General features: G+C 34.9%; 43 protein-coding genes. 9 read left to right on the forward strand and 34 right to left on the reverse strand.

Going from position 1 to position 57,671, the window contains the following annotated elements; translation table 11 throughout:
• Nucleotides 1-419: 419 nt before the first annotated feature.
• The 5 genes from BMX09_RS03465 to coaA form a co-directional block, all read right to left on the reverse strand.
• The gene (locus tag BMX09_RS03465) at nt 420-1,136 is read right to left on the reverse strand and encodes a hypothetical protein (RefSeq protein ID WP_089746316.1); all 717 of its coding nucleotides are present in this window, start codon (nt 1,134-1,136) and stop codon (nt 420-422) included.
• Nucleotides 1,137-1,148: 12 nt separating this feature from the next.
• Nucleotides 1,149-1,889 carry an ABC-2 family transporter permease gene (locus tag BMX09_RS03470; protein WP_089746317.1) on the reverse strand — a complete coding sequence of 247 codons (741 nt, stop codon included), beginning with the start codon at nt 1,887-1,889 and terminating at the stop codon, nt 1,149-1,151.
• Between the two features lie 3 nt (nt 1,890-1,892).
• Entirely contained in the window at nt 1,893-2,624 is a 732-nt protein-coding gene (locus tag BMX09_RS03475; protein WP_089746318.1) for an ABC transporter ATP-binding protein, read from the reverse strand.
• Between the two features lie 636 nt (nt 2,625-3,260).
• Nucleotides 3,261-4,814 (reverse strand): glutamine-hydrolyzing GMP synthase, encoded by a 1,554-nt coding sequence (guaA, locus tag BMX09_RS03480; RefSeq protein WP_089746319.1) that lies wholly within the window; start codon nt 4,812-4,814, stop codon nt 3,261-3,263.
• Between the two features lie 79 nt (nt 4,815-4,893).
• Nucleotides 4,894-5,817 carry a type I pantothenate kinase gene (gene coaA, locus BMX09_RS03485; protein WP_089746320.1) on the reverse strand — a complete coding sequence of 308 codons (924 nt, stop codon included), beginning with the start codon at nt 5,815-5,817 and terminating at the stop codon, nt 4,894-4,896.
• Nucleotides 5,818-6,000: 183 nt separating this feature from the next.
• Here coaA and mvk point away from each other — a divergent pair, with 183 nt between their 5' ends.
• Genes mvk through BMX09_RS03510 form a run of 5 tightly spaced genes read left to right on the forward strand, consistent with a single transcriptional unit; the run spans nt 6,001 to nt 10,746 of the window.
• Nucleotides 6,001-7,053, forward strand: a complete 1,053-nt coding sequence (gene mvk / locus BMX09_RS03490; protein ID WP_089746321.1) for a mevalonate kinase — start codon at nt 6,001-6,003, stop codon at nt 7,051-7,053.
• A 3-nt stretch (nt 7,054-7,056) separates the two neighbouring features.
• Nucleotides 7,057-8,079: a diphosphomevalonate decarboxylase gene (gene mvaD / locus BMX09_RS03495; protein ID WP_089746322.1), complete on the forward strand. Its 1,023-nt coding sequence runs from the start codon at nt 7,057-7,059 to the stop codon at nt 8,077-8,079.
• Complete coding sequence (locus BMX09_RS03500) at nt 8,060-9,163, forward strand: phosphomevalonate kinase (RefSeq protein ID WP_089746323.1); 1,104 nt, start codon at nt 8,060-8,062, stop codon at nt 9,161-9,163. Before mvaD ends, BMX09_RS03500 begins: the two co-directional genes overlap by 20 nt.
• A 14-nt stretch (nt 9,164-9,177) precedes the next feature.
• Nucleotides 9,178-10,248, forward strand: a complete 1,071-nt coding sequence (gene fni, locus BMX09_RS03505) for a type 2 isopentenyl-diphosphate Delta-isomerase (protein ID WP_281242672.1) — start codon at nt 9,178-9,180, stop codon at nt 10,246-10,248.
• Between the two features lie 18 nt (nt 10,249-10,266).
• A complete protein-coding gene (locus BMX09_RS03510; protein ID WP_089746325.1) occupies nt 10,267-10,746 on the forward strand; it encodes a cupin domain-containing protein in 480 nt (159 codons plus the stop codon).
• A 71-nt stretch (nt 10,747-10,817) separates the two neighbouring features.
• Here BMX09_RS03510 and BMX09_RS03515 read toward each other — a convergent pair whose 3' ends face one another.
• The 24 genes from BMX09_RS03515 to BMX09_RS03630 all read right to left on the reverse strand — a co-directional run bounded on the left by BMX09_RS03515 (nt 10,818) and on the right by BMX09_RS03630 (nt 46,712).
• Nucleotides 10,818-11,342, reverse strand: a complete 525-nt coding sequence (locus BMX09_RS03515) for a putative sulfate exporter family transporter (RefSeq protein ID WP_089746326.1) — start codon at nt 11,340-11,342, stop codon at nt 10,818-10,820.
• Between the two features lie 128 nt (nt 11,343-11,470).
• Complete coding sequence (gene rny, locus BMX09_RS03520; RefSeq protein ID WP_089746327.1) at nt 11,471-13,033, reverse strand: ribonuclease Y; 1,563 nt, start codon at nt 13,031-13,033, stop codon at nt 11,471-11,473.
• A 232-nt stretch (nt 13,034-13,265) separates the two neighbouring features.
• The gene (gene rpoC / locus BMX09_RS03525) at nt 13,266-16,919 is read right to left on the reverse strand and encodes a DNA-directed RNA polymerase subunit beta' (RefSeq protein ID WP_089746328.1); all 3,654 of its coding nucleotides are present in this window, start codon (nt 16,917-16,919) and stop codon (nt 13,266-13,268) included.
• Nucleotides 16,920-16,979: 60 nt separating this feature from the next.
• Nucleotides 16,980-20,633 carry a DNA-directed RNA polymerase subunit beta gene (rpoB, locus tag BMX09_RS03530; RefSeq protein ID WP_089746329.1) on the reverse strand — a complete coding sequence of 1,218 codons (3,654 nt, stop codon included), beginning with the start codon at nt 20,631-20,633 and terminating at the stop codon, nt 16,980-16,982.
• A gap of 487 nt (nt 20,634-21,120) precedes the next feature.
• Complete coding sequence (locus BMX09_RS03535) at nt 21,121-21,387, reverse strand: type B 50S ribosomal protein L31 (RefSeq protein ID WP_089746330.1); 267 nt, start codon at nt 21,385-21,387, stop codon at nt 21,121-21,123.
• A gap of 133 nt (nt 21,388-21,520) precedes the next feature.
• Nucleotides 21,521-22,780, reverse strand: coding sequence for a transcription termination factor Rho (rho, locus tag BMX09_RS03540; protein WP_089746331.1), 1,260 nt, complete (start codon nt 22,778-22,780; stop codon nt 21,521-21,523).
• Nucleotide 22,781: 1 nt separating this feature from the next.
• Nucleotides 22,782-24,053 (reverse strand): UDP-N-acetylglucosamine 1-carboxyvinyltransferase, encoded by a 1,272-nt coding sequence (locus BMX09_RS03545; RefSeq protein ID WP_089746332.1) that lies wholly within the window; start codon nt 24,051-24,053, stop codon nt 22,782-22,784.
• Nucleotides 24,054-24,285: 232 nt separating this feature from the next.
• On the reverse strand, nt 24,286-25,266 hold the full coding sequence (gene pta, locus BMX09_RS03550; protein WP_089746358.1) for a phosphate acetyltransferase: 981 nt from the start codon (nt 25,264-25,266) through the stop codon (nt 24,286-24,288).
• A 254-nt stretch (nt 25,267-25,520) separates the two neighbouring features.
• Nucleotides 25,521-25,673, reverse strand: a complete 153-nt coding sequence (locus tag BMX09_RS03555; RefSeq protein ID WP_089746333.1) for a YvrJ family protein — start codon at nt 25,671-25,673, stop codon at nt 25,521-25,523.
• A gap of 71 nt (nt 25,674-25,744) precedes the next feature.
• A complete protein-coding gene (locus BMX09_RS03560; protein ID WP_089746334.1) occupies nt 25,745-26,614 on the reverse strand; it encodes a Cof-type HAD-IIB family hydrolase in 870 nt (289 codons plus the stop codon).
• Nucleotides 26,615-26,639: 25 nt separating this feature from the next.
• Nucleotides 26,640-28,184: an ABC-F family ATP-binding cassette domain-containing protein gene (locus tag BMX09_RS03565; RefSeq protein WP_089746335.1), complete on the reverse strand. Its 1,545-nt coding sequence runs from the start codon at nt 28,182-28,184 to the stop codon at nt 26,640-26,642.
• Nucleotides 28,185-28,328: 144 nt separating this feature from the next.
• Nucleotides 28,329-30,065: an ABC transporter ATP-binding protein gene (locus BMX09_RS03570; RefSeq protein WP_089746336.1), complete on the reverse strand. Its 1,737-nt coding sequence runs from the start codon at nt 30,063-30,065 to the stop codon at nt 28,329-28,331.
• 19 nt (nt 30,066-30,084) lie between these two features.
• Nucleotides 30,085-31,794, reverse strand: coding sequence for a serine hydrolase (locus BMX09_RS03575; RefSeq protein ID WP_089746337.1), 1,710 nt, complete (start codon nt 31,792-31,794; stop codon nt 30,085-30,087).
• 249 nt (nt 31,795-32,043) lie between these two features.
• Nucleotides 32,044-32,193 carry a 50S ribosomal protein L33 gene (gene rpmG, locus BMX09_RS03580; protein WP_089746338.1) on the reverse strand — a complete coding sequence of 50 codons (150 nt, stop codon included), beginning with the start codon at nt 32,191-32,193 and terminating at the stop codon, nt 32,044-32,046.
• Between the two features lie 378 nt (nt 32,194-32,571).
• A complete protein-coding gene (locus BMX09_RS03585) occupies nt 32,572-33,663 on the reverse strand; it encodes a hypothetical protein (protein WP_322787579.1) in 1,092 nt (363 codons plus the stop codon).
• Between the two features lie 180 nt (nt 33,664-33,843).
• The gene (locus BMX09_RS03590; protein ID WP_089746340.1) at nt 33,844-34,131 is read right to left on the reverse strand and encodes a hypothetical protein; all 288 of its coding nucleotides are present in this window, start codon (nt 34,129-34,131) and stop codon (nt 33,844-33,846) included.
• Nucleotides 34,132-34,334: 203 nt separating this feature from the next.
• Nucleotides 34,335-36,134 carry an ABC transporter ATP-binding protein gene (locus tag BMX09_RS03595; RefSeq protein ID WP_089746341.1) on the reverse strand — a complete coding sequence of 600 codons (1,800 nt, stop codon included), beginning with the start codon at nt 36,132-36,134 and terminating at the stop codon, nt 34,335-34,337.
• Complete coding sequence (locus BMX09_RS03600) at nt 36,134-37,864, reverse strand: ABC transporter ATP-binding protein (RefSeq protein WP_089746342.1); 1,731 nt, start codon at nt 37,862-37,864, stop codon at nt 36,134-36,136. Before BMX09_RS03600 ends, BMX09_RS03595 begins: the two co-directional genes overlap by 1 nt.
• 114 nt (nt 37,865-37,978) lie before the next feature.
• Nucleotides 37,979-38,977 carry a peptidylprolyl isomerase gene (locus tag BMX09_RS03605; RefSeq protein WP_089746343.1) on the reverse strand — a complete coding sequence of 333 codons (999 nt, stop codon included), beginning with the start codon at nt 38,975-38,977 and terminating at the stop codon, nt 37,979-37,981.
• Nucleotides 38,978-39,128: 151 nt separating this feature from the next.
• Nucleotides 39,129-40,079 carry a 3'-5' exoribonuclease YhaM family protein gene (locus tag BMX09_RS03610; protein ID WP_089746344.1) on the reverse strand — a complete coding sequence of 317 codons (951 nt, stop codon included), beginning with the start codon at nt 40,077-40,079 and terminating at the stop codon, nt 39,129-39,131.
• Nucleotides 40,080-40,094: 15 nt separating this feature from the next.
• Complete coding sequence (locus tag BMX09_RS03615) at nt 40,095-42,875, reverse strand: ATP-binding protein (protein ID WP_089746345.1); 2,781 nt, start codon at nt 42,873-42,875, stop codon at nt 40,095-40,097.
• A gap of 4 nt (nt 42,876-42,879) precedes the next feature.
• A complete protein-coding gene (locus BMX09_RS03620) occupies nt 42,880-44,118 on the reverse strand; it encodes a metallophosphoesterase family protein (RefSeq protein ID WP_089746346.1) in 1,239 nt (412 codons plus the stop codon).
• 77 nt (nt 44,119-44,195) lie between these two features.
• The gene (locus BMX09_RS03625; protein WP_089746347.1) at nt 44,196-44,537 is read right to left on the reverse strand and encodes a YlbF family regulator; all 342 of its coding nucleotides are present in this window, start codon (nt 44,535-44,537) and stop codon (nt 44,196-44,198) included.
• A gap of 69 nt (nt 44,538-44,606) precedes the next feature.
• The gene (locus BMX09_RS03630) at nt 44,607-46,712 is read right to left on the reverse strand and encodes a transglycosylase domain-containing protein (RefSeq protein ID WP_089746348.1); all 2,106 of its coding nucleotides are present in this window, start codon (nt 46,710-46,712) and stop codon (nt 44,607-44,609) included.
• A gap of 819 nt (nt 46,713-47,531) precedes the next feature.
• On the opposite strand from BMX09_RS03630, the gene BMX09_RS03635 reads away from it, so the two are divergent.
• Nucleotides 47,532-48,233: a Crp/Fnr family transcriptional regulator gene (locus BMX09_RS03635; RefSeq protein WP_089746349.1), complete on the forward strand. Its 702-nt coding sequence runs from the start codon at nt 47,532-47,534 to the stop codon at nt 48,231-48,233.
• Nucleotides 48,234-48,400: 167 nt separating this feature from the next.
• Here the strand turns inward: BMX09_RS03635 and ccpA are convergent, their stop codons facing one another.
• Nucleotides 48,401-49,402, reverse strand: a complete 1,002-nt coding sequence (ccpA, locus tag BMX09_RS03640) for a catabolite control protein A (RefSeq protein ID WP_089746350.1) — start codon at nt 49,400-49,402, stop codon at nt 48,401-48,403.
• Nucleotides 49,403-49,599: 197 nt separating this feature from the next.
• On the opposite strand from ccpA, the gene BMX09_RS03645 reads away from it, so the two are divergent.
• A complete protein-coding gene (locus BMX09_RS03645) occupies nt 49,600-50,691 on the forward strand; it encodes an aminopeptidase P family protein (RefSeq protein WP_089746351.1) in 1,092 nt (363 codons plus the stop codon).
• 293 nt (nt 50,692-50,984) lie between these two features.
• On the opposite strand, the gene BMX09_RS03650 is transcribed toward BMX09_RS03645, so the two are convergent.
• The 4 genes from BMX09_RS03650 to trpX form a co-directional block, all read right to left on the reverse strand.
• Nucleotides 50,985-52,229, reverse strand: coding sequence for an aminopeptidase (locus BMX09_RS03650; RefSeq protein WP_089746352.1), 1,245 nt, complete (start codon nt 52,227-52,229; stop codon nt 50,985-50,987).
• 134 nt (nt 52,230-52,363) lie between these two features.
• Complete coding sequence (locus tag BMX09_RS03655) at nt 52,364-53,137, reverse strand: ABC transporter ATP-binding protein (RefSeq protein WP_089746353.1); 774 nt, start codon at nt 53,135-53,137, stop codon at nt 52,364-52,366.
• The gene (locus tag BMX09_RS03660; RefSeq protein ID WP_089746354.1) at nt 53,138-54,028 is read right to left on the reverse strand and encodes an ABC transporter permease; all 891 of its coding nucleotides are present in this window, start codon (nt 54,026-54,028) and stop codon (nt 53,138-53,140) included.
• Nucleotides 54,029-55,078, reverse strand: coding sequence for a tryptophan ABC transporter substrate-binding protein (gene trpX, locus BMX09_RS03665; protein WP_089746355.1), 1,050 nt, complete (start codon nt 55,076-55,078; stop codon nt 54,029-54,031).
• Between the two features lie 403 nt (nt 55,079-55,481).
• Here trpX and BMX09_RS03670 point away from each other — a divergent pair, with 403 nt between their 5' ends.
• Together BMX09_RS03670 and BMX09_RS03675 are read left to right on the forward strand one after the other, a co-directional pair.
• The gene (locus BMX09_RS03670; protein ID WP_089746356.1) at nt 55,482-56,402 is read left to right on the forward strand and encodes a DMT family transporter; all 921 of its coding nucleotides are present in this window, start codon (nt 55,482-55,484) and stop codon (nt 56,400-56,402) included.
• Nucleotides 56,403-56,550: 148 nt separating this feature from the next.
• Entirely contained in the window at nt 56,551-57,528 is a 978-nt protein-coding gene (locus BMX09_RS03675) for a DMT family transporter (RefSeq protein ID WP_089746357.1), read from the forward strand.
• Nucleotides 57,529-57,671 lie beyond the last annotated feature (143 nt).

Genomic DNA, 57,671 nt, shown 5'->3' on the forward strand with positions numbered 1-57,671 from the left:
TAGAAAATATATCGTGTATAATTCCTCGTACTTGTGGGATACTTCTGTCTTTTGCATTATATTCAATTTTATCTATCTCATTTGTTGCGGCTTGTGCTGTTGGTGAACTAATCCCTACTCCTGCTATTAAAAGCATTGTTATAAATATTTTTTTCATAATAACTCCTCCTAATTATATAATTATTATTTTTACTTACAGTATTATACCAAACTTCACTTTTTTAATAATAGTTTTAAATTGTACTTTTTGTTCTTTAACTGTATCTTTTTATAATATATCTACTATTAATCCCCTATTTAAAAGATATTTTAGCGGTAAGCACTTCATGTAATTGAATTATATATATTATACGGAAACTGACTGCTCCCACGGGCAAGACCGTGGGTTTTCGCCGCAAATTTATAACTTAGTATCAAATTTATACATAATGATTTTGAATGTACTTTGTAGTTAGTTTTGTCCCAAAATATAATAAAGTTATTACTAATAAAATACTAATACTCACTTGAACTACTGCATTGCTACTATCTTGTGCTATTGTATAATAAAAATTTGGATAGAAATATGTATTATAATCTGTCTGCGCGATCAAAAAATTCACAATAATTAAAAACATGCCTAAAAATACTTTTTCAATCACATGCGGTAAAATAATACACAATAGTTGGACAACAATCATAATTGGAATAAAGCAAATAAACGAATAAAATAATGGAATTACAACAACTTCAAGTATAATTTTCATACCCCAATCTTGTAATAAATAGCCATTAACAGCTGTAAAACTAATATATGATATGAAGATTATGATTATCTGTGTAATACATTTTGCTATGATTGTTTTTTTACCATCTTTAACTGTTGATAAGACAAGCATCCATCCATTATCATTACTTTCATTTTGAGCAAAGACAATACTCGTTAATAACACAAATATTGGTAATACAAATATCAAAAATGTATTACAAACTAATGCAAAGGTATACGTATCAACTGGAACATCAATATAATTCACTGTTCGATTAACAATTTGTGTTTTTATAAATACCCCTGTAAATACTGGAAGTAAACACGCTAAAATACTATATTGCCATATTTTATTTTTTATCAACTCGCTTTTAATTAATCTAACCATATACTCACTCCTTTATTGTCGAATATCTCTATTTCTTTCTAATATACGTTTTGAAAGCAATAAAAATAATGCGGTTAAAATAGACAATATAGCTATACTAATCAAAAATTCGTTCCCTGTTGCTCTAAAACCATGCGAAATATACGTAAATGGATATTGTAATAAAAATTGTTGATCAGGATAATATAAAGAAGCATTCTGAATCATAACAATAATCCCAATTGGCAGTAAAAACATCACTCTTTTAACCAAACTCACAATTAAAATATATGCAGCAACCATCATACTCGCAGATAACAGTTGAATGATAAATGATTTAATAATCATAACCCACTCAATATTGCCACTAACACCAATTACGTTCCCAATGATTACAAGGCAAGCATAATCCGTTAAAAAGAATACCAACATCGCTAACATCGCAATTAAATACTTTCCATATACGACCTTATTACGATAATTTGAAGTAGACACTAAACTCCAGCCATTATTCTTCAATTCCACAGAAAAAACTTCATAAACAACAGTCGCTATTATCAATTGGCATAATTCTGAAAAATTAAAAACAGTCTGCTCTTTAAAAATTAATTGCCAATTCGATAATCCTAGTCGACTCTGATGCACTAGTAAATATGATTCATATCGATACGTTAAATCAATATACAGTAATATATTAAGTAACAAAGGAAATAATACACATAAAATAAATAAAAACTTTTTCTGTTTCAATAATTCAATTTTAAGTAGCTTCATCTTCTAGCCCTCCACATTCTGCATACAATTCATATACGCTTCTTCTAGAGTAGCACATTGATATTTTTCCAAAAGTTCTTCTGCTGTGCCATTATAGACAATTGATCCTTTATTGATTAAAATAATTTTATCGACAATTTTATCTAATTCACTCAAGATATGACTTGAAATTAAAAAAGTTACATTTCTTGTTTGATGTAGTTTTGTCATTAAATTTCTTATTTCAATAATTCCTGTAGGGTCTAAACCATTAATTGGTTCATCCCAAATTAAAAATTGAGGATCACCAATTAGTGAACATGCTATAGCCAATCTTTGTTTCATCCCCATTGAAAAATGGCTAACTTTCTTATTAGCTATATTATCTAAACCAACTAATTCCAAATAATCCTCAATTTGTTTGTCCGTAAGATCTATATTCTTCATATTGGCAACTATTTTTATGTTTTGATAAGCATTAAGATTCCCATAATAAGCTGGTCCACTTACAATTGTCCCAATCGAACTTAACGAATCCGTTTGATTGGTCTTATTATCATCTATCATAATTTTAATCTCACCATCTGTTTTGGGAATAATACCAAGAAGCAACTTAATTATTGTGGTTTTCCCTGCTCCATTAGGTCCAATAAAGCCACAAATTGCATTTCTTTTTATACAAAAACTTGCATTTTTTATGATTGTAGATTTACCAAATTTTTTATTAACATTTTTGAATTCAACTATATTTCCCATAACTATCCCCTTTCTATGATTTATAGTATTAGTTTAACATACGATTATTTCATATTGTGTTAGTGTACCTGAATTCTTGATTTTTGTACTTGAATTCAGTATACTTCGTCTTTTCCTTTTTAAATCGTAATTGCCTAAAACGTCAAAATTTGTAGTGGTTTGTAAAAAAATACTGCCTAATGCTAAATTTATAAGTCTAAATTTTTGAGATTCAATTATTAAAAGTAGTGATTTTTGACTAAAAGAAATGGTTGAAGTTATATTACCACTAACATACAATATTGTTCTTGGCAAATATAACTCATATAAATCACCTCTTATAATATATTCATCTCCTACAACTATATTATAAAAAGTTTTTTTATTTTCTGAATTAATGTACTATAATTCCTTACTTTTTGTACTCTGGTACAAAAAGTGTACCTGAAATAGAATTATTAATCAGTTTATTGTCCAAGCAGATTTATTAGTGCAATAGAAAAAAGCCTCCATTTAACACGGAGGCTTTTTTCTTATTTAAACCATTTTTATTCCCGAAGTGGCTAACCACTCTAAAAAGTACTTCAAAAGTACTTCAGCTAACCACTTGCACCGTTAGAATATAGCGTCAAATCAACGTTTTTAAACGAAATTCAACTATTCCCATTCGATTGTTGAAGGTGGTTTACTTGTAATATCGTAGACTACGCGGTTAACGTGCCCTACTTCATTTACGATACGTGCACTAATAACTTGTAATACTTCCCAAGGGATACGAGCGAAGTCACTTGTCATGCCATCGATTGATGTTACAGCACGGATTCCGATTGTGTAATCATATGTACGGCCATCTCCCATTACACCAACACTTCTAAAGCCTGGTAATACTGTGAAATATTGCCATACATCACGATCTAAACCGTGGTTGGCGATTTCTTCACGTAAGATTGCATCTGATTCACGTACGATTTCTAATTTTTCTTCAGTAATTTCGCCAATAACACGAATTCCTAATCCTGGTCCAGGGAATGGTTGACGCCATACTAGGCTTTCTGGCATTCCTAAAGCAATTCCTAATGCACGAACTTCATCTTTAAATAATGTGTTTAATGGTTCGATTAATTCAAATTGCATATCCTCTGGTAAGCCACCAACATTATGGTGAGATTTAATTGTTTCAGCTGTTTTAGTTCCTGATTCAATAATATCTGTATAAAGTGTTCCTTGCGCTAAGAAGTCAACACCTTCTAATTTTGATGCTTCATCGTCAAATACATAAACGAATTCATTACCAATGATTTTACGTTTTTGTTCTGGATCGCTAACGCCAGCTAATTTGCTCATGAAACGTTCTTGTGCATTAACACGAATAATATTTAAGCCAAATTTACCTGATAAGCTATCCATTACTTGATCGCCTTCGTTTTTACGTAATAAACCGTGGTCAACGAAGATACATGTTAATTGGTCGCCGATTGCTTTTTGTAATAATACTCCAACTACTGATGAGTCTACCCCACCTGATAAGCCAAGTAATACTTTTTTATCGCCAACTTTTTCGCGGATTTTTGCAATTTCAAGGTCAATGAAGTTGTCCATTGTCCAGTCGCCTTTTGCTTGACAGACATCAAATACGAAATTATGTAACATGTCGTTTCCGTGTACACTATGACGTACTTCTGGGTGGAATTGTAATCCGAATAAGCGACGTTCTTTGTTTTCAAATGCTGCAAATGGTGTGTGGGCGTTTGAAGCTGTTACTTCAAAACCTGCTGGAATTGCAGTAATACGGTCACCATGACTCATCCAAACTTCTTCTTCACTTGATAGGCCTTTGAACATACCTGATGCTGTTTCGTGAACGTCAATCATTGCGCGTCCATATTCACGTGTATCAGCTGGTTCTACTTTACCACCTAACATGTGAGTAATTAATTGCATACCATAACATACTCCTAAAACAGGTACTCCCATTTCAAAAATTGCTGGATCAACAGAGAATGCATCTTCTGCATATACGCTATGTGGTCCTCCTGAGAATACGATCCCAATAACATTCCCTTGTTCTTTGATCTCTTCTGCAGTGACATCATTTGGTAATAATTCACTAAATACACCAAATTCACGAATACGTCTTGTGATTAATTGGTTGTACTGGCTACCAAAGTCTAATACGATGATTTTTTCCATTTGTTTAATCTGATCAGTCATAATTTCCTCCTATTTGTCATTTCTATTTTTAGTATTGTACCAAATTTTCACACAAATTACTTCATTATTACTAAAATTTTTAATATTTTTTCAAAAATACTTTATCTATATAATGATTTTCAGACTTATGAATGATTAAATCTGCTCTTTGACGAGTTGGCAAGATATATTCATGTAAATTTTTTAGATTGATAGTCTTCCATACATTTTTAGCCATTTTGACTGCTTTTTGGCGGTCATCGTTTGCTAATTGATAGTAATAGTTTTCGGGTTGGAACTTTGCTTTGTCTAAAATTAATTCAAAGCGTTCTAAAAACCAGTGCTCAATATTTTCCTCATCTGCATCAACATAAATCGACCAATCAAAGAAATCACTCACATAGATATCCCAGTTTGGTGGTAATTGTAAGACATTGATTCCTTCGACAATTAAGATATCTGGTGAATCGATGGTTTGTGTGATATTAGGCAAAATATCATAAATTTCATGTGAATAAATTGGTGCTGTAGCTGGTTTTGTTTCGGTTTTGACGCTGATTAAGAAGTCAATCAAGCGCTCCATATCATAGCTTTCTGGGAAGCCTTTTTTATCTAAGATGCCTTTTTCTTGTAAGACTTTTGTTGGGTATAAAAAGCCGTCCGTTGTCATGAGGTCAATCTTTTTATCTGGGTATTTTTGTTCTAATAAGGTTTGAACTAAACGTGCAGTAGTGCTTTTTCCGACTGCCACGCTTCCTGAAATCCCTACAATAAATGGAATTGTTCGCTTTTTTTGTTCTAATAGTTCTTGTTTTTTTTGATGTAATTCAATATGTTTTTGATAATATAATTCAAATACCTTTACGATTGGCACATATACTTCTTCTACGTCTATTAAGGATACTCGGTCGTTTAATGCTTTTAACGATTGTAATTCTTGGTTTGTCATACGTAACGAATTATTTAATTGATAAGTCTTCAATGTTTCACGTTCGATTTTATAATACGTTTTTTTATCGTCCAAAATTCTGCCCCCTTAGTCTCTTTTTTTATTGTACCATAAACTTTTTCACCTATCATAGTCTAATATTCTAAACTTTCCTTAAAAATTGTCATCTTGATTTCCCTTTTTAGTAGCTTTTTAGTAAAATAATAATGAATAATTTTACAATTTTATAAATTTGATACTAAAGATAGAGGAATAATTATGAAAAAAATATCAAGGAAACAAGCTAAACGGACTGGTTTTGGTGAAGCAAGTGGTAAAGTCATCTTAATGGGTGAACATTCAGTAGTCTACCAAAAGCCAGCTATTGCGATGCCTTTTTGTGCGGTTAAAGTAACTGCTAAAATTATTGAAAGTAGTGACCCTTTGAATGTGCATTGTGAATTTTATCGTGGGTTATATACGAAGATGCCTGAAGTGTTGGAGAGTTTGAAGCATACCATTTATTATGCTTTAAAAAAGATTAATGATGAAGGAATTTCTGATGAGTTTGAAAAGACTTTCTGGATTAAAGCTTTAAAGAATAATCAATTGGTACAGTCTGAAGTGCCATTTACTCATAGTCCACATTTAACCATTAAGATTGACTCGACTATCCCGGCAGAACGTGGAATGGGGTCAAGTGCAGCGGTTAGCGTGGCGGTTGTACGAGCATTGTTTGATTATTATCAAGTGCCTTTAAGTAAGGAAACTTTATGGGAGATTGTCCAAGCTAGTGAGACGATTGCGCATGGGAATCCGAGTGGTGTAGATACAGCAACAACTAGCGGTACTTGTCCGATTATTTTCAAAAAGTTTCAGCCAATTACGCCTTTTGAGATTAAGATGAAAGCTATTTTAATCGTGGCAGATACTGGGCAGACGGGACATACTTTACAAGCGGTCAATATGGTTAAGGCTTTAGTTACAAGCGATACCCCTGAAGGAAAAGTGGCACTTCAAGCGATTGAGACTTTAGGTGACTTAACAGTTGAAGCTAGAGATGCCCTACAGACACAAGATGCCAGTCGGATGGGTGAATTAATGAATCAAGCTCACAGTAATCTGCAAAAGCTACATATTTCAAATCAAGATTTGGATCGTTTAGTAAAAGCAGCTCAATCATCAGGTGCATTAGGTGCCAAATTAACAGGTGGTGGCCTTGGCGGTTGCATGATTGCCCTAGCACAAGATACTACGAGCGCTCAAAAGATAGCACAAGCATTAAAAAATCAAGGTGCCAGTCACATTTGGCAGCAACAATTAGGAGAATAATAGATGAAATTAATTGGAATAGCACGCGCACATACAAATATTGCGCTGATTAAATATTGGGGTAAACGTAATAAAGAATTATTTTTACCAATGAATAGTAGTTTGTCATTAACATTAGACGCTTTTTATACAGATACGAAAGTGACGTTTGATGATGCTTTAACAGAAGATAGCTTTTTATTAAATGGTGAAGCACAAGCTGTTGAGGAAACAAATAAGATTGCGAAATTTTTAGATTTATTCCGTCAACAAATGCCTGAATACTATTATGCTAAAGTGGAAAGTTTGAATTTTGTACCGACTGCTGCTGGTTTAGCAAGTTCGGCTTCGGCTTTTGCAGCTTTGGCAGGTGCTTGTAATTTGGCGAGTGGCTTGAACTTGCCAATAGATGAATTGTCGACTTACGCGCGTCGTGGTAGCGGTAGTTCTACGCGAAGTTTATTTGGCGGTTTTGTCGAATGGGATATGGGAAGTGATTCTGATGCTAGTTCAAGTAGAGCGCATTTTATTGATGACGCTTCTTGGGATATTGGTATGGTCATTATCGTTGTCAACAATCAAAAGAAAACTGTCTCAAGCCGTCTAGGTATGGAACAAACTGTGGCAACTTCACCCTTCTATCCTGCCTGGGTAGAAACAGCTAAAACAGATTTAGCACAAATGAAACAAGCCATTCAAGCTAAGGATTTTAAAACATTAGGAGAAATTACAGAAACTAATGGAATGAAGATGCATGCGACCATGTTAGGAGCTAATCCACCGATTTGTTATTTTGAACCGGAAAGCATTCTTGCTCAACAACAAGTTCGTCAGTTACGTGAATTAGGTATTCCGGCTTATATGACAATGGATGCTGGGCCAAATGTTAAAGTATTGTGCCGTGCAAGTGATATGCCACGTATTAAAGGTGAATTAAGTAAGGTTTTTGATGAAAGTCGCTTAATCACTTCATTACCTGGCGAAGGTGTCATTAGCCTAAGTGAAGCGGATTGGGAGGCGTCAAAAAATGAGTTTTTCGGTAAGTAAAAAGATTCCCGGTAAATTATTCTTAGCTGGTGAATATGCTGTTGTGGAAGCCGGCCAACCAGCAATTGTAGCAGCAATTGATCACTATTTAACGGTAACGATTGAACAGTCTTCAACAAATGGTGGCACAATTCGTTCTTCATTAGATCCTGATGTAACCATTAATTGGCATAGAACTAATGAAAAAATCATGTTTTCAAAAGAAGCTTATCCACAAATGTTGGCGGCGATGAGGATTACGGAAGAGTTTTTGGCGGAACAAGATTATCCTGTACTCAACTATCATCTAGTAGTGGCAAGTGATTTGGATGATGTTAATTCCAACAAAAAATACGGCCTAGGTTCAAGTGGCGCTGTAACGGTGGCGACGATTCGGAGTTTACTAAGCTTTTATCAGTATCCGGCGACGGCTTTATTAGTCTATAAATTAGCGGTTTTAGCACAATTACGGTTAAATTGTAATGGCTCATTTGGTGATTTAGCAGCCTCAAGCTTTGGCGGATTGCTGCATTACGCTTCAACTGATAAGAAATGGTTAGCACAACAATTACAAAAACTATCAATTCAACAATTAGTAACAAAAGATTGGCCTGGTTTGGTAATTGAACGTTTAGAATTACCTAATCCGTTAAGTTTATTAGTTGGCTGGACCAAATCTCCTGCCTCAACTGATCATTTGGTCAAGTATACCCAACAAGAAAAGTTACACCATAAAGACTATTACAAAAGTTTTTTGAAAAATAGTAAATCAGTTGTGAAAGAATTGGTGCAAGCATCTTACAAACAGGATATTAGACGCCTTACAGAATGTATTTATCGCAACCGAGTATTATTACAAGACTTTGCTAAAACGATGAATTTCACCTTAGAAACGCCTGAGTTAGCGAAGATGTGCGATATCTGCTACAACTATCAAGCAGTCGCTAAGTCTTCAGGTGCTGGTGGCGGTGATTGTGGTATTTGTTTGGTTAGTTCCCAAAAGCAACGCCAAGACATTATTGAACATTGGGCAGCTGAAAATATCGAAGCCCTACCTATTTCCATCGCACCACAATTAGACTATCAAGGAGGAGTTAATAAATGAGTGAATTCCAACAAATGAATCGTAAAGATGAACACCTTTTACATGCCTTAAATCAATATCAATCTGAAAGTCACCCAGATTTTCAAGAGACACGCTTTGTTCATCAATCATTTTCTAGTGTTCCTTTTGAAGAAGTCTCACTAGAAACTAAGCTATTAGATTTAAAACTTAGCTGTCCATTCTTTATTAACGCTATGACTGGTGGTAGTGCAAAAACAAAAGAGGTCAATCAACGTTTAGCCATATTAGCCCACGAAACTGGTCTAGCACTAGCAAGTGGTTCGATGAGTATTGCCACTAAAGATGCTTCTACCATTGATAGCTTTAAAATTTTACGCCAAGAAGCACCCGATAATCTGATATTTGCCAATTTAGGCGCCCACCATACGCTTGAAAATGCTAAAAGAGTCGTTGATATGATTGAAGCTGATGCCTTACAAATCCATATTAATACACCACAAGAATTAATTATGCCTGAAGGAGATCGTGATTTTTCTAATTGGCTACAAAATATCGAACAGATTGTCGCTCATTTAGCAGTCCCAGTAATTGTTAAAGAAGTAGGTTTTGGAATGAGTCGTGAAACTATCCAACAATTACATTCAATCGGTGTTCAAGTCGTTGATGTGGCTGGTAATGGTGGAACTAATTTTGCCACGATTGAAAATGCTCGTCGTACTCGTATCTCTTATCATGAATTAGGCGATTGGGGGCAATCAACTATTGTTTCACTGGTAGAAGCCAATAGTATTCCAAAAGTAAATCGTCCAGAAATTATTGCTTCCGGTGGCGTGAAATCTCCACTTGATATGGTGAAGTGTCTTGCAATGGGCGCTAAAGCAGTTGGTTTGTCAGGAACCATTTTACAATTAGTTCATCAAGAAGACAGCCTGCCAAGCGCTATTCGCATTGTTAAAGAATGGCAAGAGCAATTACAGACTATGATGTGTTTACTAGATTGTCAAAACATTACGGATTTACAGCAGACGGATTTAGTATTATCAGCTAATGTTCAAAATTGGTGTCATGCCCGTCAAATCGATTGGAAGCATTATGCCAATCGTTCAAAAAATAAACTAAAATAATTTAAGGAGTTGGTTTACATGAAAACAGCACAACAATGGATTAACGAATTAGAAATGATCAGCCATGTCGAAGGTGGTTACTTCAAGGAGCAATTAAAATCTGATCAAACAATTCACCACAATGATCACGACCGCGCTCTATATACAAGTATTTTATTCTTATTAGAACACGATAATCCTTCAAACTTCCACCGCTTAACAGCTGACGAAATTTGGTATTATCACGACGGCTCACCATTAACAGTTCATATGATTCACCCAGATGGTACATACGAACAAATCAAACTTGGTAAAGATATCTTAAATGGTGAAGTCTTACAAGCTGTTGTCCCTCGTGGCGTAATCTTTGGTTCTAGCGTTGAAGAAGGCTATGCACTAGTTAGTTGTATGGTTGCACCAGGATTCGAATTTGAAGACTTTACCCTATTCAAACGTCAAGAACTATTAGACCAATATCCTGATCATCAAGAAATTATTGAAAAATTAACACGCGATTAATCTTTAGTAAACAAATAAAGTCATTTGACGCTTACCGAAAATATGGTAAGTATCAAATGACTTTTTTAATCTTATTTTATATCTTCTTTTACCGATAGATTAACACCCATCCCTACAGCTGCAATTGCAAATAACCACTTCGCTAAAACTCTAGCAAAATACATCACTTCTTCTGGAATTAACGCTAAACTATTGATACATAAGCCAATTAAAAATATCCCAATAAACATCACTACATTCTGCTTAACTGCGGGGAATAATTTTAAATCTGTTTGCTTAATTTTTTCAACTTGAATAATCAAGATAGCCATCACCAATGCTAATTCGATTGTTTGTATATTAATCGCCATAATTTGACTAAATTTCAATCCAAATCCAATCACCGCAAAACCATATTTGAATAATGATTTTCCACAAATTTGTAATCCAGGTACCCAAGATTCTTCCACTTTATATATGTTATTTAAGGTGAAACCCAAGATGAAAGCTACCGCCACACTCCATAATATCGGATATTGTTTTTCAATTGAGACACTAACCCCTGCTAAAACAATACTAACAAGAATTCCTGGTCGATACTCATTATATTTTTCCATGCGTATATTCTCCTTAAATTTAATACTCAATAATAGTTCTATTCTATCACATTTTGGCAATCATCAAACAAAAAAATTATAAATTAAAAATCCCCAATAATCAAATGACTATTGGGGTGTAATTTTATTTATTTTGCGTACTCTACAGCACGAGTTTCACGAATAACCGTAACTTTAATGTGTCCCGGATATTGTAGTTCTTCTTCAATTTGTTTACGAATGTCGCGTGCTACAAGAATAGATTGCGAATCGTCAATTTGGTCTGGTTTAACCATTACTCGGATTTCACGACCTGCTTGAATAGCAAAGCTTCGTTCAACGCCTTCATGTTCAGTAGCGATTGTTTCAAGTCTTTCTAATCGTCTAATGTAGTTTTCTAAAGATTCACTTCTTGCTCCTGGTCTTGCTGCTGATAAAGCATCGGCTGCTGCTACTAAAACAGCAATTGTTGATGTTGCTTCGACATCTCCATGGTGGGATGCAATTGCATTAATAACAATACTATTCTCTTTGTATTTTTGAGCAATTTCTGCGCCAATCTCAACGTGAGAGCCTTCGATTTCATGATCAAGTGCTTTACCCATATCGTGAAGTAATCCGGCACGTTTAGCTAGGTTAACATCTTCGCCTAGTTCTCCGGCCATTACTCCTGCAAGTTTAGCTACTTCAATACTGTGGTTCAATACATTTTGACCATAACTTGTTCTGAAATGTAGGCGTCCTAAAATCTTAATTAAATCTGGATGTAATGAGTGAATTCCGACTTCAAATGTTGCTTGTTCCCCGATTTCACGAATACGAGCATCCATTTCTTTACGAGATTTTTCAACCATCTCTTCAATTCGAGCTGGGTGAATACGTCCATCTGAAATTAATTTTTCAAGTGTCATTTTTGCTATTTCGCGTCTAATTGGATCAAATCCACTTAATACGACTGCTTCTGGTGTGTCATCGATAATTAAATCGATTCCTGTTAAGGTTTCAAGAGTACGGATATTACGTCCTTCACGTCCGATAATACGACCTTTCATCTCATCATTAGGTAAGTTTACTACGGTTACTGTATTTTCTGATACTAAATCAGCGGCAGAGCGTTGAATGGCTTGTAAGATAATATCTTTAGCATTACGGTCTGCTTCGTCTTTTGCTTTTTGTTCTGATTCTTTAATCATTACAGCAATTTCATGATCTAACTGATGTTCAGTTTCCTTCATGATGATTTTTTGTGCATCTTCACGTGAAATTGTTGCAATTCGTTCTAATTCTGCTTGTTGTTGTTCAACAAGTTCTTCCGCTTGGCGTTCTTTTACTACTAAGTTCTCCATGCGATTTTGAATTTTCTCTTCTTTTGCTTCAATTGTACGCTCTCTTTTTTCTAATGTTTCATCTTTACGATCTAGCGTTTGTTCACGTTGGATGATACGCTTTTCTTGAGCGATTACTTCATTACGTCTTTCTTTTAACTCACTTTCAACTTCAGTACGATATTTATGGTTTTCATCCCTTGCTTCTAGCAAAACTTCTTTTTTTAATCGTTCTGCGTCTTTTTGTGCATCTTCTAAGATTGCATCGGCAGATTGTCTAGCTGCTGCTAGTTTCTTTTCAGATTGAATTTTGAAACTGAAATATCCAATTACAACACCAATGATTAAGGTTAGAATCGCGAGGATGATAATTAGTCCTGAGTCCATTGAGTCACCTCCGTTTCTATTTAATTATTGTTGAATTGTTATTGTAAATATATTCGGTGTACATTATTGCACATCTTTTATTTTATAGTTCTTCTGTCATTATGTCAACTGACTTAGCCCGATATATTAGATAATATTTTACAAAAATTGGTATTTTTCAAATTAGATGTTCAGATTTTCATCATTTTTACACAAAAAAGACTAGGTATAAACCTAGCCTTTTTGTGTAATTTTATAAAGTTGTTTGATCAACGATTTTTGAAAGAATTTCTTCTGCTTCGTCTTTAACTTCTACAGGAACTTCAATCACTTCTTCAGCACTTGTACTTGTTTCCATATTTCTATAACGTGCCATACCAGTACCGGCAGGAATAATCTTACCGATAATAACATTTTCTTTAAGTCCTAGTAAGTTATCACGTTTACCACGGATAGCAGCATCTGTAAGAACACGAGTAGTTTCTTGGAATGATGCAGCTGATAAGAAGCTGTTAGTTTCTAGTGAGGCTTTAGTAATACCAAGCAATACTGGACGTGCTGTTGCAGGAACATCGCCAGCCATAATTGCTGAGCGGTTGCGATCTGTAAAGTCGCTAATATCCATTAATGTACCTGGTAAGATATCTGTTGAACCTGGATCCATTACACGTACTTTACGTAACATTTGACGTACCATTACTTCGATATGTTTATCGCCGATTTCTACCCCTTGCATACGGTATACTTTTTGTACTTCACGTAATAAGTAGTTTTCAACTGATAATACATCACGAACACGTAATAATTCTTTCGGATCAATTGAACCTTCTGTGAATGGAGATCCACGGTGAATTCTTTGACCTTCTTCAACTTTTAAGCGTGCAGTGAATGGTACAGTATATGTACGAGTATCTGTTATACCTTTGATAGTAATTTCTTTTGTACGGCTTGCTGCATTTTCATCGATAGATACAACTTCACCAGTAACTTCTGAAATTGTCGCAACCCCTTTTGGATTACGTGCTTCAAAGATTTCTTGGATACGTGGTAAACCTTGAGTAATATCGTCTCCGGCAACCCCACCCGTATGGAATGTACGCATTGTTAATTGTGTACCTGGTTCACCGATAGATTGAGCGGCAATTGTACCAACTGCTTCCCCAACTTCTACTTCTGAACCTGTTGCTAAGTTACGTCCATAACAGTGTTTACATACACCGTGACGAGTATCACATGTAAATGCTGAACGGATTGTTACTTCTTCAATGCCTAATTCTGTAATCTTACGAGCAGCATCTTCAGTAATTAATTCATTATGACCTACAAGAACTTCACCTGTTTCAGGATGTTTAATTGAGCGTTGTGCGTAACGACCAATCATACGTTCTTCTAGTGATTCAATAATTTCATTTCCTTCACGAATTGAGCGGATTGTTAATCCACGATCAGAACCACAGTCTGTTTCACGAATGATAACGTCTTGTGCTACGTCTACTAAACGACGAGTTAAGTAACCTGAATCGGCAGTCTTAAGGGCTGTATCGGTCATACCTTTACGAGCACCGTGAGTACTTGAGAACATTTCTAAGACTGTTAATCCTTCACGGAAGTTAGATGTAACTGGTAATTCCATGATTTTACCTGATGGAGATGCCATCAAACCACGCATACCGGCTAATTGTGTAAAGTTGGAAATGTTACCACGGGCTCCAGAGTCACTCATCATGAAGATGTGGTTATTATTATCTAATGATTCCATTAAGGCTTTTTGAATTAAGTCTTTAGCGTTATTCCATGTTTCAATAACACGTTCATATCGTTCATCATCTGTAATTAAACCACGACGGAATAATTTAGAAATATTTTCAACTTGTTTATGAGCACTATCTAAAATGTCATATTTATTCGCTGCAACTGTAATGTCGGCAATACCTACTGTAATACCGGCTTTAGTTGAATATTTGTATCCTAAATCTTTCATACGGTCAAGCATCATTGATGTTTCAGTAATGTGGAATTTTTTGAATACTTCAGCGATAATTTGTCCTAAGTTTTTCTTCTTGAATGGTGCAACAACGTCACGAGCTTGAATTTCTTCTAAGATATTCGCTCCTGGTTCTAAGAAGTATTTATCTGGTGTTTGTACTTCTAAGTTTTCCATTGTTGGTTCATTTAAGTAAGGGAATTCATCAGGCATAATTTCGTTAAATAATAATTTACCAACTGTTGTGATTAACATTCTTTCACGTTGCCATTCAGTAAATGGTTTGTTTGGTAATGATTTAGCGTGAATTGCAATACGTGTATGTAAGTGAACATAACCATTTTGGAATGCAATCATTGCTTCGTTAATATCAGAGAAGATCATACCTTCCCCAACACGACCTGCTTGTTCCATTGTAATGTAGTAGTTACCTAAAACCATATCTTGAGATGGTGTAACAACTGGTTTACCATCTTTAGGGTTAAGGATATTTTGTGCTGCTAACATTAATAGACGAGCTTCAGCTTGTGCTTCTTGTGATAAAGGAACGTGAACGGCCATTTGGTCTCCATCGAAATCGGCATTATACGCTTCACATACTAATGGGTGAAGACGAATTGCGCGACCTTCCACTAATGTCGGTTCAAATGCTTGAATACCTAATCTGTGAAGTGTCGGTGCGCGGTTAAGTAATACTGGGTGTTCACGAATAACGTCTTTTAATACATCCCAGATATCATCGTCTAAACGTTCAATTTTACGTTTAGCTGATTTAATGTTTCCAGCGATTTCACGTTCAACTAATTCTTTCATTACGAATGGTTTGAATAATTCAATTGCCATTTCTTTTGGTAATCCACATTGATACATTTTTAGGTTTGGTCCAACTACGATAACTGAACGTCCAGAGTAGTCAACACGTTTACCAAGTAAGTTTTGACGGAAACGACCTTGTTTACCTTTTAACATATGAGAAAGAGATTTCAATGGACGGTTACCTGGTCCAACTACTGGACGGCCACGACGACCATTATCAATTAAAGCATCGACAGCTTCTTGTAACATACGTTTTTCATTTTGAACAATGATGTTTGGAGCGTGTAATTCTAATAAACGTTTCAGACGGTTATTACGGTTAATTACACGACGGTATAAGTCATTTAAGTCACTTGTTGCAAAACGGCCACCTTCTAATTGTACCATTGGACGAATATCTGGAGGAATAACAGGAATAACATCCATAACCATCCAGCTAGGTTTGTTTCCTGATTCTCTAAATGCATCTAAGATATCTAAACGGCGAATTGCACGAGTTCTTTTTTGACCTTGAGAAGTTTTTAATTCTTCTTTTAAGATTGCAACTTCTTCTTCTAAGTCAACGCGATCTAATAATTCTTTGACTGCTTCTGCACCCATTGCCGCACGGAATTGATTCCCATATTCTCGGCGTTTTTCACGGTATTCTGCTTCACTTAATAATTGTTTTGAAACAAGTTTTGTTTCACCTGGATCAATGACAACATAGCTTGCAAAGTAGATGATTTCCTCTAGAGAACGAGGACTCATGTCTAACACAAGTCCCATTCGGCTAGGGATACCTTTGAAATACCAAACGTGTGATACAGGAGCTGCTAATTCAATATGTCCCATACGTTCACGTCTAACTTTTGAACGTGTGACTTCTACGCCACAACGTTCACAAACTTTACCTTTGTTGTTGATTTTTTTCAATTTACCACATGAACATTCTAAATCTTTTGTTGGTCCGAAAATTCGTTCACAAAATAATCCATCACGCTCAGGTTTTAATGTACGATAGTTGATTGTTTCCGGTTTAGTTACTTCACCATTAGACCAATTGCGGATCTTTTCTGGAGATGCTAAACCAATTTGCATGCTTTCAAAATTATTTACATCTATCAAGGGGCTAACCTCCCTTATTTTTGGAACTGCCCAATATGTTCCTTATTTTATATTAATTGATTATTCTTCTGTTGTTGTTTCTTCTTCGACTACTACTTCAACTTCTTCTACTGATTCTTCAGTCGCTTCTTCTACTGATTCTTCTACTGATTCTTCGACAGTTGTTTCTTCTTTTTTAGCTGGTTGTTTCTTCTCTTCTGGAGTGTAACGTTCAACGTCGCTATAGTTGATACGGTCTTCATCTTCATCCATATCACGTAATTCGATTTCTTCGTCGTTCTTATCTAGAACTTTCATATCTAATCCTAATGCTTGTAATTCTTTAACAAGTACACGGAATGATTCTGGAACACCAGGACGAGAAATTTGTTGGCCTTTAACGATTGCTTCATATGTTTTAACACGTCCTACAACGTCATCTGATTTATATGTTAAGATTTCTTGTAATGTGTATGCTGCACCGTAAGCTTCTAAGGCCCATACTTCCATCTCACCGAATCTTTGTCCACCAAATTGAGCTTTACCTCCAAGTGGTTGTTGAGTTACTAATGAGTATGGTCCAATTGAACGTGCGTGAAGTTTGTCATCAACCATGTGAGCAAGTTTAATCATATACATAACCCCAACTGTTACACGGTTATCAAAGGCTTCACCAGTACGTCCATCATAAAGGATAGTCTTAGCATCTTTAGCCATTCCAGCTTCAGCTACTGTTCCCCATACATCGTCATCTTGCGCTCCATCAAATACTGGTGTTGCAATATAGATGCCTAATGCACGAGCTGCCATTCCTAAGTGAACTTCTAATACTTGTCCAATATTCATACGTGAAGGTACCCCTAATGGGTTTAACATGATATCAACTGGCGTACCATCTGGTAAGAATGGCATATCTTCTTCTGGCATAATGCGAGAAACAACACCCTTGTTACCGTGACGTCCGGCCATTTTATCCCCTTCATTGATTTTACGTTTTTGAGCGATAAATACACGAACTAATTTGTTAACACCTGGTGGTAATTCATCCCCAGCTGAACGTGTAAAGATTTTAACATCTTGAACGATACCGCCACCGCCATGAGGAACACGTAATGATGTATCACGTACTTCACGAGCTTTTTCACCAAAGATTGCGTGTAATAAACGTTCTTCTGGTGATTGTTCTGTTAATCCTTTAGGTGTTACTTTACCTACTAAGATATCTCCATCAACAACTTCAGCACCAATACGGATAACACCGTCTTCGTCTAAGTCTTTTAATGCTTCTTCCCCAACATTAGGGATTTCACGAGTGATTTCTTCAGGTCCTAATTTAGTATCACGAGCTTCTGAATCGTATTCGTCAATATGTAGAGATGTGTATACATCATCTTTAACTAAACGTTCACTCATAATGATCGCATCTTCATAGTTATAACCTTCCCATGTCATAAAGGCAACTACAACGTTTTGTCCTAGAGCCATTTCGCCGTCTTCCATAGATGGTCCATCAGCTAAGATTTCACCTTTATCTACTTTATCGCCTTTAGCGACGATTGGACGTTGATTATAACACATACCTGCATTTGAACCGTGGAATTTCATTAATTCATAGTTATCTAATGTGCCATCAGCTGTACGAACACGAACTGATTTAGCATCAACGAATTCTACAATACCTTCACGGCGACAAATTAAAGCTGTACCTGAGTCATGTGCTGCTACATATTCCATACCAGTACCAATCCAAGGAGCTTTAGGGTTAATCAACGGAACAGCTTGACGCTGCATGTTGGCACCCATTAAGGCACGGTTTGAGTCATCGTTTTCTAAGAAAGGAATACATGCTGTGGCTACCGCAACTACTTGTTTTGGTGATACATCCATGTAATCCACTTGATCAATTGATACTTCTAAGTTTTCTGACACGCGACGAGCCATGACAACATCACTTGCAAAGCTTCCATCTTCATTTAATACAGAGTTTGCTTGGGCAACAGTGAAATTATCTTCTTCATCCGCTGTTAAATAATCAATTTTATCTGTTACTTTATGTGTTTTCCAGTCTACACGACGATATGGAGTTGCAATAAATCCATATTCATTAATTTTCGCATATGTTGATAAACTGTTGATCAGACCGATATTTGGTCCCTCTGGAGTTTCAATCGGACACATACGCCCATAGTGAGAATAGTGAACGTCTCGAACTTCATAACCAGCACGGTCACGAGTTAACCCACCAGGTCCTAAGGCTGATAGACGACGTTTGTGAGTTAATTCCCCTAGTGGGTTAGTTTGGTCCATGAATTGTGATAATTGAGAAGAGCCAAAGAACTCTTTAATTGCCGCAACTACTGGACGAATATTAATTAATTGTTGTGGTGTAACAGTTGATACATCTTGAATTGACATACGTTCACGAACAACACGTTCCATACGTGATAATCCGATACGGAATTGGTTTTGTAATAATTCACCAACTGAACGAATACGACGGTTACCTAAGTGGTCGATATCGTCTGTTGAGCCGATTCCTTCATATAAGTTTAAGAAGTAACTCATAGATGCTAATACATCTGAAGCTGTTACACATTTAATATCATCAGCAATGTTATTGTTACCAATTACATTGACCACACGTTCTGAATCCATTGGTGAAATAACTTTAACGATTTGTACAGTTACAGGTTCTTGGATAACACCTTCAGTTGATGGGTGTAATGTGTATGTGTTGATTCCTTCATCTAATTTAGGTCCAACTGTTTCTTCCATTACTTCACGAGTTAACACTGTTCCTGCTGCTGCAATAATTTCACCTGTTTCTTCATCAACAAGTGGTTCTGCTAATGTTAAGTTTAATAAGCGTTGTTTTAAGTTTAATTTTTTGTTTACTTTGTAACGTCCTACAGGGGCAAAATCATATCTTCTTGGGTCGAAGAAACGAGCTGTCAGTAAATTACGAGAGCTGTCTGCTGTTTTTGGTTCTCCTGGACGTAAACGATCATAAATATCTTTTAATGCTTCTTCAGTACGAGATTCATCCATACGTTTGTGTACATCTTTATCTAATGTTAAACGTAATGTTTCGCTATCACCAAAGATTTCAGTAATAACTTCATCAGATTCAAAACCTAATGCACGTACTAAAACTGTTAAAGGAATTTTACGTGTACGGTCAATACGTACATATGAAACATCTTTTGCATCTGTTTCATATTCTAACCATGCGCCACGGTTAGGGATTAATGTAGAACCATACATTGGTTTTCCGTTTTTGTCTGCTTTATCATGGAAGTAGACACCTGGTGAACGTACTAATTGAGAAACAATAACACGTTCAGCTCCATTAATAACGAATGTTCCCATATCTGTCATTAATGGGAAGTCTCCAAAGAATACCTCTTGATCTTTAACTTCTCCAGTTTCTTTATTAATCAAACGTAATTTTACGTAGATTGGTGCTGAATAGTTTGAATCATGACTTCTTGCTTCTCCGATTGTATATTTTGGTGCATGAAGTTCATAATCTAAAAATTCTAACATTAAGTTTCCAGTATGGTCTTCGATTGGTGAGATATCTTTGAACATTTCGCGGATACCTTGATCTAAGAACCATTTGTATGAGTCTGTTTGAATTTCGATTAAGTTTGGTAATTCTAAAACTTCACTGATTCGTGCATAACTTCTACGCACACGGTGTTTACCGTAATTCACATTATGATGACTAGCCAACTTTTTCCACCCCTATTATTTAATATTTACTGAAACTCTCACAACCAAAGTCATAAGGTTCTGTAACAGCGATTGCCATTAGTATGCCTAATCGCAAATCTTTTATTACAGACTTTATTGGTATTAACAGCTATCACCTCTATCATATACCGATAGGCTCGTTTCAAAACCTTTTTTAATAACACCTTTTCTCTTACGACTTAAGTCACGAATGATTAGGTGCGTTTTATAAATGTTACATTTATATTACAATTATTAAAACTGTATATCAAAATGAATCTTACTTAGTTTTTTGACAAAAAAAAAGCCAAAGTTTTTTAGAAGTTCCATACTTGAAATATGTTCTAATCCCTTTGATTTTGCAGTAAACTCGCTATTGGACAATATTTCAATAGCAAATTAATAACCTAATTGCATTCATTTCATTTTGTAATTATATAACAAAAAAAGGGATATGTCAATAGCGACATTCCCTTTAGCAATCTGCTTATTTTGGTTGTGCGTTTTTGTCTGCAAAACCGTATTTCTTGTTGAAACGATCCACACGACCATCTGCTTGTGTGAATTTTTGACGTCCTGTGTAGAATGGGTGTGAATCTGATGAGATTTCTACACGGATTAATGGGTATTCGTTGCCGTCTTCCCATTCAACAGTTTCACTAGATTGTTTAGTAGAACCTGTTAAGAATTTAAATCCTGTTGTTGTGTCCATGAATACTACTGGACGGTAATTTGGGTGAATTCCTGGTTTCATAATGCTATTCCTCCTGCCCTGAACTATTTGCTAATTCAGAGTTATTTTTATTTTTGCATTTATATAAATGCGACAGTCGTATCATAACATGCAGATAGTTAAAATGCAAACTGTTTTTGTCATTTTTTATACTTTATTTCATTAATTTTATTCTTTTGATGAAGTCTTGATTTGTACGGCTATCTTTTAGTTCTTTCATGAATTGTTCACTAACTTCTAGGCCGTCACCTTTCATAATACGGCGAACTTTCCAGATTGCTTCTAGGGTATCTTTTGGTAATAATAATTCTTCTTTACGAGTACCTGATCGTTTAATATCGATTGCTGGGAAAATTCTTCTTTCGGCCATTTCACGTGATAGATGAATTTCTGCATTACCTGTCCCTTTGAACTCTTCGTAAATCACATCATCCATGCGGCTTCCTGTCTCAACTAAAGCTGTTGCTAAAATGGTTAGACTACCTCCATGTTCGATATTACGTGCTGCCCCAAAGAATTTTTTAGGGCGATACAATGCTGCTGGGTCAATCCCTCCGCTTAATGTACGTCCTGATGGTGGAATCGTTAAGTTATAAGCTCTTGCTAGACGAGTGATACTATCCATTAAGATAATCACATCTCGTCCATCTTCCACTAAACGCATTGCTCGTTCTAAGACTAATTCACTAACACGTACATGACTTTCTGGCTTTTGATCAAATGTTGATGAGATTACTTCAGCGTTAACCGTTCTTTCAATATCCGTTACTTCCTCAGGGCGTTCATCAATTAATAAAATCAATAATTCTGCATCTGGATAATTTTCAGAGATACCATTAGCGATTTCTTTTAATAGGCTGGTCTTTCCGGCTTTTGGCGGTGCAACGATTAAGCCACGTTGACCAAATCCAATCGGCGCAATTAAATCCATTGTACGAGACGCCATACGTCCACGAGTTGTTTCTAATGTGATTTGTGTATCAGGATATAAAGGTGTTAGTCCTGGAAAGTGTTCACGTTCTTTAGCATCTTCTGGGTTTTTACCATTAACTAAACCAACTTGCATTAAGCCATTATAGCGTTCTGATTGTTTTGGTGGTCTAGCTGTTCCTGATACTAAGTCACCATTTCTTAAGTCAAAACGGCGAATTTGCGAATTAGAAATATAGATATCTTCTTGACTTGGGCTATAGTTAATTGGTCTTAAAAATCCATAACCTTCATTATGATTAATATCTAAAACACCTGATACTCGGAAAAATCCAGTTGCTTCTTCTTGCGCTCTAATAACGGCAAGTGATAATTCTTTTTTATTCATTTGACTATAGTAGGGAATTTTATATTCTTTGGCATAGGCATAAATTTCTTTTAAGGTTTTCTTTTCTAAGCTTTCAAGCGTTACTGTCTCAGACATCTTACTCTTCTCCAGGAACTTCAATCATTTGAATATCAGCACCCAATGCTTGAAGTTTTTCAACGATATTTGAGTATCCTCTTAAGATATGTCCTACATTAGAAATTGTTGTTGTGCCTTCTGCCATTAAACCAGCAGCTACTAAACATGCGCCTGCTCGTAAATCACTTGCAGCTACTTCACAGCCTTGTAACTTGCTTGGTCCTTTAATATAAATCACATCATTTTCTACACGTCCTGATGCGCCCATACGATTTAATTCTGGAATGTGGTTAACACGTTTAGGGTAAATTGTATCCATAATACGTGCTTCGCCTTGTGCTTTTACTAATAATGGTGTAATGGTTTGTTGTAAATCAGTTGCAAATCCTGGATATGGTAATGTTTTAATGTTTACTGCTCTTAAATCATCTGATTTCTTCACTAAGATATCTTCTTCGCCAACTTCCATATTTACGCCCATTTCGTTCATCTTAGCTAATAAGCCTTCGATATGTTCACAAATAACATTTTTAACGACAACATTATCACCCATTGCTGCAGCGATTGATAAATAAGTTCCTGCTTCAATACGGTCAGGAATAATTGTGTGGCGACAACCATGTAATTCTTCTACACCAGTAATACGAATTTCATTTGTACCAGCACCTTTAATATTGGCACCCATTTTATTTAATAGGTTAGCAATATCAATGATTTCTGGTTCACGTGCAGCATTTTCAATAATTGTCTTACCTTTTGCACGAACAGATGCTAATAAGACATTGATAGTAGCGCCAACTGATACCACGTCCATATAGATACGTGTGCCTTCCAAACCTTTTTCTTGTGCTTTTAAATAAATTGCGCCATGTTCATTTTTAACACTTGCACCTAATGCTTCAAATCCTTTAATATGTTGGTCAATTGGGCGAGGGCCTAAAAAGCACCCTCCTGGTAAACCAACTACTCCTTCGCCAAACTTAGCAAGTAATACTCCCATAAAGTAATATGAAGCACGCATACTTTGAATCTTTCCTGTTGGCATTGGAATTGAGACCATATTTGTTGGGTCAATGGTCATTACACCATCCTTAAATTCAACTGCTACGTTAAAATCTTTCAAAATAGAAATTAAAGCTTCAACATCTTGAATCTCCGGTACACCTTCTAATATAACGGGTTCATTGGCTAAAATTGCTGCTGGAATTAACGCAACTGTACTATTTTTAGCGCCACTAATTAAGACTTCTCCGCTTAATTTTTTACCGCCATTTATCACTAATTTTTTCATTTATGTATATCCTTTCAACTATGACATTCATCAATTATTTATATATTAAGTACCGTTCTTATATTTCGGTCTAAAGTATCTTCTAACTTATCATACCTTAATATCTTAAAATTGCAATAAGGAAAACTATAATTATTTTTTGAAACAGCATTTTTTGTCATAAATAAGTATTTTTTCCAAACAAAAAAAGGAATAGCTTGATGCTACTCCTCTTATTGATTCTGAACCTGAATTATCCCATTAATGATTGGTTAGCTGTAATGATTGAAATTTTATAAACGTCTTCTTCATTACATCCACGAGATAAATCTGAAATTGGTTTGTTTAATCCTTGTAAGATTGGTCCAATCGCTTCAAATCCACCGAAACGTTGCGCAATCTTGTAGCCAATGTTTCCTGATTGAATTTCTGGGAAGACAAAGACACTTGCTTGTCCAGCTACTGGTGAGTCTGGAGCTTTTTGCTTACCAACTGTTGGTACGAAAGCTGCGTCAAATTGTAATTCGCCATCAATATTATATTGTGGTGCTAATTCTTTAGCGATAGTTGCTGCTTCTCTTACTTTATCAACTTCTGGAGATTTAGCTGATCCTTTTGTTGAGAAACTTAATAAAGCAACATTTGGTTCGATACCAAATAATTCAGCAGTCTTAGCTGATTCTACAGCGATTTCTGCTAATTCTTGTGCATTAGGATTGACATTGATTGCGCAATCACTGAAGATATATTTTTCACGCATATTGCTGTGAATCATGATGAAAGCACCACTTGTACGTGATACTCCTGGTTTTGTTTTAATGATTTGTAGTGCTGGACGTACTGTATCTCCTGTTGAGTGTACGGCACCTGATACTAATCCTGCTGCACGGTCCATATAGACAAGCATTGTGCCAAAATAAGTTACATCACGTAATAATTTTTCGGCATCTGTTCTTGTTGTTTTGCCTTTACGACGTTCAACAAAGCTATCAACCATTTCATCGTAGGCGTAGTAATTGTTTGGATCGATTAATTGGATACCTGTTAAGTTAAAGCCACGTTCTGCTGCGATGCGTTGGATTTCTGAAATATTCCCTAATAAGATTGGTTCACATAAGTTTTCAGCATGCAAACGTACTGCTGCTCCTAAAATACGTGGTTCTGTACCTTCTGGAAAGACAATTTTGATACCTTTGTTGACAATTTTTTCTGATAATTCTTCAAATAATGACACATTATTCACTTTCTTCACTCCGTTTCCTTTTGTTACTATTATGATACAACTTTTATGAATAAAATAACAGTCTATTTATGATATTTTCAACACTTTTCACAATCAGCACATTTTCTGTTACAATACATTTATCGTATGAATATAACAGTTGTTGTTTTTATTTCCTGAAAACAGTGGATTTTTATGTAAAATTTTTATTAAATTTGTATGAACAAAAATAGGCTACTACACATACTTGTAGTAACCTATCTAATTTATTGCTTTATAGTGGTCGTTAATTGTTGCAATAAGCTAATCATAATATCTAGTTTTTTCTCCATACGATTCAATAAGTATACAGAAACTACAATCGGAAAACCTGTATTACCAATTATATCGACCATTTGATTTAGTAAAGTCTCTTCCATTAGAAACACTCCTTTTTGTGGGGCACCATTCTACCTTAATAGCGTTGCGAAAGAGACAGCTGTTCCACTTATTAGTTTTCAGGAAAATATTGATTAATAATTTGTGCTACGCCACCTTCTGTATTAGCTCCAGTGTGGAATGTTGAAATGGCTTTAACATAATCTTCAGCATTGGCCATCACATAACCATAACCAACTTCTTCTAACATAGAGATATCATTACCATTATCGCCAAATGCCAATGTCTTTTCTAAATCATATCCATGGGCTTTGGCATATTTTTTTAAGGCAACACCCTTTTGCGCATCAATATGATTCACTTCAATATTATTATAAAACGATGAAGTAATGGCTAAATCCGTCATTTCTTGTGTAACAAATTCACGAACTGCGGTAAAGGCTGGTTGACCTTCTTTACTAAATGCTGTAATTTTTAGGAATTCTTGACTGCCATCAGTTAAAATTTCTTCGTAGTCTTCAATGGCTTGAATGCGTAGGATTTTTTTGAAATCATCCATGCTTTTGGCTAATTCTTCCTCAGTGATTCCAGGCTCTTGTTCTTGTAACCAATCACTTAACTCTGCCATACGTGTCTCATAATGTGTTGAATAGACGCCACTTGTTGTCATAATTTCAGCGTATAAGCCATTTTCAGCAAATTTTTGTAAAACAATGCGCACTTCCTCAGCAGGTATGCTATTAGTCTCAATTAAGCGGCCGTCACTATCATAGGTTTTAGCGCCATTTAATGCGATCAATGGACAAGTAATTCCAGCTGGTTCTAAACACATCTTAGCTTGTTCAAAGTCGCGCCCCGTACAAACGATGAATGGTACACCTTTCGCTTGAATGCGTTTGACTGCTGTAACATTATCTTCATGAATCGTTGTATGATCTTTTAAAAAAGTTCCATCCATATCCGTTGCAATTAATTCAATCATTCGTTTCCCTCCATAATTGTATTATTTATTGTAAGTCTGAAAAATCCCAAATATCCGTTGCTAAGCCATCATAGAATTCTGGTTCGTGACAAACCATTAAAATGCTACCTTTATATTCTTGTAGGGCACGTTTTAATTCATCTTTAGCATCGATGTCTAAATGGTTAGTTGGTTCATCTAGTACTAATACATTGCTTTCTTCATTCATTAATTTACAAAAACGTACTTTAGCTTGTTCCCCACCACTTAATACTTGTACTTGACTTTCGATATGTTTTGACGTTAATCCACATCTTGCTAAAGCAGCACGAACTTCTGGTTGGGTCATTGATGGGAAAGTATCCCAAATCTCTTCTAAAGCGCTCTTACGATTACCTTTTGGTGATTCTTGTTCAAAGTAACCTAAGTCTAGATAGTCACCACGGAAAGCTTGCCCTTCAAGTGGTTCAATCACACCTAATAAACTTTTTAGTAGAGTTGTTTTACCGATACCATTTGCACCGACAATCGCAATTTTTTGGCCACGTTGCATTTCTAAGTTTAGTGGTTTAGTCAATGGACGATCATAACCGATCACTAAATCTTCTGCTTGGAAAATATAACGGCTTGTTGCACGTGAATAATGGAAATCAAATTTTGGTTTTGGTTTTTCGCCAGCTAATTCTATCATATCCATTTTATCTAACTTTTTCTGACGAGACATGGCCATATTACGGGTAGCTACACGGGCTTTATTGCGGTTTACGAAATCTTTTAAATCAGCAATCTCTTTTTGTTGGCGATTATAAGCGGCTTCTAATTGAGCTTTCTTCATAGCATAAACTTCTTCAAATTGGTGATAGTCCCCAACATAACGGTTCAATTCTTGATTATCCATATGATAAATTAAGTTAACCACACTATTTAGGAATGGAATATCATGCGAAATTAAGATAAAGGCATTTTCATATTCTTGTAAATAGCGACGTAACCATTCAATATGTTCAACGTCTAAATAGTTGGTTGGTTCATCTAGTAATAAGATATCTGGTTTTTCTAGTAATAATTTAGCTAGTAATACTTTTGTACGTTGACCACCACTTAATTCTGATACTTGTGAGTCCAAACCAAAAGCCGTCACACCTAACGCTCGGGCAACTTCATCAATTTTAGCATCTAAAATATAAAAATCATGACTTTCTAGACGGTCTTGTAAATCACCAACTTCAGCTAGTAATTGATTCATTTGGTCTTCATCAGCTTCACCCATTTGCATATAAATTTCATTAATGCGGGCTTCTGTTACAAATAAATCATCAAAGGCTTTTTGTAAAACATCACGTACAGTCATTCCTTCTTCTAATACGGTATGTTGATCTAAATAACCAGCCTTAACATTTTTAGACCATTCAATTTTGCCTTCATCAGGCTGCAATTGGCCCGTGACAATATTCATGAAAGTTGATTTACCTTCACCATTTGCTCCGACTAAACCAATATGTTCCCCTTTTAATAATCGGAAACTAACATCATTAAAAATTGCTCGTTCACCAAATCCGTGTGTTAAGCGTTCTACATTTAAAATACTCATTGTCTACCCCTTTATTGTTTAATTCATTCTTCTCTATATTACCATACTTTTTAAAAAAAATAGAACGAACTTAATGCTCGCTCTAAAATATTATTTTTTGAAATTTTTGCATCATAAGACTGAACCTTTTCTATCTTAGTTATGCTATTCTTGATGACTTTCCTCTTTCTTACCGAACTGCGCATGATACAATTCAGCATACATCCCATTTATTGCTAATAATTCTTGATGAGTGCCATCTTCAGTGATACCTTCTTCGGTTACCACTAAAATACGGTCGCAATCCTTAATCGTCGCTAAACGATGGGCAACAATTAAAGTGGTTCGCCCGACTGCTAATTCATCAAATGAACGTTGAATAAATTGTTCCGTCTTACTATCTAAAGCGCTCGTTGCTTCATCTAGGATTAAAATTGATGGATTCTTCAAAAAAATTCTGGCAATCGCTAAGCGTTGTTTTTGTCCACCTGATAAACGCACACCACGCTGACCGACTACCGTATCCAATCCTTCTGGTAAATCCTTAACGACTTCGGCTAGTTTGGCTTTTTTAATGGCTTCTTCAACTTCTCTTTCTGTGGCATCCAATTTGCCATACAAAACATTTTCACGCAAAGTACCATTAAATAAAAAGACATCTTGTTGCACAATACCGATTTGCTTGCGTAGGGATTCTAGGGTGTATTCTTTAATCGAATGCTTATCAATCAAAATCTCACCCCTTGTTGCCTCATAAAATCTTGGCAATAAATTAACTAAAGTAGTCTTACCAACTCCAGATGGCCCGACTAAAGCCACTTTTTGCCCAGGCTCAATCACGACAGATACATCCTCAAAGACACTAGCACCTTCATCATAAGAAAAGCTTACATCACGATATTCGATTAACCCATTAAAATGTGGTGCACAAACCGCCCCCGCTGCATCTTCTATATCGACCGGCTGATCCAAAACCTCACAAAAACGTCTAAAACCTGCAATACCTTTTGGATAGAGTTCAATCATCACATTCATCCGCTCAATTGGACGCACAAAGACATTCACTAATAAAATATAACCGACTAAATCCCCTGGTGTTAAATTCCCTCTTACGGTAAAATACGAACCAACCATTAATGAAAATAAATTAATTGACTTAATCATCATATAGTTAAATGATGAACTTTGACCCATTGCCTGATAAAACTTAATCTTATTACTACGATATTGTTGGTTCAAATCCTCAAAGGCTAACTTTTCATGATCTTCATTAGCAAAAGCTTTCACCACACGCATGCCTGATAAGACATTTTCTAATCCTGCTGTATATTCCGCTAATCCTTGATAAATTCCCTTATTAATCACGGTCATCTTACGATTATAATAACGAATCACAATCGCTAAAACCGGTACAAACACCACCGTCATTAACGCCAAGGTTGGTTGCACACGATACATTAATAAAAATGATCCCACTAAAGTCATAATCGCAATAAAGATTTCTTCTGGTCCATGATGACTCAATTCACTAATATCCCACAAATCACTTGATAAACGACTCATTAATTCACCCGTCTTCACCTTATCAAAGTAGGAATAGGATTGCTTTTGAATCTTGGCAAATAATTGGCGACGCATATCAGTTTCAATATTAATCCCTAAACGATGACCTAAAGCCACCACAATATAATGTAAACCAGTTGTTACTAAATATAGCAATACTAAAGCTAAGCCAATTAAGAAAATCTGACGCAAACTCCCAACTGGCAATACTTTATTAATTACTTGCCTTACTAGAACTGGAAAAGCCATCTCCAGTAAAGCCACTAATACCGCACAACCAAAATCAATTAAGAATAAGCGTTTATACGGTTTGAAATAATTGAAAAATCGTTTAACCATTTAGATACTTCCTTTTGAATTATTGTTGTTGAAATACTCGATACACATCATACGCAAAATTCGCTGTTGCTGTTTTCTTTTGTTGAAATTGTCCACCAGATGTTAAGCTCACTAAAATAAACGCTCCCTTATCTGTCACAAAAATCCCTGCATCATTCCAAGTCCCATAATTAGAATAGTTACCAGTTTTATGATAGCTAGTAATATTCCTTGGTAATTTTTTTAAGATAATATCACGATTAGGATTTTCTTTTAAAATAGCTAGCATCGCTCGATCACTTGCTGGTGTTACTAATTGATGTTGATACAATCGACTTAATAAATCTGCTAATTCAAAAGCTGTTACATAATTATCCAAGCCTTGATATAAAGCATTCGTATCAACGAATTTTCGTTGTAAATTAGATTTCTTAAAGCCTAATTGTTTAAATAGTTGATTTGTTTTAGCTAAGCCACCTAATTTATCGATAATAACATTTGAAGCGGTATTATCACTACTATAAATCATTTGATAAGCTAAATCATAATAACTATATCTTGTTCCAAGCGTTTGGTATTGTAATTGACCTGTTCCGCCAACGATATCTTCGGCTTTTAAATAATAACTATCCGTCAAATCAATCTGACCATCTGCTACTTCTTGATATAGAGCTGCTAAAATCATTAATTTAATAATACTTGCTGAACGGATAGGTGTATCTTGATTAGCACCAAATGCTTCACTTGTTTTACCACTTAAATCTTGATAGTAATAAGCATGATTCCCTGAAATATTAAACTGTTGGTTAAAACTAGCTAAAATTTCTTGATTAGCTCGAGCTTCACTTAATTGTCCATCACTAGCTAAATAATAACCATTAATCCATTCATGATGAGCATATGAACCGTCTGCTTTTAGATAAAACCAACTATTATAATTTGAATCCCATATCCATTCATTATGAGCCATATAGCCCCAGTCTTTTAAGTAATAAGCGCCCTTCCAAGTATCATAGGCATATGAGCCGTCTTCATTTATATAAAACCAACTATTATACTTTGAATCCCATATCCATTCATTATGAGCCATATAACCCCAATCTTTTAAGTAATAAGCGCCAACCCACTGATTTTGGACATATTGACCATCTTGATTGATATAATGCCAACCTGTATTAGCATTATAGACCCATTCATTATGAGCCATATAGCCCCAATCTTTTAAGTAATAAGCGCCAACCCACTGATTTTGGACATATTGACCATCTTGATTGATATAATGCCAACCTGTATTAGCATTATAGACCCATTCATTATGAGCCATATAGCCCCAGTCTTTTAAGTAATAAGCGCCCTTCCAAGTATCATAGGCATATGAGCCGTCTTTATTTATATAAAACCAACTATTATAATTTGAATCCCATATCCATTCATTATGAGCCATATAGCCCCAGTCTTTTAAGTAATAAGCGCCCTTCCAAGTATCATGAGCATATGAACCGTCTTCATTTATATAAAACCAACTATTATAATTTGAATCCCATATCCATTCATTATGAGCCATTATCCCATCATGTTTTAAATAATAACTCCCTAGCCACTGATCCGTTAAGATTTGACCATCTTTTTTAGCAACCCATTCCGTTCCAAGTTGTTGCCAAGTAGGTGTTGATGCACCCTCTACTGGAGATGGATCGATACTAAAAGCTAAACCAGCCATCGCTATTCCTATCATTATATATTTTTTCAATATCTTTCCTCCTTTTTATAAACCTTATTCATACCTATCATAGCAAAAAACTACTGCTATTTCATCATTCTATTGGTTGTTGATAAGTTTGAGCCAGTCTATTTACTACTTGTTGATAAGTGCTTTTCTTACTTAGTTTTCCACATGTCTTTTGAACTTGCTCTTTTAGATTTTTACTTATCCACATATTTATCGTCTTTTTGGCTACAAAAAAAACCGAGGAAAATTCCTCGGCATACTTAGCGTAAATTATTTAGTTTCTTTGAAAACTACACGTTTACGTAATTTTGGTGAATATTTTTTTAATTCTAAACGTTCTGGGTTGTTACGTTTGTTTTTAGATGTTAAGTAGATACGTTCACCAGTTTCAGCACATTCTAATAAAATATTGATTCTCATGTTCTACACCTCTTTTAGTTTAATGTCTATTTAAAATCATTTAATAACGATTTTTCCACATAAAAAGATATTACCAAAACATATGCGGTTTGTCAATGAATCTTGCTAATATTTGTGTCTATATTTTAGTTACTAACTCTTGAAATTTATTTTTTTGAGCTATTTCCATTTCTATTTCTCCTTTCTAAATAAAATAACTTCTCGTCAAATTGGCGAGAAGTTATACGAAATACAGTATTTAATTTTTATTTGATTCATCAACAATCCTCCTTTTAATTAGTTTAATGACGATTTAATGGATCACCTCCTTTCAAATGGCTTTAGAAAAAATAAAAAACACAGATAAATTGACATCTGTGTTTTAATTCATAATTGTATTTAATTATAAGCATCCCCACCAATTAATAAAGAAGAATAACATCTTATTACATATTGTTTTCCAAAAAGTTTATTCCCACTAAAATGTACAGAAACCGCAGCTTGTAAGTCCCCATTAACCATCATAGCCTTATAATGTTTTGGACTATTTTTCCATCTATTAAATATTTTTTTTGCAGCTTCTTTTTCTACTTGTTTTAATGTTTTATCAGAATCTAAATAAATTATTGGAGCAGTTGCATTTTCTAACATGGTTCTAAATTGATTACTTTCTTTTGTAGGTAAAGCGGAATAATATAATTCGCCATTAGGTCTTGTATGACTGAAACTAATTTCTAATTCTTCAGAACGAATATCAACTCCCTTAAATAAGATTGGACTATATGTTACTGTTGTAATTCCATGTGCTTCACGTTCTTCATTTAATAATTTGATAAATTCATCATTGATATGTTGTTGATCGATATTATTATTTAAGTATTCTTCCATCTCTTCAAGTGATTTAACCGGTTTATTGTCATGGTTGTTTTCAACAGGTTCTTGTTGGCTTGTTTGTTGATTTTGTTGGTTTGTTGGACTTTCTGAAATTGGAAATACTATTTGTTCACCTTTTACCCATTTACCATCATACCCCACTAAATAACCATCTGGAGTGATTGTGTTTTCTAACATAATACCGTTTGACCCCATATAATAATCTCCAACCCATTGATTAGTTGCCATTGCGCCACTACCATTCATGTAGTACCAATTACCATTTATTTCTTGCCAACCTGTTTGCATAACACCATTTTGATTCATGTAGTACCAGTTACCATTAGATTCAACCCAACTATTATGTGCCATATCGCCCCAATAATTAAAATAGTAATTACCAATCCATTCTTGCCAAGCATATTGTCCATCTGCTTTTAAATAATACCAATTTCCGTTAGATTCAACCCACTCATTTTGTGCCATATATCCCCAATGTTTAAAATAATAATTTCCAACCCATTCATCACTTGCGTATTCTCCATTGTCTTTGATATAAAACCATAAACCATTATCATGGATCCATTCAGATTTAGCTTGTGTGCCATCAGCTTTAATAAAATTTTTACCTTGCCAACCATTTTCAGTAGCATAGACAGTTGAATTCGTTACTTATGGTGTGCTGGTTGTTGCCACTAAACCTAAAGATAATGTTGCAGTTGTTAGTAATAATTTTTTTGCATTCACAATGTTTTCCTCCTAACTTCTCGCCAAATTGGCGAAAACTATTATACAAATTTAAAATTCATCTACACCAAATGCCGCAATCAATTCATCAAGTGTAATTTCACTATATTTTTTTGTTCTTTTTTTATAATTCCAGTCTTTATGAAAAATTTTAAAGGTAAAATCTTCTCGATAGACAAATGATAATGTAAATCCATCATCAGATTCTACCGTAATAAATTTTTTAGGATACCACATTAGATAATCTCTTAACTCACTTTCTTTAGGAAATCTAATTAACACAGCTTTTTCGCTGATTGATTCGATATTTTTAGCTTTGAAATATATTTTTTTCCACATAATTTTATCCTTTCTAAACTATTCCAATTTAATATCTTGGCTGCCTATATTTCCTATATAATATACAGCCTCTATCTGTTGAAAACCTTTTCTTTATTATAAATAAAATCACTCACAAAGACTAGTGTATTGGCACTAACTTTTGTGAGTGATAACTAAAAAATATTCAGTTTATACTATTCATACATTTCGTTCATAGTTCATTAATCTAATTCAATTTGGCCGGTATATAATTTATAATACATGCCTTTTTTAGCCATTAACGAGTCATGATTACCACGCTCAATAATTTGACCTTTTTCCATGACCATAATCACATCAGCATTACGAATTGTTGATAGACGGTGGGCAATCACAAATGAAGTACGACCATTCATTAACTGATCCATACCTTCACTAATTAGTAATTCGGTATGACTATCAATCGAGCTGGTTGCTTCATCTAGGATTAACACTTTTGGATTAGCAACTGCTGCACGGGCAATGGCTAACAGTTGGCGTTGTCCTTGTGACAGGCTCGCACCATCTCCAGTAATCTCTGTTTGGTAGGCATGCGGTAGGCGCTTGATAAAGCTATGTGCATTGGCTAATTTGGCTGCGGAAATCACTTCACTATCACTGGCATCCAAGCGTCCATAGCGGATATTATCGGCAATCGTTCCACTAAATAAATGGGTATCTTGAAGTACTATTGAAATTGTCTTACGTAAATCAGCTTTTTTAATCTTCGTAATAGGGATACCGTCAAAAGTAATCTCCCCCTTATCAATCTCGTAGAAGCGATTAATTAAATTAGTAATCGTTGTTTTACCAGCACCAGTCGCGCCAACGAAGGCAACTTTCAATCCTGGTTTTGCCCAGACATTGATTTCTTTTAAGATTGGGACTTCCGGTTTATAACTAAAGTCAACATCAGTTAGTTGAATATTGCCAACAACTGGGATGCGTCTATCTTCATCGATCCAGTGCCAAGTTGAGCCTCTTTGTTCTAATGTGACTGTTCCTTGATCGACTTCAGGTTCTTCCCTTAAAATCGTAAAGATACGTTCGGCACCCGCTAACGCTGCTAATAAGATATTCGATTGTTGAGCTAATTGAGTTAAGGGTTGGGCAAAGGTACGTGAATATTGTAAAAATGACGCTAATGCCCCAACGTCTAAGCGTCCAATAATCGTTAAATAACTCCCTACTACCGCTGTTAAGGCATAATTCATATAACTAATATTACCTAATACTGGGAACATAATATTTGAATAAAATTGCGCTTTACTACTTGTTTGGCGTAAATCATCATTAATTTTTTCAAAGTCCGATAAAATTTTGTCTTCATGATGAAAGACTTTAATCACTTTTTGGCCATCAATATGTTCAGCTACATAAGCATTCACAATTCCTAGTTGGCGTTGTTGCTTACCGAAATGTTGGGCAGATATCCATCCAATCTTTTTAACGATAAAGATCATCATAATAACCATTAGCACTAATAAAGCTGTTAAGATTGGTGATAAAATAAGCATCATCACAAAAGTTAGGACTAATTGTAAAGTTGAGGTGATAATCATTAATAGACTATTATTAAAAGCATTTTGAATACTTTCAAAGTCATTTGTAAAGCGTGACATCAAATCTCCAGTCTTATTGGTATCAAAGAATTTAATTGGTAATTTTTGCATATGATCAAATAATTCGCGACGCATACGCTCAATGGTTTTTTGGCCGATATTAATCATCAAACGAGCTGCTGTATAACTCGCTACCACTCCAAATAAATAAATCAGACCAATTAAGCCCAACATTTTCGCTAAACCGTAAACATCCTTTGTTAAGATAAAATCATTAATCAAGGGACGAATAAAATAAGTTCCCAGTACTCCGGCTGAACTGCTAATAATTAAACAGATAACGACAACCAGTAATAAATACTTACTATGCCACAAATAGGCTAATAAATCTTTTAAAGTTTGCTTCATATTTTGTGGGCGGCGTTTATTAACTTCACTCATTATGCTTCCACCCCTTCCGTTTGCGTGTGGTAAATTTCACGGTATAACTCATTACTCTCTAACAATTCTTCATGCGTTCCTAAGCCATGCATTTTGCCATCTTCTAGCACTAATATCTTATCGGCTCCTTGAATCGATGAAATTCTTTGGGCAATAATAATGACCGTTGTATTCGGTAAGTCTGTAAAGAAGGCTTCTCGGATTTTGGCGTCTGTTTCGGCATCGACAGCTGAAGTTGAGTCATCTAAAATTAATACGGCTGGATCTTTCACTAGGGCACGCGCAATACATAAACGTTGCTTTTGACCACCTGATAAGTTACCGCCACCTTGTTCTAACTTAGTGTCATATCCTTCAGGCATTGCCATAATAAAGTCGTGAGCTTGGGCGTTTTTAGCAGCTTGTATTAATTCTTCATCTGTTGCAAATTGATTGCCCCATAAAAGATTTTCACGAATCGTCCCTGAGAATAAAGTGTTCTGTTGTAAGACCATGGCGACATTATTACGCAAATCTTTAAATGAAAAGTCTCGAACATTTACGCCACCAACATAGACAGCTCCTTCAGTTGTATCATACAAACGAGGAATTAATTGTACTAGTGAAGTCTTACCTGAACCTGTTGAACCAATAATCCCAAAAACTTCACCCACTCCAACTTCAAAATTTAAATCACTCAATACTTCTGCTTCTGGATCTTTACCATATGAAAAATGAACATCTTCAAATCGAACACTACCACTAACAGCACAATGATTTTTAGGATTCATTGGTTCTTTCACATCAATCTCAGTATTCATCACTTCAAAAATACGTTCTAATGAAGCTTTTGTAATTGTCAACATAATAAAAATAAAAGAAATCATCATCAACGATACTAAAATTTGGGTAATATACGATAAGAAACCAATTAATTCACCAGTAGTCATGGAACCAGTCATTACCATATTACCACCAAACCACATTACCGCAATAATACAAGCATAAATTGTTAATTGCATCACGGGATTATTATAGACAACAACATTCATAGCATGGAGCGCTCGTTGTTTATAGTTTTCGTTTTCTTGATGGAATTTTTCACGCTCATAATCTTCACGAACAAATGATTTTACCACGCGAATCCCGACAAAATTTTCTTGTAATGTACGATTAATGCGGTCGACTGCTTGTTGTAATTGATGGAATCTTGGGAAAGCAATCGCAATAATTAATCCTAATGATAATGTCAAAATAGGAATTGCAATCACAAAGACTAATGATAACTGCATATTTAAACGAATCGCAAATATTAAGGCAAAAATTAATAATAATGGCGCTCTTGCAAGTAATCGCATCGTCATAATAGCGGTATTTTGCACACTAGTAATATCGGAAGTCATTCTAGTAATTAGTGATGAATTAGAAAAATAATCAATATTATGAAATGATAATTGCTGGATTTTCTTCATTTCTGCTTGACGTAATTCAGCTGCAATCCCAGTCCCACCAATCGAGGCAAATCTAGCACTCATTGTACCAGCCGTTAAGGAGACACAAGCAATCAAGACCATCACCAAACCTTGATGAATAATCAATGAGCTATCTTTATTTGGGATACCGATATCGATAATTTTTAACATTACTAATGGTTGGGTTACTTCACAAACCACCTCAATCATCATCGTTAAAAATGCTAAGATGGGATACTTTTTATATTTTTTAATATAGGGCAATAATTGTTTATACATTCACTCACTCCTTTTTCTTAAAATTTATTTTTGAAAAAAAGAACCCTCTATGTTTTACATAAGAGGGCTCTTTAATTCTTTAACAAAAAATATTACCTTTTATTTGTTACAGTGTTATTCAGCTGATGATGATGATTCTGCTGGAGCTTCACTATCTTCTGTTGGAGCTGATTCTGATTGGTTGTTGCTATCTTTATCAGATGAAGCATCCTTATCTTCTACTGGCATAAATTCTTTAATAGCATCTTGCAAGTCTTTATCTTCAATCTTAATGTCTGCTTTTTGCATTAAGTCTGAAAGAACGTCATGGATATATCCTGAATCTTGTAATTTACCTTGAATCATTTCATCTTCTAGTTGTGGACGAACACTTTCCAAATCACCTTTTTCAGGTTTGTCAGTTAATTTGATAATGTGGTAGCCAAATTGTGTCTTAACTGGTTCTTGTGTTACATCACCAACATTAGCTAAGCCGTAAGCTGCTTCTGAGAATTCTGGTACCATTTCTTCACGTTTGAATGGTCCAATTGTTCCGCCGTTTACAGCACTAGCTGAATCTTCTGAGTTTTCTTTTGCTAATTCAGCAAAGTCTGCACCATCATTAATTTGTTTGATTAAGTCTTCTGCTTTTTGTTTAGCAGCAGCATCGTCTTTATCATTTTTAATTAAGATATGTTGTACAGTGATTGATGGTTCCCATGCATCATAAGCGGCTTGGATTTCTTCATCTGTAAATGGTGTAGCTTTTTTAACAGCTTCTGTAATTAATTTATTTAAGTATACACGTTCTTTGTATTGAGCGATTGACCCCATACCACTTTGCATTAATAAACCTTCAAAAGCTTCTTGACCACCATTTTGTTCTACTTGTGCTAAGACATCTTTATCTGCTTCTTCTTTAAGTGCTTTTGTGTCATCCACATTATTTTCTAAAACTTTCACTAAAAGCAAGCGTTGTAATGTCATTGATCCGGCATCTTGTTTTAATGCTGTATATAATTCATCTTTTGTTACTGAACCTACGTTAGATGTTGCTACATCTTCTGAGTTTGAACAAGCTGCTAACATCATTGTTGATGCTAATGCTAGTGTTCCTACGATACGTTTTTTCATTTATTACACTTCCTATTCGTTAATTTGTTTCACTGTATAAATATACCATAAGTTCTTAGTAATTCAACTATTTCCACAAAAATACAATTAAATCTTATAAAAATCTTCATCATTTTTTCGTGAAATATTCCTATTTCTAACAGTTTTTTGATTATTCAGTAAAAGTTGGTTTATAAAAGCTACGATTATCCATCCCAAAAATACGTTCACTAAATTCGCCTGGTGTTGTTTTTTGTAATGCTTGCGTGATCATATTAATACTTGCATCCATTAAATCAATTTGGTGTAGGATTTCTGCTTCGAGTAAATGCGGTCTAACTGGTGAACCGTATTCTAATTTACCGTGGTGAGCTAGGACGACATGTTTTAGGGCAATGATTTCTTCACAATCTTCATCAATTTGTAATTCGATACAAGCTTTTGAAATTTCTTCTTCCATCATTACAATATGACCTAATAAATTACCTTTTAATGTGTATTCTGTTCCTACTGCTCCGGTCAATTCCATTGTTTTACCTAAATCATGTAAGATAACCCCTGAATATAATAATGGTTTGTTTAAGACTTCATATTGATTAGCTAATGATTTGGCAATTCGTAACATCGAAACTGTATGGAAACCTAATCCCCCGGTAAAAGCATGGTGGTGGCGTTTAGCTGCTGGATATTCAAAAACTTCTTGCGAGAATTTATTTAAAATAAAACGCACAACGCGATTCATTGGTGCACTAGTAATTTCAAATAGGGTTTGATTAATTTCATCAACCATTTCTTCTTTTGTTAAGGGAGCTTGTTCCATAAATAATCCAGGTTCATTTGGCTCACCATCACGTGCTAGTCGCATCCCTGAAATTTTCACTTGGGCATTCCCATTGTAAATCTCACGCTTCCCTGCTAAGAAAACAATACGTCCAGATTGGTATCTTTCAATTTCTTCAGGAGTTGCTGACCAGTATTTTCCATCCATTTGTCCTGATTTATCTTGAAAGGTAAAAGCGATAAATGGTTTACCGTTTTTAGCAGTTCTGACATCTGCATTTTTAATTAATAAAAACATTTCGAAAGTTTCATCTATTGCTAGTTCATATAATTTTTTTGTCATAATTTCCTCCATTAGTTATTGTCTTGTTAGAGTGGTGATTTGTTCTTTTTTAACATATTCTGCCATATCAGTATCAAAAGTAAAATAAATGATTTGAACACTTTGACTAATTTCTTTTAATAATTCAAGCATCACTTTTTTACGTTCTATATCAAAGTTAACAAAACCATCATCAATAATCATTGGTAGTGGCGCAAATTCTGCACTATTTTTTACAAAGGCTAAACGCATTGCCACATATAATTGATCCAAGGTTCCCCGTGATAGTTGGTCTAATGTAAAATTTTTTCCATCAAAGCGTTTTACTTTGGCTGTTGTTTTGGATAGTTGTAGTGCTTGATAGCGCTCATTTGTCAATCGTTTAAAATAAGTGGATGCATCTCGCACGACGTCTTCAAGCTTATCTTCCTTACCGGTTAATAAGGTGCGCTCTAATATCTCTGAAGCCAAACGATTAGCTCCCCATGTCACAACTAATTCACGCATATCTTGAGTATCTTGATAAAAGCTTGCTACTTGTTCTTGATAGATACCGGATTCTTCCATTGCAGTAATTTTTTGGGCACAATTTGCTAAAGTTTCAGTTATATCCATTGTTTTTTCTTGACTAGTCTGGAAATCTTGTTGACTGATTTGTGAGGCTTGTTGTAGTTCTTCCTCATCCGCAAATTCTTGATAATCAGCGGCTAAGGAAGCGACCATTTCACGTAAGAATAATTCTTGTTTGCGTAATTCTTCTTGATTAGTTTTTTCTTGCCAAAATGCAATAAAACTATCATAATCACTTGTTTCTGTTGCTTGATAAATAGCAGTTATTCTTGTTGAAATCGTCTCTAACTCAGTTGTTAATTGACTTTTTTCTTGCGTTAATTCAGTTAATTGTTGCGCTTTTAATTCTTGCTCTTTTAACCTAAGCGATAAACGGTGATAGCTATCTTGCATTTGTTTTAAATAATCAAATAAGTCTCTTGGCTCTTCTTTATGCCATAAAGTGACTTTTGTTAACCAATTACTTTTTGCGACTTCTAAATCATGAATACTTGCTTTTAAAGTCGTATAATTAGTTATTAAACGTTCTAATTTTTTGACAGGATTATCCTTAATTAATGTTTCGATTGGTAAGCCGTTTTTACGATACTGCTTTTCTTCAAAGGCTTGTTTTAAAGTAGCTTCTAGGGCGATAATTTGTTCATCTAATTGGCATTGCTTTTGAGCTAAATTGGCCAATTCTTGTTCTGATACCTGCTTCATTCCTTCTGCAATACCGATTTCTGTTTCTAAGTTGGCTTGACGGTTCAATAGTTTGGTAAAACTATCTCTTTGACTATCATCAATCGTCTTAGGTTTTTGAGCCATCCATATAAATGTTGCTGCCGACATGCTTGCTGCAGCTATCAGTAACCATTTATATTGCGGTAATAAAAAGGCTAATATCATAAACGCAACGGCTAAAATAATTGGTACAAAATTTTGCTTTGGTGTACTTATAGTGATTGCTTGATTCAGATAAGACTGCATCTCTACCACATCTTTATCCGGTAATAATTGTTCTTTCATTTCAGCAATCTTTTCTTGATATTGGTCGATTTGTTCACTTACTGCTGCTCGATTAGTAACGCTAACTAGTTTCGTTTGGGTTAAATGGTCAATTTTTTGTAAAGCATTGTGTAATTCATTTTGTTCCTCAATCGTAAAAGCAAGCGGCAATTCTTCTCCGCTTTCAATCCCTAGTTGTTGCTTTAATATCGTAATCTGTTCGGCTGCTAAGGGTAACTGCTTTTTAGCTTCTTGTAAATCATATACTAGATTAGTAATCTCTTCTTGATGATGGATAATCTCTTCTATTGATGCTTGATTCTCCATAAACCAGACTTGTTCTGCTGTTTTTTCTTGGCTAGTGGATAATTCGAAAAGTTGCTCTTCCACTTTTTTTAAACGCTCTTGTAATTGTTGTTCTTTTGCTTTGAGCGATTGATATTCATCAGCCAACCCTCCATCAAAATCTTGATAATCAGCTATCGTAATTTGTTCTTTTACCATTTGCCATTGTTGATAACTTGGCCATAAATAAACTAAATTACTTAATTGATCTTTGGTTTGTTGTAATTGTTCTAAGTGATTCTTTTCGACTGCTAGTTCTTGCATTAATTGTTGTTTTTCTAATAATAATTGTTGATACTCTTCATCTTGACTCTTACTAGCACGAACTTTTTGGGCTTCTTGGTTTAATAACTTTATCTTTTTATCTAATTCACGTGTGGATGAACTTTTAGTATACATACTATCCGCTTCTTTTTTAAATTGTTCGGATACTTCTAATAATTGTTCACTTCCAGATAAACCAATACTTAAGAAATAACGATGTAAATCATCTGGACTAATGGTTTTAACATCTTGTAATTGCTGTAAATTAAAGGCATATGTCTTCTCAAAATTTTCTTTTGACACATTATATAACAATTCATCCATGGTTAAATCCGTTACTTCTTCCCCATTTGGCTTAGTAATCGTTAAGGTCTGTTTTGTTTTTCCGACAGTCCGTTCAATCACTAATTCACCAAAACGTTCTGAGTCAATTGTTAATTTACCACCACTAACAGCTGATAGTTCCGACTCAAAACTATATTTACCACTTTTACGCTTTGGAAAACCATAAAAAATCCCACTAACAACATTCATCACACTTGATTTACCAGATTCATTAGGACCGGTAAATACTTGTAATTCTTGGTGAATATCAAATGTTTTTTGGAACCATTTTCCATAACTTACTATCTCAAGCTTTTTAATCTTCATCTACCTAATCCCCCTTTCCAGTAAACTCTTGTTGAATCAATACTTTTGCTTGCATCATAATATCATCCATTAATTCTTGTTGATTGCGCCAATCTGAAAATTCTTGCGTAAACTTAGCCTGCATAAATAAATCATCTAATGCTTTTTGGTAATGCTCTTTCTGGCTAAAATATGCTAAACTATCTTCAAAGCTTTGTTCAAGGCTCTCTTGTTTGGGCCATAATTTCTTGGCTGTTAAGGGTAATAAGCGAACTTTATAGATGTAGTGTTGACCTAAAACATTGCGTAACTGTGGAGTAATTGCCTCAATAAAATCAGATTCCGCCATACTTTTTAAGACATTCTGCTCAACAAGATGATAATCTTTTATCGTTAAGGAAATTAATTGTATATCCTTCTTACCTATTAATGCATTTTGTAAGGCTTCTGCCATTGTATGAAGTACATCATCCAAAGTAACTTGTTCTTTTAAAGAACAAGTTACTTCCATCCACTCAATACTACTTGTTTTAAAAAATTCTAATTCTGGTGCTTGTTCTTTCCTTAAAGTCACCAAATAAGCACCTTTTTCACCTAATTCACTTCGTTTAAATCCTTGTGTATTACCCGAATAGACAATCGGTGGTGTTTGGCTTAGCACTTGACGCTTATGAATGTGACCTAATGCCCAGTAATCATAATTTTTTTCTTGCATCTCACGAATACTAAACGGCGCATAATGACCCGTATCAGCCGTTGAACCATCATAATAGCCATGATACATCCCAATATGATAATCGGCTTCTGGATTACGAGTAGGGAATTGTTCGACCATGCGTTCCATTACCCAACGAGTTGGATAGCTAAAACCAGTTATTGTCACTACTTCACCTTTTGAGGTTGTGTGAGTGATTGATGCTACTTTTTTATCATATAAATACACATTTTGGGGTAATTGTAGTTGGAAACTTTGCTCAAAGTCATGATTCCCTTGACTAAGATAGACTGGAATCCCTGCTTCTTCTAATCGGCTAAATTGCTGATTCACAAAGACTAATTCTTTAATATGTTGCTGACTGGAATCATATAAATCCCCCGCAATAATCACAAAATCAACCTGCTCGTTAATAGCGGTTGTGATGACCGTCTCAAATGCCTCGTAACTAGCTTCCATAGCTTTCTTGGCCATTTGCTTATTCTTAGTTCCTAAGCCTACAAATGGCGTGCCTAAGTGATTATCCGCTGTATGGATAAATCTAACCATGTTCTTCACCTCTTCTCAAAAAAATAAGGAGCCCATGCACTAGGGCACACGCTCCTTACTTAACTATCTCATTCACTTTATTTTTGTGCATACATTTCTTGTAATGGTTTAGTAATAATTTGATTAATTTCTTGAACAACCATATTTAACATTTGTTCTGCAGTCATTAACTCTTTCACTAATTCGTTTTCACTAGCACGTTGACCTAAGCCTTGTGCATGAGCGATATCTTCTTCAGTAATTTCTTGGCCACTCATTTGTTTTTGTTGTAATACGACATTGATTTGACGGAATTCGTCTAATAATGCTTTTGCTTCTTCATCAGCTTCAATATTCGCCAAGCATTCTGTCACTTTTTTGTATTGATCTAACTCACGTAGTTCACGTTCTAATTGGTTTGCTGTATCATAAATATTCATTCTATCGCTCCTAACAATTATTTTTTACACTTATTATATTACCATATTTTAAGCTTATTAGCTATGTTATTATTGAATTCCCTTTAAGAAACCTTTTCCCCAATCTTTCACATCTTGCCATAATTGTTGCCCTTTTTCTCCTAATTCCTCAAGAGCCTTATCAAGATGCTGTTGTAATTCTGGAGTTTTCTCATTGGATGCTGCTTTTACTGTAAAATCAGTTCCCGGAGTATTCGGTAAAAGATTATTCATCTCAGTTTGGAATAATGGCCCAATCCCTTCACGACTACTTGCATTTAATAAATGACTACTTGGATCATCAAAGCCCATCCAAGTTGCAACAACGACATCTGGTGTATACCCAACCATCCATTGATTACGAGAACCATCTTCACCATTCACACTTTCTGTTGTCCCTGATTTACCAGCGATTTGATAATTATATGGCGCAATATGAGCACTACCTCCACCTGGTGCAAAGACAGCTAATAACATTTGGGTCATCTCATTAGCGACTTTTTCAGTAGTCACACGATTAGTTTTAGGGGTTTGATTATCCACCACAATCGCACCGGTAGCATCAACAATTTTCACCACTAGTCTTGCTTGCGCACGAATTCCTTCATTAGCAAAAGTGGTATAAGCGGAAGCAATGTCAATTGGAGCTACCCCTTGTGTTAACCCTCCTAAAGCTATTCCTAAATAATTGTCATCTGGAACAGTTTGAATACCAAATTGGTGAACTTTATCAATGCCTTTTTGTAAACCTAATTGATCTAATAACCAAACGGCTGGGGCATTCCAACTCATACTTAAAGCTTCTGTCATCGTTACCTCACCTTGATATTGGTGATTCCAGTTCTCAGGCGTATAATTATCTTTACCATATGAACGTAATTCATCTACTAATAAAGAATCTGGTGTATACCCTTCTTCTAAAGCCAACGTATAAACAGCTAATGGCTTAAAGGTTGAAGCAGGCTGTGCTTTTAATTGTGTTGCGCGGTTAAATCCTCTAAAGGTATGGTTCTCTTCAATACGTCCTCCTACTAAGCCTAATACATTACCATTTTCTGGATTCAAGGCTATTGATCCGGCTTGTGCTTTAGTACCATCTGTTGCTTGTGGGAATAAAGAGCCATCTTTGAAAGTACGTTGCATGCTTGACTGGATTAGTTGATCCATTCCTGTATAAATTTTATAGCCTTTATTCAATAAATCATCCTCAGAAATACCATATTGAGTGGTAATTTCATTAATCACCGCATCAAAATAATAAGGATAACGATAATTACTATCAGAAACATAATTATTCGCTAATTGAATGGGTTCATTTTCAATTGTATCAGCTTCTGATTGCGCTAATTTCTCATTATTCACCATCAATTGCAAAACTGTAGCTCGACGATTAACAGTGGCTTCCATATTATCAATCGGATTGTAATAACTTGGTGCTTTTAAGGCTCCCGCTAAAATAGCTGCCTCACTAATAGATAACTGACTAGCAGGTTTCCCAAAATAACGATTTGCTGCATTTTCAATTCCATATGCACCATTCCCAAAGTAAACATTATTTAAATACATTTCTAAAATTTCATCTTTAGTATAACGCTTTTCTAATTCAAAACTTAAAAATAATTCTTTGGCCTTTCTCATTAAATTTTGGTCTAAGGTTAAGAAGACATTTTTAGCTAATTGTTGCGTAATTGTGCTTCCTCCACCAACCGGCTTACCAAAGTGTGTCACAACACCCACTAAGGCTCTAGCTAACCCAATTGGATCAATTCCGGGATGTTTGTAAAACCTCTTATCCTCTGTTGACAGTAAGGCATTTACCATATTGGGAGAAATTTCTTCTAATGATACAAATTTTCCTTTACTAATATTTAAATTACCAGCTAAGTCGCCATCTTTATCATAGATAAGTGTTTCTTGTTGTAAGCCAGCTTTCAATCCACTGACATCCGTTGTTTTGGCAGTATATACAAGAAATACCGTAAAAAAACTAATCCATGTCATGATGATTGCTAATAATAATTTAGTGATGTGGTATTTGCGCCACTGTTGTAAAAATTGCGCTATCGCTTGATTATCTTTTAATCTATTATTTGGCCACTTAGGATTTTTTTCATGTCTTTTAGTTCTTGTATATGGATGATTATCATAATCTTTCATAATTTTCTCCTTTTTACTGATATCAATCATTTTTTGAGCAAAGATAATAAGTTCATTAGCTTATTACTTTACTTTTTTGTATGTTGACTGTACCATAATTTACGTAAATATGCCAAGAAATCTCTTAGGCTTTTTGCAAAACAAGATTCCTTGGCACAATCCCTTCTATTTGATACAATAACTAGTAAGAAGTAATTCCTTTATTAGCACTGCTCATAATAGATAGCATTTGCTGATTAGAAAGCCTTGTCTTCCAAACAGAAAGAACATGTCCTAAAGAACAACTCTATAAACTGTCTATAGCCGATAAGTCACCTATCTTTACTACTACGATCATCACTGTTATGAGATAGGCTCTTTACTAGAAAATCTTAATAGCTATCCAAAGCAAGCACGACAAAGGTTTAGCTTCAAATGTCGTTAAAAAGGTTTAGCTTCAAATGTCGTTAAAAAGGTTTAGCTTCAAATGTCGTTAAAAAAGGTATTATTTCCCTAATGTCACCCTATTCACTTTTATAGTAGGGTAAGTGCTCCCCAAAACTAATACACTTGGTATTTGGCAGATGATCTTATGTTTCATTAATCGTCATTCATAAATAACGCAATCAGCACCGAATACTATCTTCGCGTGTCGTTCATACAAAAGCAGTAAAAATTCACCATTATTTATAAAAAAGTCTATAACATCATCATTTTTTAATCTATTTATTAGTAAATTCATATGTGAAAAAATTCGGATATCATGCTATTATTAGTATTAAAGAACTTTTTAAATAACTGTTGTATAATTTACTTGCAGAAAGGATTTTGATTTTTATTATGACTACTAGAAAAAATATGAATTCAATCGAGCAGTTGCACCATGAGCCAGTATTTTCTTGCTTATCTGATGAAGAGTTCCAACGTATCGCTTCACATATCTTTTTAAGAAAATACAAAAAAGGTCAAATCCTCTTTTACGAAGGTGATAGACGTGATCGTGTATTTTATTTACAGGACGGTCTAATTCGTTTAGAAAAAAATGACCCTTCCGCAAATTTCTGTTACATAGATTATGTAAAACACAATACCTTCTTCCCATATGGTGGTTTGTTTACAGATGAATCTTATGCTTATACCGCTTATGCAGCAACTAATATTACGATTTATTATGTACCAGCGAATATTTTTGAAGAAGTTGTTTTAGGTAATAAACAGCAATTATTATTTATTTATAAAAACTTATCTCGTGTGTTATCTTATCATGAGATTCGTATTAGAAATACTATTACACCTAGTGCTTCGGAACGCATTGTCCAAGCTTTAGCTATTTGGATGATTGACTTAGCAGAGGAAAATGCAGATGGTAGCATGACTATCCCCTACCCATTAACCATTATTGAATTAGCAAAAATGAGTGGTACCACTCGTGAAACGGCCGGCACAGTCGTTAAAAGCTTAAAAGAAGACGGTTTTATTAAATATGAGCGTAAAAAGTTCACATTTGTTGATGTGGATCATTTTAAAGCTTATCTATCTTAATGAATCAATAATGAGATAGCGACTAGTAGTTTCGACTACTAGTTTTTTTGTATACTATTTTCCACGGATTAAAAGACTCATAAAGTTAATGCTTAGGAGATTTATTGGCTATATTTTTAATAAAATAAAAAATCACCCTCATTATGATATGAAGGTGATTTTTTGAATTATTTTGTTGATTGTCGTTGTTCCATACGGTATGGTAATGTAATTTCATTTTGAGCAATTTCTTCTTTAAGCATAATTTTAGTTAATAAACGCATTGAAACTGCACCGATATCATATAATGGTGGTGCAATTGATGTTAAACATGGGCGTGTTAATTGCGTTAATTTTGAATTATTACTTGTAATGATTTCAAAATCTTCTGGTATTGAAACACCTTGATCTTTTAAGGCATTAACCATTCCAACAGCTACTTCATCATCGACTACTACAGCTGCTGTATTGTCTGCTGCTAATAATTTTTCAATAACATGTTCACCAGCTTTATAAGTTAATGGAATTTCATATACATTTTTTTCATTATATGTTATTCCAGCTTTTTCTAAGGCTGCACGATATCCTTGTAAACGTAAGTCATTAAAGGCTGTATTTTTTAATGTTCCTGTAATGAAAGCAATATTGTTATGCCCATTAGCAATAATAATATCTGTAGCTTCTTGAGTTGCTGTTTTGTAATCAATATTAACAGAAGCAATCTCATGTGATGAATCCATAGTACCTGCTAAAACAACCGGTGTGTTCGAACGCAACATTGCATCATATAATTCATCAGTAATTGTTGTTCCCATATAAATAATTCCATCAACTTGTTTTGATAACAAATTATTTAAAACTTTTACTTCTTGATTGGTACTTTGATCTGAATTAGCCAAAATAATATTATATTTGTACATTGTTGCAATATCGTCAATCCCACGAGCTAAACTTGAAAAATATAGATTAGTGACATCAGGAATAATTACCCCTACAGTTGTTGTTCTTTTGCTTGCTAGCCCTCGAGCTACTGCATTAGGTCGATAATCCAACCGGTCGATAACCTCTAATACTTTTTTCTTTGTTGTCTCTTTCACATTTTGATTTTCATTTACAACACGTGATACAGTTGCCATTGATACCCCAGCTTCACGGGCAACATCGTAAATTGTAACAGTTTGTTTCTCCATTTTTTCCACTCCTAAACACTTTTTATTTACATACACTAATCAATAGTTTTCCTATGTTATCATTATTAAATGTAGCACGTTAACATTCTCATTGCAAGCGTTTTACATATCTTTTTCAAAATTACTTTTCATTTTCTTTCATCGCCTTTATTATTTTATGATACACTAATATAAGATAATCATTAGGAGGAATTTTTATGAACAAATTAACCCGCTTAAACACTTTTTTAAGTGACCAACAATTAGATATTGCTTTTATTCAAGATCCAGCAACGATTCGATTCTTCACGAATTATAGTACTGACCCACATGAACGTGTTGTGAGCTTAGTCGTTGCTCCTGATAAGACTCCTTTACTATTTGTGCCTTCCTTAGAAGCAAAAATGGCGAAAGAAGCAGAACCAAACTTTACCATTGTTTCTTATCAAGATCACGAAAATCCCTATCAATTATTAACAGAGGCTATTATTCGTGAATTTAACACACCAAAAACTTGCGCTATCGAGAAAAAATATGTCACACTTTTCACTGCCGAACAATTAAAAATCTTTTTACCTGAATTAGTTTTTGCAACAGATTTAACTGATTTTGTTAATATGGAACGCATTATTAAAACGCCTGAACAAATTGCATTATTAAAAGAATCAGGAAAATTTGCTGATTTAGCGATGAAAGTCGGTGTTGACAGTTTACAGGTTGGCATTTCAGAAGTTGAAGTTGTTGCTAAAATCGAATATGAAATGAAAAAAGTTGGTATCTCACATATGAGCTTTGACACAATGGTCTTGTTCGGTGATCATGCTGCGGACCCTCATGGTGAACCAGGAACTCGTACATTAAAAGAAAATGAATTAGTCTTATTTGATTTAGGGACTATGTATAAAGGTTATGCAAGCGATATGACTCGTACTGTTTATTTTGGCCATGAGATTAAAGCGTTCGACCAAGAAATTCATCAAATTGTGCAGGAAGCTCATGATTTAGCAATGAAAGCTGTCAAACCAGGAATGACTGCTGAACAAATTGATGCCATTGCTCGAACTCATATTGAAAAAGCAGGTTATGGCGACTACTTTATCCACCGTCTAGGACATGGGATTGGTCAAAGTTGCCATGAGTTCCCTTCTATTATGTCTGGTAATACCTTAGTCTTACAAGAAGGCATGTGCTTTTCAATTGAACCAGGTATTTATATTCCTGGAAAAGTTGGTGTCCGTGTGGAAGATTGCGTTGTTGTAACCAAAGATGGCTGTATCTCATTTACCAATGCGCCAAGTTATACCGCTTAGTCCATGTACTATTCATTAACATTTTTATTATTTTACTATTAATCATTATATCTTTTAGGAAGTATTATTATTAATACTTCCCTTTTTTTTTGATTATACATAATTTTTACGAACATTCCTACTAAAATAACCATATTTTTTACATTTTTTTATTTTATCCATATTTCTTTAGTTTTTTGATTATTTTTATACTTTTCTTATTTTTACACATTTATTTACTTCATTATTCCTTGCGAACACAAAAAAACTACCTAGCTATATACTAGATAGTTTTTGTAGTTCATTATGATTTATTAGATAGCCCAATCACCATTACGGAAGATTGGTACCACTGAACCGTCTTCACGGATACCATCAACATCCATATTTTTAGAACCAATCATGAAGTCCACGTGTACGTCTGAACGGTTTAAGCCAGCTTCTTTTAATTGTTCTTCTGTTTCAAAGTCAGCTCCACCTTGAACACTTGTTGCGTATGCAGAACCGATTGCAATGTGGTTTGATGCATTTTCATCGTATAAAGTGTTAAAGAATGTGATACCTGATTGTGAAATTGGAGATGGGTCTGGAACTAAGGCTACTTCACCTAATCCACGAGCTCCCATATTGTCGGCTACTAAGTTTTTGATGACTTCATCGCCTTTTTCTGCTGAAATATCAACGATTTGACCATCTTTAAAGGTTGCTTTAATGCCTTCGATGATGTTACCGTTTAAGCTTAATGGTTTTGTGCTTGTTACATAACCTTCTGCTTTACGGAAATCTGGTGCAGAAAATACTTCTTCTGTAGGCATGTTAGCAATAAAGTGTTCGCCTTGTGCATTGATACTGCCAGCACTTTCCCATACATGGTTTTTAGGCATTCCTAGAGTCATATCTGTTCCTGGTGCAGTGTAGTGTAATGCTACAAATTGTTCTTTATTTAAAATGCTTGCTTTAGCATCTAACTTTTCTTCGTGAGCTTTCCATGCTGCTACTGGATCTTCTTCGTAAACGCGGCAAGTTTTGAAGATTTGATCCCATAATAAATCAACTGCTTCTTCATCAGTTGCTGCATTTGGGAATACTTTTTTAGCCCAAGCTGTTCCGGCTGCTGCTGCAACTGTCCAGCTCACTTTATTTGATTGTGTAGCTGTACGCATTGGTTTCATTGCTATGCTTGTTGCACGTGAAACGTTTGAGATTTTAGTTGGGTCAACTCCATTTAATGCATCTGGATCTGCTGAACGTACGCTTAAACGACTTGCTTTATTATCTAACATATAGTGCATTTCTTGAATTTTGTATTCTGGAACATTCATTAAACGTTCTTCTGACATATTCATTAAACGTTCACGAGAACAGAAATCATCAGTCCATTGAACCATAACTTCCGCTGCACCTAATGCGTAAGCTTCTTTTACGATTAAACGAGCTAATTCTGCTTGGTCAACATCAACTGTTACTACTAATGTATGTCCTGGTTGTACATTTAAGCCATTTGATACTAATAATTTAGCATATTTTTCTAGATTTTTTTCAAAGTTTGGTAATACCATCTTTTCAAATCCCCCTTCTTATTTACCAAATAATTGTAGCATATTATTGAGATTTTTTAAACATCGAGCGCTTAAGTATAGAAAAAAGCTTAATACCAGCCTACTTTTAGACCATACTAAGCTTTTTGTTTGGGTTATAGAAGAGTTTGTTCATCTAAATCAACTAACAACTGATATAGACTAGTCGTCGTTAAAAGGGATTTTTCCTCTTGTTTAAAGTCCCTAACAATTTTCCCACGATGTAAGACGATTAAGCGATTGCCATATTCTAGGGCATCTTGTAAATTATGCGTAATCATCATCGCTGTTAAGTTTTCTTGTTCGATTTTTTCTTTGGTTAGTTTCATAATTGTTCGTTCAGTTTTTGGGTCTAAAGCGGCAGTATGCTCATCTAATAAGAGTAATTCTGGTTTTTGCAGAGTGGCCATTAATAAAGCAATTGCCTGTCTTTGTCCCCCTGATAGTAAGCCCATTTCTGTTGTTAGTCGCTCTTCTAAGCCGAGATTCATTTGTTTGAGGCTATCTTTAAAGAGTTCCACATCAGCTTTTTTACTAGCTTTACGTAATGTGCGGCGTTTGCCTCGTCTTAAAGCTAGCGCCATATTTTCCTCTACAGTCATACGAGGTGCCGTTCCGTCTAGAGGATTTTGGTAGACACGACTAATTAGTTTGGCTCGTTTTGCTTCTGATAATTTTGTGACATCAGTATCGCCAATTATGATTTGCCCTTGATCAATTGGAAAGCTACCAGCAATCGCGTTTAAAAAGGTTGATTTCCCAGCACCATTGCCACCAACAATCGTGATAAAGTCACCCTTTTCAATTGTTAGACTAACTGATTTTAGTGCTTGGTGTTCGCGGTTAGTATGTGGAAAAAATATTTTGCTAATATTATTAATAGTAATCATCTACTCATCCCCCTGGCATTTTGAAACTAGTGTGAAACCTTTTTTAATTTGTGGAATTGATAAACACAGAGCTACCATCATTGCTGATAATAATTTAAAATCATTTGGACTAATAATTTCTAATTTTAAGACTGCTACAACTAATAAACGATAAATAATTGATCCAAAAACAATACAAATTAATCGCTCAGTAAAGCTCACATCTAAAAAGATAACTTCCCCAATAATAATCGCTGCCAAAGCAATTACAATCGTGCCAATTCCGCTATTCACATCACTAAAACCATTATATTGCGCTAAAACAGCCCCCGCCAAAGCAATCAAACTATTCGATACCATCAAGCCAAAAACCATCATCTTATTAGTAGAAATTCCTAAAGAAATCGCCATCTTCGGATTATCCCCCGTAGCAATTAACGCCTGACCCCATTCCGTCTTAAAAAACCAGACCATTACAACTATTAATAATGCCACTAATATGAAGCCCACTAATAATACATCATAATATTTCGGTAAATTAAATTGCGCCAAATCACTAAAAATCGTTTCATAGTTCAATAAACTCAAATTCGGACGCTGCATTATCTTCAAATTAACCGACATTAAAGCGGTCATCGTTAAAATACCCGCCAATAAACTTGGTATCTTACAGACAGTCATTAAAAAGCCCGTCACAGCACCAGCTATCCCACCTGCTATCATCGCCAAAAAAATGGCCATCACCGGATTGACACCTTGTTGCATCGCCACCACACAAACAGCTCCCCCCAACGGATAACAGCCTTCTGTTGTCATATCTGCAATATTTAAAATACGAAAACTAATAAATAACCCTAAAGATAATATTCCCCATAATACTCCTTGTGAAATTGCCGAAATAATTAATTCCATCTACTCACGTCCTTTCTCCATTTGCATTTCATCAACTGTAATGGCTTCTGCTTTGATTGCTGTTGGAATCTCTAGTCCTAATTGCTTAGCTTTTGCCTCATTCAAATAAACCACACCTTGATTGGCTAATACAACTGGCATCTGACTCGGCTCATCTCCTTGTAAAATATCAACCACCATCTGACTAGTTGCTAAGCCAATCTGATATTGATCCACACCAACCGCTAAGACACCACCATCTTTGACCATCGTATCTGATGAAGGGAAGACTGGAATCCCATATGCATCAGTGACTTGAGTAACAATCGACATCGAACTTGCTAAAACATTATCAATCGGAATAAACAAACAATCCACTTGAGCTACCAAATTTTCAGTAACTTGCTGAATATCATTCGAATTGAAGATACTCGCTTCCTTAACTACCAAACCTGCTTCTAATGCTAATTTTTTAGCTTCATCCGCTTGTTTCACAGCATTATCCTCACTAGAAGTATACAAAATCCCCATACTTACCATATTAGGAAGCAACTCTTTCATCAAGCGTAACTGCTCAGCAATCGGCGTACGATCACTAACACCAGTTATATTCTTACCTGGAAGTTCTTCTGATTCAACCAACCCCGCCTCAACTGGATAAGTAATCCCCGCCATAACAATCGGTAGCTCCGTGGTCGTATTTGCTAAAGCTAAAGCTGAAGGTGTTGTAATGGCCACTAATAAATCATTCCCATCAGTCACTAATTTTTCGCTCATCGTCACAAGATTGCTTTGATCACCTTGAGCATTTTGTACATCAATCACTATATTTTCCTTTGCTTCACTAAATCCTTCTAAAGCCAGACCATCCTCTAATCCTTGATAAATCTGATCCAAAGCTGGGTGACTTAATAATTGCAAGACACCTAAATGAATCGTTTGCTTTTTTTCTATATCGTTTTGAAAAGTCACTTCAGAATTCGCTTTGTGAGGTATCGTAAAAAAGCCAATAACTAACACCACCAATAACATCATCCCAAAGCCTCTTACTTTTATCGAACCATTTCTCATTACCATTTTCTCCTTTTATCGTTAGTTATAAAAAAAGAACCACAACTTATCTTAAAGTGTGGTTCATCGTACAAAAAAACCACGTAGACTTTATCTATTCTACGTGGTATATAATTTACGTCATTGCCACATAGATACATTCATGCAAAATGAAGGCTGTATCTATGAAAGACTTCAAAGAAAACAACCTGTACCTATTGGCTTTGCCAGCGCATATTCAATTGTATTTGAACGGCTTTTAATTCCATGATGTCGTCTCCTCTTCTCTCTTATTAATTCTATTATATTTTAAAACACGAAATTGTCAATAAGTTTTTTGTACCGCTTACATAAAAATAAAGATTGTATCATCGTTTTAATTACGATAAAATTATTCTTATACTATTTTTATGGAGGAAAATTAATGAAAAAATCATTAAAAGGAGTTGTTTTAACCTTAGCTGGTGCTATGGCTTGGGGACTATCCGGAACAAGTAGCCAATACTTAATGGCGACTTGCCATATTGACCCCGTTTGGCTAACATCACAAAGACTACTTGGCGGTGGAATTCTATTAAGTATCATTGGCTTCTATCAATGTCCTAAAAAAATGACAGGCATCTTAAAAAATAAAACAGATCGCATTCAATTACTAAAATTTGCAATTTTTGGATTATTATTCTCACAATTAACATATATTACAACTATTTCAAATACCAATGCCGGTACTGCGACTGTCTTACAATACCTATGTCCCGTCGTTATTATTTTTTATATGAGCTTAAAAAGCAAAACTTTACCTAGTGTCATTGAATTTTGCTCAATCGCTCTAGCCTTACTTGGTACATTTTTAATTACCACCCATGGAAACATCCATGAATTAGCCATCACACCAACAGGCTTAGCATGGGGCTTAACCTCAGCAATCGCCTATTCGCTGTATATGCTTTTACCAGAACAGTTAGTACGTAATTGGGGCAGTATTAGCGTCACAGGACTTGGTTTATTATTTGGGGGCATCGTCTTTTACGTAGGATCACAAGCTTGGCAATACCATATTAACTGGACACCAATGTTAATTATCGCATTAGTAGGTGGTGTCATTATTTCAGGAACAGTCTTAGCCTATACCCTATTTTTAAGTGGTATGATGCTTATTGGCCCCATCAAAAGCAGCTTAATCGCCTCAACTGAACCAATCTCAGCCGTCTTTTTCTCAGCACTATTACTTCATCAAGTATTTGGACTAATGGACATTTTAGGAATGGCATCCATTTTATCAGCCGTCATTCTCATCACCTTAAAAGATAGAATTTATTGGAAAAAGTTACATAAGAATACCTAATTTAGACAGATTTAAGATACATTATCTTGAATCTTTTTTTGTAGTCTAAGAATATGATTAGAATTTGAAAACGTTTTATAATTCGATTGTATTATCCGATTAATTGCGATAGAATACGTTGTAGAATAGTAATAAAGGAGATGTTTTTTTGAAAGAATCAACAAAAGGCGTTTTATTAACAATTGCTGGAGCAATAACATGGGGCTTATCTGGTACTTGTGGACAGTATTTAATGTCAGTTGGTAATGTCAATCCGATTTGGTTAACTTCCACACGAATGTTATGTGGAGGATTAATCTTATCTCTGATCGCTTTAAAAAAACGACCACAAAAATTTAAAGAATTAATGCACTCAAAAAGAGATTTACTGCAATTAACCATCTTTGGAATTTTTGGATTGTTATTCTCGCAATTAGCATATTTGATTACCATATCAAAAACTAATGCCGGAACAGCGACCGTTTTGCAATACTTATGTCCCATCATCATTATCTTTTACGCCAGTATTAAAAAAAGAAGTCTACCAACCAAAATTGAACTAGGCGCCATCGCTCTAGCAATCTTGGGGACTTTCCTATTAGCCACTCATGGTAGTATTCATGAATTAGCAATCACACCATCAGGACTAGCTTGGGGAATCACAACAGCATTTGCTTACTCATTATATATGATTTTACCTGATGAGTTAATCCACAAATGGGATAGCGTTACAATCACTGGATTAGGTCTTCTAATTGGAGGAATTGTTTGTACCCTTTTCTCAAGACCGTGGCAATACCAAGTAGTTTGGACGCCAATGGTTATCTTAACTTTATTCGGAATCATTTTTTTAGGGACAATCTTAGCCTTTACTTTATTCTTAAGTGGCATGATGATTATCGGTCCTGTCAATGGTAGTTTAATCGCATCCATTGAACCTATTTCAGCAGTTATTTTTGCTGTGACCATTATGGGTGAAAGTTTTGGTAAAATTGACGTTCTAGGAATTATCTTCATCATTATCGCCATCACTTTAATTACCTTAAAAGATAAGCTACATCTATCAGCTAAAACAAAACCTGCTAAAGAAGTAGAAGCTAATCTACAAACAGCTAAACAATTATCAAAAGCACCAATTTCACATTAACTAGAATAAATGATGTTGTTAAAGAAATCCTTTAATAGCATCATTTATTTTTTATACAAAAAAAGCATCTATTCCCTAATATAAAATAGTCTACAATTTTATACAATAAGGCAACAAATGCCGCGTAACATACTATTCAAAAA

The sequence above is a fragment of the Granulicatella balaenopterae genome (assembly GCF_900111135.1).
GTDB classification, from domain to species: domain Bacteria; phylum Bacillota; class Bacilli; order Lactobacillales; family Aerococcaceae; genus Granulicatella; species Granulicatella balaenopterae.

Bases quoted from the DNA above. Each gene is read 5' to 3' on its own strand.
- BMX09_RS03560 (WP_089746334.1), bottom strand. From the start codon at position 26,614: ATGATTGAATTAATTGCAACGGATATGGATGGAACTTTTTTAAAAGAT.
- BMX09_RS03630 (WP_089746348.1), bottom strand. From the start codon at position 46,712: ATGAAAGATTATGATAATCATCCATATACAAGAACTAAAAGACATGAA.
- fni (WP_281242672.1), top strand. From the start codon at position 9,178: ATGAATCGTAAAGATGAACACCTTTTACATGCCTTAAATCAATATCAA.
- BMX09_RS03465 (WP_089746316.1), bottom strand. From the start codon at position 1,136: ATGGTTAGATTAATTAAAAGCGAGTTGATAAAAAATAAAATATGGCAA.
- mvk (WP_089746321.1), top strand. From the start codon at position 6,001: ATGAAAAAAATATCAAGGAAACAAGCTAAACGGACTGGTTTTGGTGAA.
- ccpA (WP_089746350.1), bottom strand. From the start codon at position 49,402: ATGGAGAAACAAACTGTTACAATTTACGATGTTGCCCGTGAAGCTGGG.
- BMX09_RS03470 (WP_089746317.1), bottom strand. From the start codon at position 1,889: ATGAAGCTACTTAAAATTGAATTATTGAAACAGAAAAAGTTTTTATTT.
- BMX09_RS03625 (WP_089746347.1), bottom strand. From the start codon at position 44,537: ATGAATATTTATGATACAGCAAACCAATTAGAACGTGAACTACGTGAG.
- BMX09_RS03645 (WP_089746351.1), top strand. From the start codon at position 49,600: ATGAACAAATTAACCCGCTTAAACACTTTTTTAAGTGACCAACAATTA.
- BMX09_RS03595 (WP_089746341.1), bottom strand. From the start codon at position 36,134: ATGAGTGAAGTTAATAAACGCCGCCCACAAAATATGAAGCAAACTTTA.
- BMX09_RS03545 (WP_089746332.1), bottom strand. From the start codon at position 24,053: ATGAAAAAATTAGTGATAAATGGCGGTAAAAAATTAAGCGGAGAAGTC.
- rpmG (WP_089746338.1), bottom strand. From the start codon at position 32,193: ATGAGAATCAATATTTTATTAGAATGTGCTGAAACTGGTGAACGTATC.
- mvaD (WP_089746322.1), top strand. From the start codon at position 7,057: ATGAAATTAATTGGAATAGCACGCGCACATACAAATATTGCGCTGATT.
- BMX09_RS03570 (WP_089746336.1), bottom strand. From the start codon at position 30,065: ATGGTTAAACGATTTTTCAATTATTTCAAACCGTATAAACGCTTATTC.
- BMX09_RS03670 (WP_089746356.1), top strand. From the start codon at position 55,482: ATGAAAAAATCATTAAAAGGAGTTGTTTTAACCTTAGCTGGTGCTATG.
- rny (WP_089746327.1), bottom strand. From the start codon at position 13,033: ATGGACTCAGGACTAATTATCATCCTCGCGATTCTAACCTTAATCATT.
- guaA (WP_089746319.1), bottom strand. From the start codon at position 4,814: ATGACTGATCAGATTAAACAAATGGAAAAAATCATCGTATTAGACTTT.
- BMX09_RS03610 (WP_089746344.1), bottom strand. From the start codon at position 40,079: ATGACAAAAAAATTATATGAACTAGCAATAGATGAAACTTTCGAAATG.
- BMX09_RS03620 (WP_089746346.1), bottom strand. From the start codon at position 44,118: ATGGTTAGATTTATCCATACAGCGGATAATCACTTAGGCACGCCATTT.
- BMX09_RS03650 (WP_089746352.1), bottom strand. From the start codon at position 52,229: ATGGTATTACCAAACTTTGAAAAAAATCTAGAAAAATATGCTAAATTA.
- BMX09_RS03605 (WP_089746343.1), bottom strand. From the start codon at position 38,977: ATGAAAAAACGTATCGTAGGAACACTAGCATTAGCATCAACAATGATG.
- BMX09_RS03635 (WP_089746349.1), top strand. From the start codon at position 47,532: ATGACTACTAGAAAAAATATGAATTCAATCGAGCAGTTGCACCATGAG.
- BMX09_RS03615 (WP_089746345.1), bottom strand. From the start codon at position 42,875: ATGAAGATTAAAAAGCTTGAGATAGTAAGTTATGGAAAATGGTTCCAA.
- BMX09_RS03515 (WP_089746326.1), bottom strand. From the start codon at position 11,342: ATGGAAAAATATAATGAGTATCGACCAGGAATTCTTGTTAGTATTGTT.
- BMX09_RS03600 (WP_089746342.1), bottom strand. From the start codon at position 37,864: ATGTATAAACAATTATTGCCCTATATTAAAAAATATAAAAAGTATCCC.
- BMX09_RS03535 (WP_089746330.1), bottom strand. From the start codon at position 21,387: ATGAAACCAGGAATTCACCCAAATTACCGTCCAGTAGTATTCATGGAC.
- trpX (WP_089746355.1), bottom strand. From the start codon at position 55,078: ATGAGAAATGGTTCGATAAAAGTAAGAGGCTTTGGGATGATGTTATTG.
- BMX09_RS03660 (WP_089746354.1), bottom strand. From the start codon at position 54,028: ATGGAATTAATTATTTCGGCAATTTCACAAGGAGTATTATGGGGAATA.
- BMX09_RS03590 (WP_089746340.1), bottom strand. From the start codon at position 34,131: ATGTGGAAAAAAATATATTTCAAAGCTAAAAATATCGAATCAATCAGC.
- BMX09_RS03500 (WP_089746323.1), top strand. From the start codon at position 8,060: ATGAGTTTTTCGGTAAGTAAAAAGATTCCCGGTAAATTATTCTTAGCT.
- rho (WP_089746331.1), bottom strand. From the start codon at position 22,780: ATGTCTGAGACAGTAACGCTTGAAAGCTTAGAAAAGAAAACCTTAAAA.
- BMX09_RS03655 (WP_089746353.1), bottom strand. From the start codon at position 53,137: ATGATTACTATTAATAATATTAGCAAAATATTTTTTCCACATACTAAC.
- BMX09_RS03565 (WP_089746335.1), bottom strand. From the start codon at position 28,184: ATGAGTATTTTAAATGTAGAACGCTTAACACACGGATTTGGTGAACGA.
- BMX09_RS03510 (WP_089746325.1), top strand. From the start codon at position 10,267: ATGAAAACAGCACAACAATGGATTAACGAATTAGAAATGATCAGCCAT.
- BMX09_RS03555 (WP_089746333.1), bottom strand. From the start codon at position 25,673: ATGGAAGAGACTTTACTAAATCAAATGGTCGATATAATTGGTAATACA.
- BMX09_RS03475 (WP_089746318.1), bottom strand. From the start codon at position 2,624: ATGGGAAATATAGTTGAATTCAAAAATGTTAATAAAAAATTTGGTAAA.